Origin of the sequence: Haloplanus salinarum (assembly GCF_009762275.1) — an archaeon.
GTDB lineage: Archaea > Halobacteriota > Halobacteria > Halobacteriales > Haloferacaceae > Haloplanus > Haloplanus salinarum.
Genome location: NZ_CP034345.1, coordinates 566,222 through 621,032 on the forward strand (window position 1 = coordinate 566,222; position 54,811 = coordinate 621,032).

Below are 54,811 nucleotides of genomic sequence, written 5' to 3' on the forward strand. Positions count from 1 at the left end.
GAGCGACGCGGTCGGCCGCCGACCACGACGATATTTACCGCGCGGACGGGAACGGGCAGACATGGCACGCCAGGAGGGCCGCCGATGAACCGACTCCACCCGCGGGTTCGCGTCGTGTGGGCCGGACAGGCCGCCATCGTCGCCGTCGCCCTCGCCGGCGTCACCGTCGCCGTCGACCGGCTGGCGGTCGACCTGCCGGTCTGGGTCCCGCCGGCCGTCCTCGTCGTCGTCCTCGGCCTCGGCGTCGGCCTCGCGCTGGCCCGCTATCGGGTCTGGCGCTACGAGGTCCGCGACGACGCCCTGTATCTCGAACGCGGCGTCTTCACCCGCGTCCGGACGGTCGTCCCCTTCGTCCGCCTCCAGCACGTCGACTCCTCGCGTGGTCCCGTCGAACGCCTCCTCGGCCTGGCAAGCGCCGTCGTCTACACCGCCGGCTCGCGGGGCGCGGACGTCCGGATCCCGGGACTGACGCCCGCCGGGGCCGACGACCTGCGGGAGCGGCTGAAGCGACTCGCCATCCGCGCCGAGGGCGACGACGCCGTATGAAGCTCTCCCCGCTCTCGGTGCCCTACCGGGTGCTCGAACGTGGCGGCAGCATCGTCTTCACCGCCGCCATCCTCTTTTCGGGGGCCTCCGCCGCCTTCGGCCCCGCCGGCGGGCCCGCCGTCGTCGCCCTCGTCGGCCTCGCCCTCCTCGCGCTGATCGGCTACGAGGTGGCGTACTACCGCCGGTTCGAGTACGCCCTCGACGGCGATACCCTCGACATCCGATCGGGGGTGATCTCCCGTCGGAACCGTGAGATCCCCCTCGGACGCATCCAGAACGTCGACATCAGTCGCAACGTCGTCCAGCGGGCGCTCGGCGTCGCCGTCGTCGGCTTCGAGACGGCCGGCGGGAGCGAGACGGAGGCGTCGCTCCGCTTCGTCGAGTTCGAGGAGGCAAAACGCCTCCAGGGCGAGATCGGTCGCCTGAAACGCGGCGACGAGGCGGAGGCGGCGGGCGAGGGTCCCGACACGACCGAACTGTTCGCGCTCACGCCACGGGAACTCGCACTCGTCGGGGCGCTGTCGTTCGACGCCCGCGTCCCGGGACTCCTGATCGTCCTCCTCTCCGGGAGCGTCCCCGCCCTGTCGTCGCTCCTGCCCGACGGGTCGAGACGGCTCCTCCTCGCCGCGGGCGTCGTCGCGCTCGCCCTCGGCGTCGTCCTCGTGGCGTGGGCGGCCGGGGCCGTCGTGGCCGTCCTCAACTACTACGACTTCCGGCTGGCGCGGATCGGGGACGAACTACAGTACGAGCGCGGGCTCCTCCGGCGCTACGACGGGTCCATCCCCCTCGACAAGGTACAGACGCTGACGGTGCTCGACGACCCCCTGAAGCGGGCCTTCGGCTACGCGTCGCTCCGGATCGAGACGGCGGGCTACGCACCCGGATCGGGTGAGGGGGGATCGGAGGCGGCCGTCCCACTCGCGGCGCGCGACCGCGTGTTCGCCCTCGCCAACCGGATCGAAGCCGTCGGCTCGCCGGCCTTCGAGCGCCCGCCCCGGCGGGTCCGGGGCCGGTACGCAGTCCGCTATCTCCTCGCCGTCGGCGTCCTCGTCGGTCTCCTCTACGGCGTGGACCGATTCGTGGCCGGATCGATCCCCTGGTACGGCCCCGCGGCGCTCGCCCCCCTCACGCCCGTCGCCGCCCACCTCAAGTGGAAACACCGGGGCTACTGGCTCGGCGAGGACCACCTCGTCACGCGGAACGGCGTCCTCAGGCGGCGGATCAAGGTCGTCCCGTACTACCGGATCCAGACGGTGATCGACACGCGGACCGTGTTCCAGCGGCGGTGGGGAGTGGCGACCGTCACCGCCGACACCGCGGGGTCGCTCTCGTTGACCGGTCACGACGCCGCCGCCGTCGACGTCGACACGGCGACGGCCGAACGCCTCCGCCGGACCCTCGACGCCCGGCTCCGGACGGCGCTCGCCGCCCGACGCGGCTGGATCGACGACGGGCGGCCGGACGACGGCGCCAGCGGCGACGCGGACGACGAGGATGCGGACGACAACGTCGGGACGGAGAACGCGGAAGCCGGGGACGCGAACGGCGTCGACGACGACTCCTGACCCCGGGTCACTCCGTCCGCGGGACGGCGACGGCGCCGACGACGAAGAAGGCGGCCGCGAGCACCGCGAGGACGAGGAGGGGCGCGGACGGATCGCCGCCGGCGGCGGCGGTCCGCACCCCTCGCGAGAAGTAGGTCAGCGGCGAGAACGCCGTCACCGGGCGGAACCACGCCGGGAGCATCGACGGCGGGACGAACGTCTCGGAGAGCACCCAGACGGGCAGGGCCACGGAGTTGCTGGCGGCGATGACGCCGTCCTGCGAGTCGGCGAGGCGACCGATGATCGACCCCAGCCCACAGAAGAGCGCGACGCCGACGACCACCAGCGGGACGAGCGCCAGGAGGGCCGGCCCGACGACCACCGTCGCGCCCGTCACGGCGAGGACGAGGACGAACAGCAGCAGGCCGGCCAGGCCGATGATGGCGACGTTGACGAGCGTGTGGGCGAGGAGCCACTCCCAGCGGCGGAGCGGCGTCGTCGACAGCTTCTCGAACCGGTTGCCGTCCCGGTGGCGGGCGATGGTGCTACCAACCCGCGACAGCGGCGTGAACACGACGACGACGGCGAGATAGCCCGGAATGTAGAAGGCGGGGTCCCGGGCGAAGAGGCCGCCGCCGGTCGGCCGCGTCCCCACCAGCGCCCCGAAGATCAGGATGAGGAGGACGGGAAAGAAGAAGGTGAAGAAGACGGCCGTCTTCCGTCGGACGAACGCCCGGAGGGCGGCGCGGAACGTGGCGCCGATCCGGTGTCCCCGGCTCATCCCTCCACCTCGCTCTCGACGCCGGGGCGACCGTCGCCGTCCGTCGGCACGAACGACTCGCCGGTCAGTCGGAGGTAGACGTCCGACAGGTCGGGTTCGGACCACGCGAACGACTCGACGTCGACGCCGGCCGCCTCCAGCCGCGAGACCACGTCGCCGACGTCGGCGAGTGCGACGTCGCGGACCTCCAGACGTCCGCCGTGCTCCGTCACCTCGGTGTCGAGGGCGGCCGCGAGCGCCTCCCGGTCGGCAGGGGGCGCCGCGTCGACGACCAGGCGGCTGTCGCCCCCGTGTTCGGCGATCAGCGACTCGGGGCTGCCGACGGCGACGAGGCGGCCGTCGCGGAGCAGCCCCACGCGGTCGGCGAGGCGTTCGACCTCGGCCATCGAGTGACTGGTGAGCAGGACGGTGGTGCCGCCGGCCGCCAGGTCGTCGATCAACCGCCACAGCGACCGCCGACCCGCGGGGTCGATGCCGGTCGTCGGTTCGTCGAGGAAGAGTACGTCGGGGTCGTTCACGAGTGCGGTGCCGACGCAGGCACGGCGTTGCTGGCCGCCCGAGAGCTTCTCGTACCAGGTGTCGGCGTCTTCGGAGAGCCCCACGTCGTCGAGGACGGCCGTCACGGACCGCGATTCGTCGTAGAGACCGGCGTAGTAGGTGACCAGTTCGCGGGCGGTGAGTCGGTCCGCCGGGTGGAACGACTGCGGGAGCAACCCCACGCGGGCGTCGTCGACGTCGGCCGGTGGGACGCCGAGCACCCGGACCGTCCCATCACAGCGCGTCGTGCCCGTAAGCGCCCGCACTAGCGTCGTCTTCCCGGCGCCGTTGGGCCCGACCAGCCCGAACACCTCCCCTTCGGGAATCGACAGCGAGACGCCGTCCAGCGCGACGACGTCGCCGTACTGCCTGCGCACGTCCTCGGCGACGAGTGCCTCTGCCTCGGCCATGTCCGAGGGTTCGCGGGGGGACGGGGTAAGGGTTCCCTTTCGTCCCGTTCGCCGGGAGTCATCACCGGGGGTTCGCCGGGCTGTCCTGGCGACCCAGCGACATACGGGACGCGGTCTCAGACCCGGCCGCGGACCGTCGTGACGAGTTCGTCGGTGTCGTAGTCGCCGTCCGCGTCCTTGTCGTAGATGGTCTCGCCGTCGACGTGAACCCGGAAAACACCCTTGTCGCCGGTCTCCAAGGTCACGGCGTCCAGGTCCTCGCCCAGCGACGTCAACAGCGCGTGCTGGATCGTCTCGGCGCGGTCGAGGAAGCCACAGGGGACGCAGTACTCGATCGTCACGTTCGTCATGGTCGATCGTTGGGAATGGGTGGAGTTAAATCCCGGCTCCGACGCCCCGTCCGGTCACCTCTCGATCCGCGTGTGGCCCGTCCGGCGGCGCTCGACGAACGCCCAGTCGATATCGACCCCGAGACCGGGGCCGTCGGGGACGACCATCCGCCCGTCGTCGTCGACCGACTCCGGCTCGCCCTCGAACCCCTGGTTCAGGATCCAGTCGCTCCCGGGATTGCGCAGGCCGTGTTCGAAGAAACTGGAGTTCCTGAGCGCGCTCATCAGGTGCATGTGTGCGGGACCGCCGAGCAGGAGTTCGACGTCGAGGCCGAACGACTCGACGGTCTCTGCGATCTTCAGCGCGCCCGTGATGCCGCCGTCGAGGTGGGCGCTGGCGCGCACGAGGTCGGTCGCCTCGGTGGCGAGGCTGTTCGCCACGCCGTAGGGGCCGGTCCGGACGTGTTCGAGGCCGAGCATCGGCGTGTCGAGTTCGTCGACGAGTTTCCGGACCGCCCGCTCGCTCACGCCGCCGTCGTGGAAGGGGTCCTCGTACCAGCGGAAGTCGAGGTCGTCGAGCGCCCGTCCCACTTCGAGGGCATCGGCGTAGGTCCGGTAGAGGCTGGAGGCGTCGAGCATGAGCGCCATCCGGTCGCCGACCCGATCCGCGAGCGCCTCGCAGATGGCGACGTCGACGTCGGGCCGCACCTCGGGGTGGCCGTGGAACTTGAACCCCTCGTAGCCCCGGTCGAGACACTCGGCGGCGAAGTCGGCGAACGCCTCGGGGCCGTCGAGGCCGCCGTTGTCGTCGACGAAGGTCGTCGAGGCGTAGGTCGGGAGGGCCTCGCGCCCGCCGCCGAGGAGCGTCGAGACGCTCGCGTCGTGGTGGGCGCCGGCCAGGTCCCAGAGCGCGACGTCGATCGGCCCGACGCCGAAGTGGTCGGTGTGGCGAAGCGCCCGCCAGCAGTCCTGCCAGATCTCCCGCCGTTCGAGCGGATCCCGGCCGAGGACGTGCTCCTCGGCCACCATCCGGATCTGGGCGACCATCGGCGGCGTGAACGCGAACCCCCGGTAGTGACCCTCGGTGCCGTCGGCGGTGCGGATCGTCAGCACGAAGCCGGGCGGTTCGAGCGTGGAGTCCGGATCGTACACCCAGTTGCCGCCGACGGTCCCCGTCCGCTCGGCCGCGTAGTCGAACTCGTGGATCTCGATCTCGTTTATCCGCATCGGCGGCATGTCGGGAGCCGAACGCAAAGTGCTTGCGACGCCGTCACACGCTCCGGTGCGGGACGGCGTTACTCCGGTCGTGGGCGACTCAGGTTCTGCAACACCCCGTCACATACCGGACAGGCGGGCGGCGACGACGCGCTACAGAGCCGCTCGCCGCACTCCAGACACTCGTAGAGCTGTTCGTCCAGGTCACAGGGGGCAGGATCCGATGGTGTGGGCATTCTTTCGTCAGCTTGGATATGTGCCGTGTTAACTCTTGTCGATGTCTCGGCGGAGTGGACGTTCGTTCGATTCCGACGGGAGCGAGCCGTTTTTGTATCGGCGAGGTGACGTTCCGGCGCTGTCCCCGCGTGGTTCCCTCCGACCCTCAGAGACGTGGCCGTACGCCCTCATCGGCGGCGTGGCGTCGATTCCCCCGACCGTCGGCGCCGGTCTGAGCCTCACACTGTTGATCGTAAGTCATCACCGGGGATTCGCCAGAACGGTTCGGCGAACCACCGGTACACAGTCACAATAAACCGTTTCAGTCGAGGTACTTCTCCGTACAGCCACGGAGGGTGCCCGAGACGCCCCGGACGTACAGACCGATCGGGTCGCCGCCCACCTCGCTCACGCAGGCGAGCGCCGCCCGCGCCGGTCGAACCTCGCCGTGGCGAGCGCGCACGGCGGCCGTCCCCTCGCCCGCCGCGGCGTCGAAGGAGAAGCGAAGCACCCGGAGGTCGGCGTCGGCGCTGCCGGCGTCGCCCAGCAGGTTGCCCGCGGCGTACCACACCGCCCGCTGGAAGTCGCTCCGCGTGAGCGACGTGTCGGGTTCGGTCTCCAGGGCCACCGCGAGGTAGCGCCACCGCGGCCGGAGGTGTTTGGGAAGGTGTTTCATCGGCTCCCCCCGTCGTCCTCGTACGGCCCCCGTTCGACGCCCGGTTCGACGAACGACTCGGACCGGCGGTGGCGGTTGCGCCCCGCGAGCGCCCCCCACTCCCGTAGCCCCGCGCGGACGGTGTCGGGGTCGAACCCGATGGTCTCGCCGACGGCGACGAGTTCTCTCGGCGCTCGCAATCCCAGACGCGAGGGGGCGCCGGCGCTGACGACGAACGGCGCGTCGGCGTCGACGACGAGTTCCCGGAGTTTCCGCAGGTCGCGGAGCGCCTGCACCCGCGGACCGCCCGTCGACCGGAGGACGGGGCCGAGGTCGAACTCGATCCGGACGCCGTTCTCGGCGGCCCGGTTCGCCAGGACGTGGTTCACGTCGCCATCGTCGGCCATGGGGCGGGTCAGCACGTCGACGCGTTCGTTCTCGACCGCGAACCGGTTGAGTCGGTCGGTGCCGCCGCGGACCGCGAGGACGGTGTGGTTCGGGCGTCGGCCCCCGACCGCGCCGCTCGCGCGCTCCGGGTCCGGCGCGACCACCTCGACGCCGTCGACGACGTCGATGCCCGACGCGCCGCGGAGGGCGTCGTGCTCGGGCGTCGCGTCCCGGGCCAGGACGACGACGCCCTCGAACCCCAGCCGCGCGGCTCGCTCGACGACGTCCGTCGCGGGGGAGTCGCCGTCCGGGGCGACGTGGACCGCCTCGTACATGGTCGTTCCGAGTCCCCCCGGGCGCTTGGGGGTTGCGCTTTAGCCGACCAGCGCCGCGAGCGCGTCGCCGAGCGCCGCCGCCGCCCGCTCCACCTCGGCGATCCGGACGTACTCCCGGTCGGCGTGGGCGACGGGCCCCCGCTCGTCGGCGAGGACGCCGGGGCCGAAGACGACGGTCGGCGCGGGCGAGAAGTAGGAGGCCTCGGTGGCGGCGGTGAAGGGACGGACCGTGCCGGCGTCGCCGTCGGTGGCGCGGGCGGCCGCGTCGGCGAGGTGTCGGACGACCGGTTCGTCGGCGTCCGTCGCGAACGCTTCGAGGAAGGGCGTCGGGCGCTCGGTCAGGTCGAACGCGACGCCGACGGGGTCGGGCGTGGCGTCGTCGACGGCCCGCTCTAGGGACTCGCGGAAGCCCGCCGCGGACTCCGGCGGGACGCTCCGCCGGTCGACGGTGATCGCACAGGCCGCGGGCACCTGGTTCGTCGCCTTCCCGCCCTCGACGACCGTCGGCGTGAGCGTCGCCGGGCCGAGCGACGGGTGGGGGTCGCGGTCGGCGTCGAAGGTGCGGACGGCCGACAGCGCCCCCTCCGCGGCGGCGACGGCGTTGACGCCGCTCTCGGGTTCGGCCGCGTGGGCGTTCGTCCCCGAGAGGGTGATCGTCCCCTCGAACCGGCCCTTCGCGGCCGTGCAGACGTCCAGCCCGGTCGGCTCGCCGACGACGTAGGCGTCGCCGGCCGAGGACTCGACGCCGGGGAGGGCCGACAGGTCGAGCGCCGCCGCGCCCGTGGAGTACACCTCCTCGTCGGGTGTGACCGCGAGGGTCAGCCGTCCCGCTGCGGGGTCGGTCCCGAGGAAGGCGTCGAGGATGGCCGCGAGCGGTCCCTTCGCGTCGCAGGCGCCGCGCCCGTGGATCACGCCGCCCTCGCGGCGGTAGTCGACGTGTGGCGACACCGTGTCGACGTGGGTGTTCAGGACGACGTGTGGCGACCCCGCTCCTCTGGTGGCGAGCGTGTTGCCCGCGTCGTCGACGTGGGGGTCGACGCCGGCCGAATCGAGCGTCTCGACGAGGAACTCACGCATCTCCGTCACGTCCTCGTGGGACTCGATGCGGACGGCGGCATCGAGGAAGTCGACGGGGTCGAAGCCGTCGGTCACTCCGGGACCTCCAGTTCGGTCGCGAACTCGCGTTCGACGGGGCCGGTCAGCGTCGCCGGACCGTCGTCCGGCACGACGATCACCAGGTCGCCGCCGGGGGGCGAGACGCGGACCGGGCCCTCGGTATCGAGGCGGCCGGTGCGCCTGGCTGCGGCGACGACGGCCACCGCGCCCGTCCCGCAGGCCAGCGTCTCGCCCTCGACGCCGCGCTCGTAGGTCCGCTGCCGGTAGGCCTCGGGCGCACCGGGCGCCCCCTCGACGGCGTCGTCGTCCAGATCCACCCGCGTGGCGAGCGTGACGTTCGCCCCCTCCGGAAAGATCGCGGCGTGGCGAACCGGCGGGGCGACCGCCGTCAGGTCGACGGCGTCCACGTCGTCGACGAATGCGACGGCGTGGGGGACGCCGGTGTTCACCGCGGTGACGGTCAGGCCCTCGATCGGCGTGTCGATCAGCGGCCCGCCGGCGTCGCGGGCGAGCGGGACGTCCGCGGGTTCGAAGGACGGACGACCCATCTCGACGGTGACGCCCTCGTTCCGGACGACGGCGTGTCGGTCGCCCGCCGGCGTCTCGACGATCACCTCGCGGGCACCCGTCTCGCGGGCCGCCCACGTCGCGGTGATCCGCGCCCCGTTGCCGCACATCTCGGCTATCGAGCCGTCGGGCTGGACGAGCGTCATCGTCACCCGGACGGGCGAGGCCGACGGGTCGAGGTCCAGAAAGAGGACGCCGTCGGCGCCGGTCCGCTCGCCGCCCACGCCCGTCTCGCGGTCGCAGTGCGTCCGGGCGAAGGCCGCCCGGTCCGCCACCGGGGCGTCCGCAGCGACGACGATGAAGTCGTTCTCCGTGCCGTGGTACTTCTCCGCGGCGACGGCCGTCATCGCTCCACCTCCAGTGCGGTGACGTCGGCGATGGTCTCTCGCTCGCGGGCGAGTCGCGTTCCGTCCCCGTCCCGGACGACCTCCGCGGGTCGGGGCCGGGAGTTGTACGTGCTCGCCATCTCGTAGCCGTAGGCGCCGGCGTTGCCGACCGCGAGCAGGTCACCCCGCCGCGGTGAGGGCATCGATCGCCCCTCACAGAACAGGTCTGCCGTCTCGCAGACCGGGCCGGCGACGGTGACCGGTCGCTCCGGCCGGTCGTCGGTCAGGTTCCGGATGGCGTGGTAGGCGTCGTACATCGCCGGCCGGAGGAGCGTCGTCATGCCGGCGTCGACGCCGGCGACGACGGGAACCGCCCCCGTCGCGCCCGCATCGTCGACCGGCTTCACCGTGTTCACCCGCGTCAGGAGGACGCCGGCGTCGGCGACGACGTAGCGGCCGGGTTCGACGGCCAACTGGGCGTCGACCGCGCCGAGTGCCTCCCGTGTCGCGTCGGCGACGGCGGGGAGGTCGAGCGGCGGTTCGTCCTCGCGGTAGGGGACGCCGAAGCCGCCGCCGACATCGACGAACTCCAGGTCGCCCACCTCGCGGGCGAGTTCGCCCATCCGGGCGACGAGTTCGCGGTGGGCCGACAGGTCCTCGCCGGAGATGCCGCTGCCGGCGTGCGCGTGGATGCCGACCACGTCGAAGTCGGCGCGGGCGTCGGCCACCACCTCGGCCGCGCGGTCGTAGGGGACGCCGAACTTGGCGTGGCCGCCCGTGGTCACCTTCTCGTGGTGACCGGCGCCGACGCCGGGGTTCACCCGCACCGCCAGCCGACCGTCGAAGCCGCGTTCCCGGAGTCGGTCGAGGGTGTCCCGCGCGCCGGCGACGACGGTCAGGTCGGCCCCCGCCCGCCAGCGGTCGACGACGACGTCCAGGTCCGCGGCCGGCGGGTTGACCGCGGTGTACTGGACGGCCTCGAACCCGGCGTCGAGGGCGCGGACCACCTCACCCGCGGAGGCACACTCGGCGCCGAGTCCCGCCTCGCGGACGACTTCGAGGACGGCCCGGCCGGTGTGGGCCTTCACCGCGTAGTGCACGTCTGCGTCGGGGAAGGCCGCGCGCAGGCGGGCGGCGTTCTCCCGCACGCGGTCGCGGTCGGTGACGTACAGGGGCGTGTCGTACTCCGCGGCCAGGTCCCGCAGGTCGGCGGCCGACCAGTCGGCGAGTCGTCGCACGGCGGGGCCGGTGTCGGCCGCCTCCCCGCTCATTCCCGGAGCGCCTCCTCGCGCCGCGTGGCGTCCCGCGTCTCCGCCTCGATGTCCATGGCGACGACGGCGGGCTTGTACGCGCCGCCGGCGAAGAGGTCGTGGTCGCCGATGGAGGACTCGACCATCCGGGTGAACGCCCGGCGCTCCGGGGGTAGACGGCCGTAGATGACCTCCTCCTCGACGAGGTCGTAGACGGGGATGCGCGGCGAGAGTAGCGTGTTCTCGCCGACGACCGTGTTCTCGCCGACGACGAAGCCGCTCGTGACCCGACAGCCGGCGCCGAGCGAGACGCCGTCCTCGACGATCACCGGCGCGTCCTCGACCGGCTCCAGTACCCCGCCGATCAGCGTGTTCGCGCCGAGTTTGACGTTCTCGCCGATCTGGGCACACGAGCCGACGGTGTCACAGGAGTCGACGAGCGTCCCGTCGCCGACGTGTGCGCCCACGTTGACGAAGGAGGGACTCATCATGATGCAGTCGCTCCCGAGGTAGGCACCGCGGCGGATCGTCGTCCCATCGGGCGTGTTACGGGTGCCGCGTTCGCCCAGGTCGCCCGTCTCGCGCAGGGGGAGGACGTCGTGGTAGTCGACGCCGCCGTAGGAGCGGGCCTCGGTCGGTCGCAGGCCGAAGTTGAGCAGGATGCCCCGTTTGACCCACTCGTTTACCTCCCACTCGCCGTTCCCGGCCGACGGCCGGGAGCCAGCCGAGGTTCCCTCGGCGCTGCCGCGCTTCTCGGCGGCGCGGACCTCGCCCGCCTCCAGTGCGTCGAGGAAGGCATCGAGCGTGTCGTAGTCGTCGGCGGTCGCCGTCCCGGCGTCCACGTCGTCGTCGTCGTAGCGCTGCCACAGGTCGGATACGTCGGCTTGCAGTGTCATAGTGCGTCCTCGAAGTCGTATTCGCCGGCCTGGCGGCCGACGAGCCACTCCGCCGCGTCGAGCGCGCCCGCGGCGAAGACGCCGCGGGACTCGGCGCGGTGTGTGAGCGTCAGTACCTCGTGGTTCCCCGCAAGTAGAAGTTCGTGTTCGCCGGTGACGTCGCCCGCCCGGCGCGCGTGGACGCCGATCTCGCCGTCCTCGCGGGGCTGTTCGCCCTCGCGGCCGTGGACACGGTCCGCGTCGGGCGAGGAGTCACGCTCCTCGCGCACCTCGTCCACGTCGTCGAGGAGGGTCAGGGCGGTGCCCGAGGGGGCGTCCCGCTTGCGGTTGTGGTGGGTCTCGGTGAGTTCGACGTCGTAGGATGGCACCGCGGCGACGGCCTCGCGGACGGCCCGCCGGAGCGCCGCCACGCCGCGCGCGAAGTTGGCCGCCCGGAGGACGGGCACGGATTCGGCGGCGTCGGCGAGGACGGCCAGCTGTGACTCCGAGAAGCCCGTCGTGCCGACGACGGCGGCGACGCCGGCGTCGGCGCAGGCCTCGACGTACCGGGTGCTCGGGTCGGGGAGGGTAAAATCGACCAGGACGTCGGGGTCGCGCTCCGCGAGCAACGCGGGGAGGTCGGCCTCGTCCTCGACCGGGACGCCGGCGACGGGGCCGACCGACGTGCGGTTGACCGCGAGGGCGACGTCCACGCCGTCGCGGTCGGCGGCGGCCTCGATCACCTCGCGGCCCATGTGGCCGCCGGCGCCGGTGACGGCGACATCGATCACGGCTCGGCCTCCACCGGACCGAGATCCGCGAGGATCGCTTCGAGGTCGTCGCGGTACTCCCCGGAGAGGCGGGTGAGCGGCGAGCGGACCGTCCCGGGGCCGTAGCCGCGGATGGCCATCGCCTCGTTGACCGGGATGGGGTTGGTCTCCCAGAACAGGGCGCGCATCAGCGGGCCGAGTTCGTGGTGACGTTCCCGTGCGTGTTCGAAGTCGCCGTCGAGCGCCGAGTGGACCAAGTCGACGGTCCGTTCGGGTTCGACGTTGGCGACGACGCTGATGGTTCCCGTCCCGCCGACGGCGAGGGTGGGAAGGATCAGGCCGTCGTCGCCGGCGAGCACCGAGAAGTCCTCGTCGCGGGTGCGCTCGACCACCTCGGAGACCTGGTTCAGATCGCCGCTGGCGGCCTTGTAGCCGAGGATGTTGGGGTGGGTGGCGAGTTCGACGGCGGTGTCGGGGGTGATGTTCCGGCCCGTCCGCCCGGGGACGTTGTAGACGATCTGTGGGAGGTCGACCTCGTCGGCGATGGTGCGGTAATGCTCGATCATCCCCGCGGGTTCGGGCTTGTTGTAGTACGGCGAGATGAGGAGGAGCCCGTCGGCGCCGGCGTCGGCCGAGCGCCGGGAGAGCGAGAGCGCCTCGGCGGTGTTGTTCGAGCCGGAGCCGGCGATGATCGGCACGTCGTCGCCGACGGCGTCGACGACGGCCTCGACCACCTCGATGTGTTCGTCGTGGGAGAGGGTCGCGCTCTCGCCGGTCGAGCCGACGGGAACCAGCCCGTCGACGCCGGCGTCGGCGAGCCGTCTGGCGTCGGTTCGGAGCGTCTCGAAGTCGATACTGCCGTCCGCGTGGAACGGCGTGGTCATGGCGGGATAGACCCCGCGGAACTCGGATAGCGTCATTGTCGGATGGGTGTCGTCTGCGCTGTTAGTCGTGTCGGAACGGGTCGGTCGTCGGCGGTCACCCGGGACGGGGTCGCCACCCCCGCCACGAGCGGAGCTACCGACCGCGTTTTTTCAGGAGAGCCGCGAGGCCACCCGTCGCTGCCGACCGGCGTGCGGGTTCGGCGACGACGCGTGGCGGTATCACGTGCGAATAGGGACACGCGGCGGATTTATAGTTTGTGTCCGCGGCCGACCATCACTCGGTCCGGTCGACCGTCAGCAACACGACGCCGAACAGGAGGAGGAAGACGACGCCGATGGGGATGGGGATGCCCGGGAACCCCCGGGAGAGGAGGAAGTACGTCGCCGCCGCGAGGACGACTCCCGTCGCCAGGAGGAGGGTCCCGAGGAGTCGGACGGGGTCGACGGGCCAGGATTCGGCCCACGCCTCGCGGCGGTAGTAGACGGCCGAGACGACGAGGGCCGCGGCGAAGATTCCGGCGCCGACCGTCCACAGCCGATAGGGGAGTTCGAGCGCCTGTCCCCTCTGGAAGGCCGTCGCCGTGAGGGGGTCGACGACGGCGATGCCGGCGGCGATGGGGACGCCGAAGGTGTACCGGACCTGGAAGAGTGGAAAGCGGACGAACAGGAGGGCGCCGTCCCCGAGGTTCGCGAACGTCACGTTCCACGGGATCAGCGCGGCGAACCACGTGGTCAGGACGGCCAGTTCGCCCGCGTACTCCGACCGGACCCACATACCGTCGCCGAGGGCAAGCCGGTCAATAAACCCCTCGGCGTCCGTCCCGACGGACCGCCGAAACCCGGGTGCGGTCGCGGGGCGTTACGTTCATACCGCCTGAACACAAAAGCGAGGATACGGAATGAGGCGTGACCACTTCGAGTTGGAAGCACACAACGTCGACTGGGTGGAGACCGGGGACGAACCGGCCGAACCCCGCGTCGTTATCGACTTCCACGGACCGAAAGAGACGTTGACGGAGCGGCTGACCGATGCCGAGGGAGACCTGCTGGGGGCAGAGGAGACGGACGTGACTTTCCGCTTGCAGGACTCGCTCGATACGCCCGACGCCACGGGGGTCGTCAGCGTCACCGATCGGATCACCGGCGACTTTCTCCTCGAACTCAACGAGGAGGCCGACGACGTCCTGCGATTCGTTCGTGCCGCCCGGGAGTACGGCCAGTCGACCGACGGCGACGCGGGTCGCTACAGCGTCGTCCTCCGCATCGACGGCGAACCGCTCGCCACCTACTCGAAGAGTACGTTTCTCGTCTACGACGCCAACGGGAGCCTCCTCCGGTCGAAGAGCCTGATCCCCTCCGGCGTCGAACTGTAGATTTAGGTTCCTGGCCGCGTAGGCGGTACCCGTGCGAAACGTCACCGACCGCGTCAGCAACCCGTTCGGCATGGACCCGCCCTGCGAGCGGTACGTCCCGGGATACGGGGACGCGAACGCCCACTTCCACGTCGTCGGCGACCACCCCGGCGTCCACGGGGGTGCGGAGACGGGCGTCCCCTTCACGGGAACGCCCGCCGGTCGACGCCTCCAGCGGGCGCTCCACGACGCGGGCCTCCTCCGATCCACCGGCGACGAACCGACCGTCGAGAACACGTTCCTCTCCTATCTCCACACCTGCGTCCCGGAGGGGGAGCCGACCGACGACGACTACGCGGCGATGGAACCCTTCTTCGACGCCGAACTCCGAGCCATGGCGGCACACGTGCTCTTTCCCGTCGGCGAGCGTGCAACCGAACACGTCGTCGAGACCTGTACTGCCCACGACGTCGACGCCCTCGACGTCGCGACGCTCCACGCGACGGAACTGCGCGGGAGCGGGTGGCTCGTGCTGCCGATCCGGGAGCCGTCGGACTGGGAGTCCGACGACGCCGGCCGCCTCGTCGACGCCATCGACCGCCTCCGGTCGACCGACTACCGGCGCGAGACCGACCTCGGGCGCTTCGTCGCGGGCAACGATCCGTATCTCGTCCGATGAGCGTCATCGTTCGGGCCGAACGTCCACGGGAACCCGTTTCAAATATGATATACGAGTACTCAACTCACAGTTTGTGGAAGGTATTGGTCCGATCGACAGACTTTTTAGCACAAACGTAAACCTAGTAGATGACGCGAACGGCCTTCGGCCCGACGCGTCACGTATCGCAGAGCACATTGCGAGTCTGGTGCTCCTCGCAGTGGCTTGGTCAGTCGGGAGACCACCTCGCGTGGTCCCGTACGTTCTCCGTTCGGGGGACGCCATCCCGGCGTCGCCCGTTCGTTGGGCACCCGACCGTTCGGCGGGCCGACACGGTTACGAAACCTTGAAACGCCAACCGCCGGTAGCGTTGGGTATGGAACTGCGGGTCATCGAGAAGACCGACGAGGAACTACGCATGGAGATCGCCGGGGAGGATCACACGTTCATGAACGTCCTCAAGGGGGCGTTGCTGGAGACCCCGGGCGTCACGGCCGCGACCTACGACATGAACCCCGAACAGTCCGGCGGACAGACCGAGCCGATCCTCTCGATCAAGACCGAGGACGGGACCGATCCCCTCGACGCCGTGGGCGACGCCTCGCGGCGGGTCCAGGACCTCGCGGACGACTTCGTCGCGGCCTTCGACGCGGCGGCCTAGAGCCGAACGGGGATCCCGCGGTCGTCGAGATACTCCTTGACCTCGCGGATCGTGTACTCGTCGAAGTGGAAGATGGAGGCCGCGAGTGCGGCGTCGGCGCCCGCCTCGGCGAACACCTCGCGGGTGTCCTCGGGACCGCCACACCCCGACGAGGCGATGACCGGCGTCGAGACGTTGTCACAGACCGCCCGCGTCAGCGGGATGTCGTAGCCTTCCTTGGTGCCGTCGGCGTCGATGGAGTTGACGAACAGCTCGCCCGCGCCCCGGGATTCGACCTCCCGGGCCCACTCGACCACGTCGACGCCGGTCCCCTCGCGGCCGCCCTTGATCGTACACTCGAACCAGCAGGACTCGCCGTCGATCCGCTCGTAATGTTCCCCCTGCTCGTCGTAGCGGCGGCGGGCGTCGACGCTGATGACGATACACTGACTACCGAAGGCGGTCGCCCCGGCGTCGACCAGCTCCGGGTTCTCGATGGCCGCGGTGTTGATCGACACCTTGTCCGCGCCGGCCCGGAGCGTCTCCTTGATGTCCTCCCGGGTCCGGATCCCCCCGCCGACGGTCAGCGGGATGAACACCTCGTCGGCCACCTGCTCGACGACGTGGAGCATGGTCTCGCGGCCCTCCGCGCTCGCCGTGATGTCGAGAAAGACGAACTCGTCGGCCCCCGCCTCGTTGTACCGACGGGCCATCTCGACCGGGTCGCCCGTATGCTTCAGGTCCTCGAAGTTGACGCCGGTGTACACCGCCGGGTTGCCGTCCTCGTCGAGGTCCACGTCGATACAGGGAATGATGCGCTTGGTTACGGCCATCCGTATCCCGGGCTACGACGGGCCCGGTCAAAGGCCGTTCGGTAGTCGACGGCGTTCATCCCGTCGGCTGTAACCGTTTCGAGACTTACGTCCAACGTATCAGGTGTATTTTTGTAACGCGACGCCCGAGGGGCACCCATGGCCGATCACGTCGACGATCACGCGGACCACGAGCACCACCCTCACGGCGAGGACGAGGCCGACGAAGGACGCGTCACCTCGCCCATGCAGGAGTTCACGACCGGACAGGCCGGCGTCGGGTTCGTCGTCCTCCTCGTCGGCCTCGCGGTCACGTTCGGCCTGCCGCTGTTCCTGTGACTCATCGGCCGACACGGAAGGCGTAGCCGAGCAACGCTGCGAACACGAGTAACCCGACCGTCGTCTCGGGCGCGAACCGGAGCGCGAGCGCCAGCAACAGGACGACGGCCGCGGCCAACAGCACGAGGGCGGCGTCGAGTCGCCGCCGGAGGGAACGATCGTTCACGGCGGTTCACGCGCCCCGATCCACCTAAAACCGACGAGCGGCCGCTACGCCAACTCGTCGTCGATCACGGCCCGCAGGTCGCGAATCCCCGCGGCGTCGCGCGTCAGTCGCTCGTCGCCGACCGAAACCACGAGTTCGCCGCTCGTCGTCGCCGCGCCCAGATCCCGCACGGGGACGTCGCCCGCCGCCTCGCGTACGGCGTCGGGGTCGGTCGTCTCGACGACGACCCGGCCGGGCGTCTCGTCGAACAGCGCGTCGACGCCCTCGACGGTCGCACTGATGCCCGCCTCGGCGCTCACCATCTCCGCGAGCGTCACCGCGAGGCCGCCGTGGCTCACGTCGTGGGTCGCGAGCGTCGAGTCGAGGTTCGCCACCGTCCGGACGGCCTCAACCGTCGCCGACGCGTCCGCGGGCAGGGCCGGGAAGCGGTCGCTCCCGCCCATGCGTGCCAGGAACTCGGAGCCGCCGAGGGCACCGCCGCGTGCCCCCACTTCGAGGAGGGTCCCCTCGCCCGTGACCCCGAGCGGCGGGGCGTCGTGGCCGTCCCGGACGCCGATCATCGCCACCGTCGGGGTCGGCGGGATGGGACCCGTCACCGAGTCGTTGTACAGCGAGACGTTGCCGCCGACCACGGGGACCGAGAGGTCGTGACACATGTCGGCCAGGCCGTCGACGATGGCACCGAAGCCGCCGTAGACGTCGGGTTTCTCCGGGTTGCCGCCGTTGAGGCAGTCGACCGCGGCGTGGGGTCGCGCGCCCTTGGCCGCGAGGTTGGTCGCGTTCTCCAGCGCGACGGCGCGGGCGCCCTCGTAGGGGGCGGTGTCCGTCCACGCGGGGATCGCTCCCGCCGAGAGCGCCAGGCCCGTGCCCGCTTCGCGGATCGCCATCACGGCGGCGTCGTCGCCCGGCCGGCGGGCCGTCCGCGTTCCGACCTCGTGGTCGTACTGGCGGTAGACCCACGCCTTGCTCGCCGTGTTGGGGCTGGCGACGACGGCGTCGAAGGCGGCGTCGAGCTCCGCGTCCGGGCGGTCGCGCGGGGGTTGCTCCGGCTCCGCCATCGCCAGGTCGTTCATCGGCGCGCCGTCCGCGAGGAACTCGGCGGGGACGTCGACGACCGTCTCGCCCCCGAACGTACAGACGTAGTTGCCTTCGCGGACCTCGCCGATGACCGAACAGCCCAGGTCGTAGCGATCGGCGATTTCGGCAACCCGGTCGACGTCCTCGGGGCGGACCTCGTAACACATCCGCTCCTGGGACTCCGCGAGCAGGATCTCCAGAGCCGACATGTTCGGCTCGCGCTGGTGGACCGCGTCGAGTTCGATGTTGGCCCCCAGGCCGCCCTTGGCGACGAGTTCGCTGGAGGCGCCGCCCAGTCCGGCCGCGCCCAGGTCCCGGGCCGATCGGATCAGGTCCTCGTCGATCAGCGCCTCGTTGGCCTCGATCAGGAGTTTCTCCGTGTAGGGGTCGCCCACCTGCACCGCCGGGCGGTCCTCCGTCTCGGCGTCCTCGCTCAGGTCCTCGCTGGCGAAGGAGGCGCCGCCCAGGCCGTCGCGGCCGGTGGCGTTGCCGACGAGGACGAGTTTGTTCCCCGGGCGCTTCGCCTCGGCGGTGACGAGGCGGTCCTCGGTCACTAGACCGACGCAGGCGACGTTCACCAGCGGGTTGCCCTCGTAGCCCTCGTGGAACTCGACGCTCCCGCCGACAGTGGGCACGCCGATGGCGTTGCCGTAGTCGGCGATACCCTCGACGACCCCCTCGAAGAGGTAGCGGGAGTGTTCGCGGTCGAAGCCGCCGAAGTAGAGGGAGTCGGTCAGGGCGATGGGGTACGCGCCCATCGAGAGGATGTCGCGGACGATGCCGCCGACGCCGGTGGCCGCGCCGTCGTACGGGTCGACGTAGGAAGGGTGGTTGTGGCTCTCGACGCCCATCGCGACGTAGGTCTCCTCGGCGTCGTCGCCGTACTCGGGCAGCGAGACGACCGCGGCGTCGTCGCCGGGGCCGACGACGACCTGGTCGGCCTCGCTGTCGAACGCCGACAGGAGCGGCCGCGAGGAGCGGTAAGCGCAGTGTTCGCTCCAGAGGTTCTCGAAGAGCGCCGCCTCGGCGGGCGTGGGGTCCCGCCCGAGTTCGGCGGCGACGAGGTCGTGATCCGGATCGGACAGGCTCATTCACCTCCGTCTTTCGCGCTGTGGGGGTAATGTCTTTCCATGTGCGCCACTCCCGCCGTCCCGGACGGTTCGGACCGGCGGCCTTTTTACCGCCGGCACCGCACAGTACGACCGTGTTATCGGTCGAGTTGCACACGCACTCGTCGCTGTCACACGACGGCCGGGACCCGGTCAACCACCTGCTCGAGCAGGCGCAGTCGATCGGCTTGGACGCCTTGGCCGTCACCGACCACGACGAGATCGACGCGAGCCTCGACGCCGTCGAGAAGGCCGCCGACTACGGCCTGATCGGCATCCCCGGCATGGAGATCACCTCCGCCGCCGGGCACGTCCTCGCGTTCGGGATCCGGGAGGCGATCCCCGCGGGCCTCCCCTTCGAGGCGACGCTCGACCGCATCCACGACCAGGGCGGCATCGCCGTGGTCCCCCACCCCTTCCAGTCCTCGCGTCACGGCGTCGCGCCCCACGTCTCCACCGAGGCCCTCGCCAGCGCCGACGCCATCGAGGTGTACAACTCCCGGCTCCTGACCGGGCGGGCGAACCGCAAGGCCGAACGCTTCGCCGAGGCCCACGGCCTCCCGATGACCGCCGGAAGCGACGCCCACATCGCCGAGATGGTCGGCCAGGCGACCACCGAAGTCGGCACCGACGACCGTACCGCCGCGGGCATCCTCGACGCCATCGCCGCCGGCCGGACGAGCGTCGTCGGTCGCCGCACGCCCTGGCACATCAGCTTCAGACAGGCCGCCGGCGGGGCGAAACGACGGATGATACGGGCGCTCGGCGACCTGCTGTGACCGTGCTCCGCGGCGCCGACCCCGCGACCGTCCGCCGCGCCGTCGAACGCGCCGATCCGCTCCCCGGAACCCACGGGTTCGCCGGCGCGCTCGACGGCCGTCTCGTCCGCGACGTCCTCGGTCGCCAGCCGCTCTTCGGCACGCCCGAAAACTGGGGGTTCTCCCCCGACGACGCCGCCGGCGCGACGCCGGTGCCCGCGGGCCACGTCAGGGAGCGCCGGAACGGCGAAACCGTCGATCGGCGGGTCTGGTCGCTCCCCGACCCGGCGGTCTCGACCGACGATGCAGCGGCCCTCGCGGCCGTCGAGCGCGCCGTCCGGGAGTCCGTGACCGCCGTCGACGGGGCGGCGGACCTCGCCGTCGCCTTCTCCGGCGGCGTCGACTCCGCGCTGGTAGCGGCGGGCGTCCCCGACGCCCCCTGCTACGTCGCCGGCTTCCCCGACGCCCACGACGTGGCCGCGGCGCGGGACGCGGCGGCGGCGATGGATCGGGACCTTCGGGTGGTCGAACTCGACCACGACGCCCTCGAACGCGCGGTGCCCGAGGTGGTCGCCGCGACGGGGCGGACCGACGCCATGACGGTCGGCATCGCGCTCCCGCTGTATCTGGTCGCGGAACGCGTCGCCGCCGACGGCTTCGACCGTCTCGCGCTCGGCCAGGGGGCCGACGAACTGTTCGGCGGGTACGCGAAGGTGGTCGACCCGGCAGACGACGACCGGGTCGACGCGACGACCGTCCGCGGCGCGACCCGGGAGGTGATCCGGTCGTTGCCCGGCCAGCTGGAACGCGACACGCTCGTCCTCCGGGCCGCGGGCGTGACCCCCGTGACGCCGCTGCTCTCCGACCGCGTCGTCGGGGCGGCCCTTCCCCTCCCGGGCCACCTCCTCGCGACGCCCGACGAGCGGAAGGTGGCGCTCCGTCGGGCGGCCGCCGGCTGGCTCCCGGAGCCGGTCGTCGGCGCCGACAAGAAGGCCGTCCAGTACGGCAGTCTGGTCTCCCGGGAGCTCGACCGGCTCGCCCGGCAGGCGGGGTTCAAACGCCGGATGGATCGCCACGTCGACCGGTACGTCGAGTCGCTGGTCGACGGGACCTAGTCGGCCGCCACCGCGATGGCCTCCAGGCCCAGCTCCCGCACGTCCGCGTCCACGTCGGCCTCGCGCAGGGCGGCGGGATCGTACCAGGTCCACGCCTCGGGACCCGGTTCGCCCGGTGCGGGGTCGATCCGTCGGCCGTCGACAGTCGCGTAGTAGACGTGGTCGACGTGCTGGTGACCCACCTCGCCGTCACAGACGTTCACGTCGGCGAGCATCAGATGTCGAGGCCGGGGAACGGCTCGCGCCGTCGACGACGACACGTCCGCGTGGTCGGTCAGGAGCGTCGGCTCCAGCCCCGTCTCCTCGCGGGCCTCCCGCAGCGCGGCCTCGTGGGGGAGTTCGCCGCGTTCCAGGTGCCCCCCGGGCGGAAGCCGGAGGCCGAGTCCCGGGTGGTCGTGCAGCGCCGTCGCCCCGTCGGCGACGAGATACACCGTGGCGGTGAAATGTCGCGTCCGTTCCATGGCCGGGGAACGGACGGGGGACGTATCGGCCTTCCGACCGGATACCTTTTTTACAGGTGGGGTGGTACCGTTCCCCGGGAGCCCCTCCACCGTGAGTCACGTTTGCATCAAGGACGACCGTCTGCACCGAACCGTGCCCGTCGAGTCCACCGTCGGGACAATAGAGATCGATCTCTCGGGCGAGGAAAACACCGTCGTGCTGCCCGCCGAGGCGCCGGTGACGATCGAGTACCGGTAGCTACGGGACCTGGATCTGCTCTTCGGCTTCGAGCAGTTCGTGATACCGGTTGCGGATGGTGACCTCGCTGATGTTGGCCACCTCGCTGACCTCGCTCTGGGTCACCTTCTCGTTGGTGAGGAGGGCGGCGGCGTAGATGGCGGCGGCCGCGAGGCCGACCGGACTCTTGCCGCTGTGGACGCCCTGCTCCTTGGCGGTCTTCAGCAGATCGCGGGCGCGGCGCTCCGACTCGTCCGAGAGATCGAGTTCGGAGGCAAAGCGCGGGACGTACTGTTCGGGGTCGGCGGGCTGGATCTCGAGACCGAGTTCGCGGACGACGTAGCGGTACGTGCGGGCGATCTCGTCTTTCTCGACGCGGGAGACGGTGGCGATCTCGTCGAGGCTTCGTGGGGTGCCGGCCTGGCGCGCGGCGGCGTACAGCGCGCTGGTGGCGACGCCCTCGATCGATCGGCCGGGTAGGAGGTCGTCGGCGAGCGCGCGGCGGTAGATGACGCTCGCGGTCTCGCGGACGTTCTCGGGCAGGCCGAGCGCCGAGGCCATGCGATCGATCTCGCCGAGGGCCTGTTTGAGGTTGCGCTCCTTCGAGTCACGGGTGCGGAACCGCTCGTTCCAGGTTCGCAGGCGCTGCATCTTCTCGCGCTGGCGCGACGAGAGGGTCTTGCCGTAGGCGTCCTTGTCCTGCCAGCCGATGTTCGTCGACAGCCCCTTGTCGTGCATCATCTGGGTCGTCGGGGCACCCACGCGGGACTTCTGGTCTTTCTCCTTGGAGTCGAAGGCGCGCCACTCGGGGCCGTGGTCGATCTCGTCCTCCTCGACGACGAGCCCACAGTCGGCACACACGGTCTCGCCGTGTTCGGTGTCGGTGGCGAGTTGCCCGCCACACTCCGGACAGCGCAACTGCTCGCTGTCCCCGTCGGTACTTTCCGTCTCGTCCTCGCTTTCGCGCGCGCGTGCGCGCTCGGTCGTGTAGCCGCGTACGCTATCGGTCATTGGTTGGTATCGGTGAGCAAAACGGCTCTATACAGAAGATAGTCGTCCGAAGATATTTAAATCTGGCGGAATGGGAGAACGGGACGACGACGTCCGGATGTCCCCGTCCGATCGCGTGACACGGGATTGATCCGTCCGCGGAACGTGCCCGGAGACGTGACTCACACTCCCGACGAGATCCCGATGACGGTCATCAGCGGTCCGCTCGGCGCGGGGAAGACGACACTGGTCAACAACCTGCTGAACGACCCCGGCGACCGACGGATCGCCGTCGTCGTCAACGACATGGGCGAGGTGAACGTCGACGCCGAACTGCTGGACGACACGGCCGAGGACGGAATCGTCGACCTCTCGAACGGCTGTATCTGCTGTCGACTGCAGGACGACCTTGTGACTGCGGTGACCCGTCTCGCCGACGAACGCGACTTCGACTACCTCGTCGTCGAGGCCTCGGGGATCAGCGAACCGATCCCCATCGCGCGGACGCTGACCGAGGGGACCGACGGCGGCAGCCTCCCCGACCGGTTCCGCCTCGATACGACCGTCTCGGTGATCGACGCCTACGGGTTCTGGAAGGCCTTCGACCCAGCGGCCTCGCTCCCGGACGGCGCGCCTACCCCCGAGCGACCGCTGACGGAGGTCCTCGTCGATCAGATCGAGTTCTGTGACGTCCTCCTGTTGAACAAGTGTGACACGGTCCCGGACGACGAACTCGACGCCGTCGAGGCGTCGGTCCGGGAACTCCAACCCCGGGCGACGATCCACCGGACGACGTATTCGGAGATCGACCCGGCGGCGGTACTCGACACCGGGCGCTTCGACTTCGAGGCGGCCCGGCGCCGGCAGGGGTGGAAGCGGGCGCTCGCCGCGGCCGAGGGGAGTGACGGCCACGGCCACGACCACGACGACGGCGCGGCCGCCGCTCACGGCGTCGAGTCGTTCGTCTACCGCCGCGAACGGCCGTTCGACCCCGAACGTTTCGACGGCTGGCTGGACGAGTGGGTGGGCGACGTGGTCCGTCTGAAGGGGTTCGCGTGGGTGGCGAGTCGTCCGGGGACCGTCCTCGGCGTGAGCCAGGCCGGGCCGGCGGTCCAGGCCGGACCGATCGGCGAGTGGGGCGACGACGACCCCGCGACGCGACTCGTCGTCATCGGCCGTGACCTCGACGTCGACGCGATGACCGCGGCGCTCGACGGGTGCCTGTCGAACGAGTCGGACGGGGTCGTGGCCGCGGACGACCCCTTCCCGCGGGAGTCCTAGGCGCCGAGGCCGACGTCCTCGCGGAGGTCGTCCCACGCTTCGTGGAAGCCGTAGGTCGACTCGGACTCGGCCTGCATCGCCGTCCGGTAGGTCTCGTCGTACGAGAGCAGTTGCGTCCAGCCGTCGTGGAGTCGGTAGCTACAGTACTGGCACATATGATCGAAGAGTCGGAGCGTGGTAATAGGCGTGTCGCGTGTGCTTACGGCTCCAGCAGCACCTTCGTCACGCCCTCTTCCCGGTTGTCGAAGGCCTCGTACATCTCCGGGGCGTCCTCCAGGCCGACGCGGTGGGAGACGACCCAGCTGGGGTCGGCGCGACCGGCAATGATCATGTCGCGGAGTTCGCGGTTGTACTCCTTGACGTTACACTGGCCGGTACCGAGCGCCTGGCCCTTCTCGAAGAGGAGGCCGAAGTCGATCCCGAGTCGGCCCTGGGCCGCCATCTCGTCCGGCGCACCGGGGTCCTCCGGCACGTAGAGTCCCGGAATCCCGAGTTCGCCGGTCGGCTTTACCGTCCGGATCAGGTTGTTGATGACGACCGCGGGGTTCTCACGGGCCGGGTCGTAGGCGCCGTCGCCCTCCTTGTCGGGGTCGACGGCCTGGTAGCCGACGGCGTCGACGCCCTTGTCGACGCCACCACCGTGCAGGTCCTTGATCTGCTCGACGGGGTCGCCCTCCTCGAAGTTGATCGCCGTCGCGTCGCAGTGTTCCTCGGCGAGTTCGAGCCGGCTCGGCACGCGGTCGACGACGTAGATGTCGGCGGCTCCCTTGAGCTTCGCGCTGTACGCAGCCATCAGGCCGACCGGACCGGCGCCGTAGATGGCGACCGAGTCGCCGGCTTCGAGGTTGGCGAGTTCGGTGCCGTGCCACCCCGTCGGGAAGATGTCCGCGAGGAGCGCAAAGGAGTCCTCGTGGGCGTCGCCCTCGGGGAGCTTCAGCGCGTTGAAGTCGGCGTAGGGGATGCGAAGCTTCTCCGCCTGTCCGCCCTTGTACGGACCCATAGCGACGTAGCCGTACGCGCCGCCGGCGAAGCCGGGGTTGACGTTCGTACAGAACCCGGTGAAGCCCTCTTCGCAGTTCTCACAGTGTCCACACGCCACGTTGAACGGGGCGACGACGCGGTCGCCCACCTCGAGGCTCGACACCGCGTCGCCGGTCTCGGTGACGATGCCCATGTTCTCGTGACCGAAGACGATGCCCGGTTCCGCGGCCGTCCGCCCCTCGTACATGTGGAGGTCGGAGCCACAGATACACGTCGTCGTGATGTCGATGACGACGTCGTTGGGGTGTTCGATCCCCGGCTCGTCGACTTCCTCGACCGCGACCTCGTGGGGGCCCTTGTAGACGACGGCGTTCATCGACATCAGTCGCTCGCCTCCACGTGTGCGTCACCGCGGATCGACTCCCACTGATCGACGCCCGCCTCCGCGACTTCCATGTCCTGTTCGACGGCGCCGCCGGAGACGCCGAAGGCGCCGACGACGTTCCCCTCGTCGTCGAAGAGCGGATAGCCCCCGCCGAAGATGACCATCCGCCCCTCGTCGGTCGACTGGAGCCCGTACAGCGAGTTGCCGGGCTCGGACGGCTCCGCGAGTTCGTGTGTCGGCATGTCGAGCGCCGCCGAGGTGTAGGCCTTGTTTCGCGAGATGGAGACCGACGCGAGCCACGCGCCGTCCATCCGGCGCTGTGCGACGAGGTTCCCCTCGCTGTTCGTCACCGCGATGACCATCGGGTTGTCGATCTCCTCGGCCTTCCGCTCCGCCGCGTCGATCAACTCCTTTGCAGTGTCGAGAGTGATGGATTGAACCATTACGGATTGAGTCTCGCTCCCGACGATGATAAACATTCGCCTTTACGCAATCAGGATAACAATTAAATGGGTGAAATAGTGTAAAGTCATCTCGAATGGCCATAGATCCCATTAGAAGGCGCAAAAACGGGGAATAGACGAATATCGGCACTCGTATCGTGAGACTATTTCCGAACACCGGTGTAATCGGAGTAAACGAAACGCCTTACAAATTGTCCGTCAGCGCGATCGGAGATAACGACGCTAGCGCGCGGTTTTTTGGGAAGCCTAAATAAATCCTCTCTTCGTTCACCGATGGGGATCGCGGTAGGACCCGCCGAGCACGTCGCCGGGGCTCGGCTACGGGACGTGTCGGACCGGGAGGGGAGCGGCGACGGTCGCCGGGTTAGAGGTCGAAGTGTTCGGCGGCCGTCTCCATGTCCTTGTCGCCGCGCCCCGAGAGGTTCACGAGGATGCTGTCGTGTTCGCCGCGTTCGGCGAGTTCGATGGCCAGCGCCACGCCGTGACTCGATTCGAGGGCGGGGATGATCCCCTCCGTTTCGGAGAGTTCGCGGAAGGCCGCGAGCGCCTCGTCGTCGGTGACGGCGGTGTACTCGGCGCGCCCGGCGGCCCGGAACATGGCGTGTTCGGGGCCGACGCCCGGGTAGTCGAGGCCGGCGGAGACCGAGTGGACCTCGGTGCCGTCGTCGATGACGCGCGTCTTCATCCCGTGGATGACCTCGTCCTCGCCCTCGGCGAGAGGGGCGGCGTGGCGGCCGGAGCCCTGGCCCTCGCCGCCGCCCTCCGCGCCGTAGAAGGCGACGTCGTCGTCGCGGAGGGGATGGAAGAGGCCGATAGCGTTGGATCCGCCGCCGACGCAGGCGACCGCCACGTCGGGCAGGGAGCCGGTGCGGTCGAGGATCTGTTCGCGGGCCTCCTCGCCGATGACCGACTGGAAGTCCCGGACCATCCGCGGGAACGGATCGGGACCGACGACGCTCCCCACGAGATAGTGGGTGTCCTCGACGTTCGCGGCCATGTCCTCCAGCGCGGCGTCGACGGCGTCGGCGAGGCCCGCCCCGCCGCGGGTCACCTCGTTGACCGTCGCCCCCATCAGCCGCATCCGGAAGACGTTCATCTTCTGGCGCTCGACGTCCTTTTTCCCCATGTAGATCTCGGTATCCAGATCGAGGAGGGCACCGGCCATCGCCGTCGCCGTCCCGTGTTGGCCGGCCCCCGTCTCGGCGATGAGGCGGTCCTTGCCCGCCCGCTTCGCGAGCAACGCCTGGCCGAGGGTGTTGTTGATCTTGTGGGCGCCGCCGTGGAGCAGGTCCTCCCGCTTGAGGTAGATGTCGGCGCCGTACCGCTCGCTGAGGTTGCGGGCGTAGTACAGCGGCGTGGGCCGCCCGGCGAACGTCTCCAGGAGGTCCCGGAGGTCCGCCTGGAACGACTCCGTACCCGCCACCTCGTCGTAGGCGTTCGCGAGGTGTTCGAGGGGCTCTTCGAGCATGTCGGGGACGTGACGACCGCCGTAGCCGTCGAAGGTTCCGTCGGCCATGGGCGTCGGATGCTCGCTCGGGGCACATAAACGCTACTGGCCGACGGTCGCCGCTGGGCCGCCGCTCGACCGGTGGACCGAAACCCTTAGTGCCGGCCCGGAAGTGGCCACACACATGAGCGAGACGCCCGTCGATCCCGACGAGGTCCGCCACACCGCGGATCTGGCCCGGATCGACCTGGACGAGGACGAGGTGGAGCGGTTCACCGAGCAGTTCTCCGACGTTCTCTCCTACTTCGATACCCTCGACGACGTGCCGGAGGTCGACGCCGAGGCCGACCTGGTGAACGTCATGCGCGCCGACGAGGTGCGTGACGGGCTCTCACAGGAGGAGGCCCTGGGGAACGCCCCCGAGACCGAGGACGGCTACTTCAAGGGGCCGAGCGTCTCATGAGCGTCGACGCCTTCATCACCGAGACGACGGTCGAGGGCGACGACGACGGACCGCTCGCCGACCGGACCGTAGCGATCAAGGACAACATCTCGACGGCGGGCGTGCGGACCACCTGCGGCTCCGAGATGCTCGCCGACTACGTTCCCCCCTACGACGCGACGGTCGTCGAACGGCTCAAGGGCGCCGGCGCGACGCTCGTCGGCAAGACCAACATGGACGAGTTCGGGATGGGGACGACGACCGAGACGTCGGCGTTCGGGCCGACGCGCAACCCGGTCGACGAGTCCCGGGTCCCCGGGGGGTCCTCGGGCGGCAGCGCCGCGGCCGTCGCCGCCGGCGAGGCCGACGTCGCCCTCGGAAGCGACACCGGCGGCTCCGTCCGCTGTCCGGCGGCGTTCTGTGGCGTCGTCGGCATCAAGCCCACCTACGGGCTGGTCTCCCGGTACGGGCTGGTGGCCTACGCCAACTCCCTGGAACAGATCGGCCCGCTGGCCCCGACCGTCGAGGAGGCCGCCGAGGTCCTCGAGGTGATCGCCGGTCCCGACGACCGCGACGCGACGACCCGCGCGGCGGGCGCCGACGCCGACTACGCGAGCGCCGCCGACGGCGACGTCGAGGGGCTCTCGGTCGGCGTCCCGACCGAGTTGATCGAGGGGGCCGACGAGCGGGTCGTCGAGCGGTTCGAGGCGACGCTCGACGACCTGAAAGCACAGGGCGCGGAGACCCACGAGGTGAGCCTCCCCTCCGTCGAGCACGCGGTCCAGGCCTACTACGTGATCGCCATGTCCGAGGCGTCCTCGAACCTCGCGCGGTTCGACGGCGTGCGCTACGGTCCGGAGACCGACGCCGAGGGCAACTGGAACGAGACCTTCGCCCGCGTCCGCGAGGAGGGCTTCGGCGACGAGGTGAAACGCCGCATCCTCCTCGGCACGTACGCCCTGTCGGCCGGCTACCACGACAAGTACTACGCGAAGGCACAGGACGCCCGCGCGTGGCTCAAGCAGGACTTCGACGAGGCGCTGGCCGAGGCGGACGTGCTCGCGTCGCCGACGATGCCCGTCCTCCCCTTCGAACTCGGCGAGAGCCTCGACGATCCGCTCCAAATGTACCTCGCGGACGCCAACACGGTGCCGGTGAACCTGGCGAACCTCCCGGCCATCTCCGTGCCCGCGGGACGGGCCGACGGCCTCCCCGTCGGCTTCCAGTTGATCGGCCCGGCCTTCGGCGAGCGCGACATCGTCCGGGCGGCGAGCGCCGTCGAGAACTGAACCATCCGGTCCGCAGTCCGGCTAGTTATCGATCGTGGTAGGAGTACTGGGGAGTGTCACACGCGACGGGCGTCCCGATCCGACGACGACGCGTTCCCCCCGGAGCCGCGCCGTGTCGGCGTCGACGAACGTCAACGCCGTAACCGTGATCGGGAAGCCCACCAGAACCCGCGTCCCGTGACGGTATAACGTTACGCCCCGAGTTCTCAATGCTGATATCGGGGGGCGGCGGCCGGAACCGACGGGTGCTCAGTTCGCGTCGAGGCTCGCCCCACCCGCCCGCGCTATCCGACCATCGTGGCCCCCGGCCGTCACAGCTCCGGGGTCACTTCGTCCGCGACGCAGGCGTCGAGGAAGGCGACGACGTGATCCACCGGCTGGATCACCGTGTCCCCGCGCGGGGTGATGAGGTTCCCATCACGAGTGATAGCGCCGATGACGACGCCCTCGGGGAGGTCGGCGACCGACTCGTGGATCGGCCGACCGGCGAGGACGCTCGCGTCGTCCACCTCGACTTCCACCACCTCGGCTCGGTCGCTCTCGATGATGGCGACGTTCTCCGCGCCGCCGTCGCGGGTGAATCGAGTGATCTCCTCGGCCACCACCTCGCGGGGGTTGATCCCCACGTCGACGCCCACGGTCTCGAACAGTTCGACGTACGCCGGGGTGTCGATGACCGCGACGGTCCGCTCGACGCCGAGGCGGCGCGCCAGCAGCGACACCAGCAGGTTCTTCTCGTCGGAGTCGAGCGCCGCGACCATGAAGTCGGCGTCGCCGACGTGTTCGCGCTCCAGGAAGTCGATGTCCGTGGCATCGCTCTCCATCACCACGGTGTTCGGGAGGTCCTCCGCGAGTTGCCGGGCGCGTTCGGTGTCCCGTTCGATCAGCCGCGGCTTGAACCCCCGCTCGCCGAGCAGTCGGGCGACGTGATAGCCGATCTCGCTCCCGCCGACGATGACGACCTCCTCCGCGGTCCCGGGGCGCTCGTTCGGCGCGATGGTGGTCGCGAACCCCCGAACCGACTCGGGACTCCCGATCACGACCACGCGGTCACCTTCGCCGAGGTTCGTGTCCCCGCGCGCGATCTCCACCTCGTCGTCCCGGAGGACGGCGGCGAAGGTGAGGCTCTCGAAGCGGTCGGCCTCGGCGATCGACTGGTCGGTTACCGGACTGCCAGCGGGGATCTCGAACTCCGCCATCTGGACGTGTCCGTCGGCGAAGGAGTCCACGTCGCGGGCGGCCGGGATGCCGACCACCCGGACGATGGACTCCGCCGCGAGCAGGTTCGTACAGACCATGAAGTCGACGCCGAACGCTCCCTGTGAGCGCTCCCAGGTCCGCAGGTACTCCGTGTTCTTGACGCGGGCGACGGTGAAGGAGTCGCTCACCGCGCGCGCCGTCGAACAGATGACGATGTTCGTCTCGTCGTTGTCGGTGCTGGCGATGACCATGTCGGCCTCGTCGATGTCGGCCTCCTCCAGCGTCGACAGCGCGGTGCCGTCACCCTGAACGGTCAACACGTCGAGCGAGTACGCCAGATCCTCGGTCCGGTCGCCGTCGCGGTCCACGACGACGATGTCGTGTGCGTTCGCGAGGTCGGCTGCGATGCTCGATCCGACCTGTCCGGCGCCGACGACGATTATGTGCACGCTTCGACGCTCCCGAGTGACATACCGTCCCCTCCACGGGCCCGCGGCTTCATGATTTCGCTTCTCGTACGGATTGTTGTAACTGTGTTCCGGTGGGTCGCCAGGACAGTCCGGCGACCTACCGGTACTGACTCACAATAAACAGTCTCAGCGCTCACCCGGCGCCTCGTGGACGACGAGTTCGGCGTCGCGCCGCCGCCCTTCCACGTCGGCGACGATCCGTTCGACCACGCGTTCGGCCTCCGCGACGAGCACCGGTTTCACCTTCTCGACGACCCAGTCGAGGGAGACGAACCGCGGCAGATCCAGCATCTCTCCGCCGACGGAGCCGGGATCGAACTCGACTTCGAGGTGGACGCGACACGCCGGTCCCGTCGCGTCCGGCACCGTCTCGGGGACGTCGTCGAGGGGATCGACCCGCCACCGCCCCTTGGCGTCGAGGTCCTCGGTCACCCGCCAGTCCAGCCGGGTCGGCGGCTCGGCATCGCTCACCTCGGTGTGGGCGGTGTAGGAGAGCTTCCACCACGAGAACCGCAGCCGATACCGGGTGCCCGGCGAGCCGTCGCCGTCGGCCTCCACCTCGGTCAGATACTCCGAATACCTGGCGTATCGCGGGAAGTCGACGAGGAAGTCGTACACCTCCTCGGTCGACAGGCAGACGACCGTACTGACGTGGATACGGTCCACGTGGGATCCACGGACCGTGGCGTGGTAATACTGCCGGCTGTCCCAACCGGCCTCCCACGGTGGTGGATCTCGCGAGCGACGGCCGGCGGTGGGAGCGTCGCTCGGGTCGGGGGCCGCCACGCGCCCCCCGGCGCCGACCCTTAAGACCCTCGCCACGAAAGTGCGGACGAATGCTCGAGGGAACGCACGTCGCGCTCGGGGTGACGGGTAGCATCGCGGCGGTGAAGACGGTGGAACTCGCCCACGAACTCCGTCGCCACGGCGCGCGCGTCAGAGCCGTGACGACCGACGCCGCCCGTGGGATCGTCCACCCGTGGGCACTCCAGTTCGCCACCGACGCCCGGCCGGTGACGGAACTGACGGGCGCGGTCGAACACGTCGAGCTCTGTGGGCGCGAGGGGTGGGCGGACGTCCTGTTGATCGCCCCGGCCACCGCGAACACCGTCGGCAAGGTGGCCGCGGCCGTCGACGACACGCCCGTGACGACGTGTGCGACGACGGCCCTCGGCGCGGACGTGCCGGTCGTCGTCGCGCCCGCGATGCACGAACCGATGTACGACCATCCGGGGGTCCTCGACGCCATCGACCGCGTCGAGTCCTGGGGCGTCGACTTCGTCGACCCGCGGATCGAGGAGGGGAAGGCCAAGATCGCGAGCGAGGACGCCATCGTCACCGCCGTCGCGCGGGCGACGACCCCCGATCCGCTCGCCGGCCGGCACGTCGTCGTCACGAGCGGCGCGACCACGGAGTCGGTCGACCCCATCCGGACGCTCTCGAACCGCGCCTCCGGGCGCACCGGGCGGGCGGTCGCCCGCGCCTGTCACGTCCGCGGTGCCGACGTGACGCTCGTCCACGACGGCCCGGCCGTCCACTACGCCGACGTGCGCGCCGTCGAGAGCGCGGCGGAGATGATCGACGCCGTATCGGCGGCGGTCGCGGGCGACGACCCGGCCGACGCCCTCGTCTCGGCCGCCGCCATCTCCGATTTCACGGTCGAGCGCGCCGGCGAGAAGATCCGCTCGGGCGAGCCGATCACCCTCGAACTGGAACCGACGCCGAAGCTCCTCGACGCCGTGCGTGCCGACCACCCCGGCCTCGCGATGGTCGGGTTCAAGGCGGAGACCGGCGGCGACGACGAGGCGATGATCGAGCGGGCTCGACGCCTCCGGGACCGTGTCGACCTGGCGTTCGTCGTCGCCAACGACGCGTCGGTGATGGGGGGTGACGACACCCGGGCGCTGGTGGTCGACGCGGACGACGTGGATCGGTTCCGGGGCTCGAAGGGCGGCCTGGGCCGGCGGGTCGCCGACCGTCTCGCGACGATCCTCGACTGACGGATCGACGGCCGCGTAGGGACGCTCGCCGGCCGTATAGCAATAGTTATGAAAGCGGAACCGAACGCTACACGATGATACGAATGCACGGGAGAGCCACCGCTCGGGTCGCCGGAGGTCGACCGCCCGATGGCGGGTGAAGGCGGACGCGACGTACTCGTCCCGGTCGGTGACTCGGAGACGTTGCGGCGGACGGTGACGTACGCGGTCGAACGAGCTTACGCGTCGATCACCGAAGACGCGGACGAGGGCGAGGTGACGGTCGACACCGTGGGGACGCCGCTCACGCTCCACTTCGTCTACCCCGCGCGCTGGCGCACCGTCGAGGCCGACCCGGCGGACGTCGAGTCCGCGCGGACGCTGCTGGACCGGGTCGTCGCCTGGGCACGGGAGGACCTCGACGGGTTGACCGCCGAGGACGCCCCCGAGACCGTCGTCTTCGAGTCGTCCATCGTCGGGACGAACGAGTACGTCTTCAGCCCCGGCGACTTCGCCGACGTCATCGCGGGCTACGCCGCGGCGAACGACGTCCAGCGGGTCGTCGTCGATCCGTCCTTTCGTCCCGGCGGGAGCGCTCCGATCCTGCGCTCCTTCGAGGCGGAACTCGCGGACCGGGGCTTCGACGTACTGGAGGCGCCGGTCACCCGCCGGACGCGGCGGAGCCTCCCCTTTACCGCCATCGGCCTCCCCGAGTTCTTCGTGGTCTTCTCCGCGTCCTTCCTGTTTTACCTGGCGCTCGGCGGGTGGCACGTCACCGACCCGTACGAACTGATCACGGGCGTCGCCACGGCCGGGGTGGTGGCGGTCACCCTCGCTAGCGTGGCACTCAAAGGCGAGGTGCCGAACCTGCGGTTCGTCGCCGCCACGCTCGCCCGGCTGGCGGCGTACACGCCGATCCTGCTCTGGGAGATCGCGAAGGCGAACGTCGCGCTCGCGTACGTGGTGTTGCATCCGCGTCTCCCCATCGACCCGCGGATGGTCGAGTTCGACGCCGCGGTCTGGGGCGACATGCCCGTCACCACGCTCGCCAACTCGATCACGCTGACACCGGGGACGCTGACGGTCGACGTGAGCCGCCAGCACTTCCTCGTCCACGCGCTGATCCCCGACGCGGAGACGGACCTCCTCGACGGGAAACTCGAACGACTCGTCCGCTTCGTCTTCTACGGCCGCGAGTCGGCACGCATCGCCTCGCCGCGCGAACGGCTCGACGACCGGGAGGGTGAGTCGTGACGCCGTTCCTCCTCGCGGCCGCCGGCGGCCCCGACGTCACCGTCTCCGCGACGTTGTCGTCGATCCTCCTCGCCGCGGCCGCGGCCTTCACGCTGTTCGCGGTGGTCCTCCTCTACCGGGTCGTCCGCGGCCCGACCACGCAGGACCGCATCGTCGCCATCAACGTCGTCGGGACGAACACCGTCATCGTCATCGCGCTGGTGAGCGTCGCCCTCGGCGAGTACGGCTACCTCGACGTGGCTCTGGTGTACGGCCTGCTCAACTTCGTCATGAGCATCGCCGTCTCGAAGATCACCGTCGAGTGGGGTGGTGTCCTGTGACGCCGATCGAGATCCTGGCGGCGGTTTTCGTCCTCGTCGGGACCTTCTTCGGCTTCGTCGCCACCGTCGGCCTCGTCCGCCTGCCCGGCCTCTACGCCCGCCTGCACGCGGCGTCGAAAAGCGACACCCTCGGCTCGGTCCTGTCGCTTGCCGGTATCGCCATCGTCCTCGGTGTGAGCACCGAGTCGCTGAAACTCGTCTTCCTGTTGCTCTTCCTGTTCGTGACGAGCCCGACGGCCGCCCACGCCATCGCCCGCGCCGCCAAGGAGGAGGGGATCGAACCGACCGGCGAGGACGCCCGGATCGGCGACGAGGGAGGTGAGTCGTGAGCCTCTCCGTCCCCGTCGCGGTCGTCCTCCTGTTCATGCTGGGGAGCGCGCTCGCGGCCGCCGTCATCCGCGACGTGGTCGGCAGCATCGTCGCCTTCGCCGGCTACAGCTTCGGCGTCGCCGTCCTCTGGGCGTTCCTCCGGGCCCCCGACGTCGCGCTCACGGAGGCGGCCGTCGGCGCCGGGATCACGACGGTCCTCTTCTTGCTCACCATCGCCCGGACGACGGTCACCCGCTCCGAGCGGTTCGAGGGGATCGGCCTCCGCTCCGGGCTGGCGGTCGTCGCCGTCGTCGTCACGGTCGGCGCGACGGTGCCGGCGCTCCCCGCGGTCGGCGATCCGTCGGCCCCGGTCCTCGCCGGCGAGGTGAGCCAGCACTACCTCTCCAACGCCTACGACGACACCGGCGTGACGAACGTCGTCACGGCCGTCCTCGTCGGCTACCGTGGCTTCGACACCCTCGGCGAGGTGGCCGTCGTCTTCGCCGCCGGCATCGCCATGTTGCTCGTCCTCCGACGGGAGGCGTTCGTATGAGCGACCGTGATCCGACCCCCGACCCGGCGGCCGACTCCGAACGCGCCGGCGACGACGACCGGCCCGACGCGGGACCCGACGGCGAGGGGTCCATCTCACGGCCCGCCGACGAGCGGCCCCCCTACGTCGAGAGCACGATCATCATGACGACCGTCCGGGTGATCGCCCCCTTCGTTCTCACCCTCGGCGTGTTCGTGATGTTCCACGGCGCGAGCTCCGCGGGCGGCGGGTTCCAGGGCGGCGTCATCGCCGCGACGACCGTCGTCATGCTCGGGTTCGCGTTCGGTATCGAACCCATCGCCGCGCACCTGCGGAACGAACAGCTTGCCCTCCTCGTCCTCTCGGGGGTCGGAACCTTCCTCCTCATCGGCCTGGGGGGCTATCTCGTCGGCGGCAACTTCCTCCAGGTCTCCGGATACGAGACGTTGTTCCACCATGGCAGCAAATACAGCATCGAACTCGTCGAAGTCGGCATCGGCGTCGTGGTGTCGGGCGTCATCACCGGCCTCTTCTTCCTGCTGGGGACCGGGGTCGACGTCGACGACGACGCCGGCTCGGAGGGGGATCGGTAGATGATCGAACTCCTCACGACGAAGTACACCTACCTCGTCGTGGTGGCGCTGCTCGGCATCGGCGCGTACGTCATGATCGAGAGCGACAACTTCGTGAAGAAGATCATCGGGATGAACGTCTTCCAGACCGGCATCTTCGTCTTCTTCATCTCGGCGGGCTTCCACACCGAGGGCCGTTCCCCGGTGGTCCAGAGCGGCGGCGGTGGCGGCCCCTTCGTCTCGCCGCTGCCGCACGTGCTCATCCTGACCGCCATCGTCGTCGGGGTGAGCCTGACGGCCGTCGCGCTCGGCCTCGTCGTCCGCATCTACGAGAGCTACGGCACGATCAACGAGCGCACGCTGGAGGAGGTGCGCACGGATGAGTGACGCCTACCTGCCCCTCCTGGTCGCCCTCCCGCTGTTGGGGGCGCTGCTCGCCGTCGCGGCCGGACTGGGCTCCGAGCGGGGACCGGCGGTCGTCGCGCCGGTCGTCCTCGCCGCCCAGACGGGGCTCGCGGGGTGGCTCGGCTCCCGGGCCATCCTCGACGGTCCGCTCTCGGTGGGGGTCGGCGGCTTCGTCGCCCCCTACGGCATCGAACTCGTCGTCGACGGCCTGTCGGCCGCGGTGGTCGTCCTCGTCGCCGTCGTCTCCCTCGCGGCCCTCGCGTTCGTCACGGAGGACGACCCCGGCGGGACGGCCTTCTACGCCGAGTACCTCCTCCTCGTCGCCGGTCTCTCGGGGATGGCCGTCACCGGCGACGTGTTCAACCTCTACGTCTTCCTCGAGATTACGGGGCTGGCGACCTACGCGCTGGTCGCGAGCGCCGGGACCGGTCGCTCGGCCGTGTCGGCGCTCAAGTACCTCCTCTTCGGCACCGTCGCCGCTTCGCTGTACCTGCTCGGGGTCGGCTACGCGCTGGTGGCGACGGGGACGCTCAACATGGCCGACCTCGCGACCGAGCTGGCGGCGGCCGGCTACGACTCGCCGCTCGTGCTCGCCTCCTTCGGGTTCATCGTCGTCGGCCTCGCGACCAAGACGGCGCTGTTCCCGCTGCACACCTGGCAGCCCGACGCCTACGCCGACGCCCCGGACAGCGTGAGCGCGCTCATCGCCGCGCTCGTCTCGACGGTGGCGGCCTACGCGCTCCTCCGGCTGGTCTACACCGTCTACACCCCGGCTTTCTTCGAGGCCGTCCCGGTCGCCCGCGACGCCCTGATCGTCTTCGCGGCGGTCAGCATCGTCGTCGGGAGCGTCCTCGCGGTGACCCAATCCGAGGTCAAGCGGATGCTCGCCTACTCGTCGGTGTCGCAGTACGGCCTGGTCGTCGTCGGCGTCGCCATCGGCACGCCGGCGGCGGTCTTCGGCGCCGTCGTCCACCTGCTCGGTCACGCGATCATGAAGGGTGGGCTGTTCGTCGCCGCGGGCACCGTCGCCGACGTGACCGGCGCCCGGACCGTCGACGAGTACGCCGGCCTCGCCGACCGGTTCCCGGTTCTCGGCGGGGCGAGCGCCGTACTCATGCTCGCGATGGTCGGCGTCCCGCCGGCCGTCGGCTTCGCGGGCAAGTGGTACATCGCGCTCGGCGCCGTCCGGGCGGGCACCTGGCCAGTCGCCGTCGTCATCTTCGCGTCGACGCTCCTGACGCTCGCGTACTTCGCCCTGCTGGTCGAGCGGATGTTCGTCGCGCCGGCCTCCGAGAGCGTCCTGGCCGCGACCGACGGTGGCCGTGACGGCGACGCCGAGGGCGACGCACTCGGCCCCTCGCCCCCGCCGACCGCCCGCCCCAGTCGCCGGGCGCTCGCGCTCGTCGTCGGCGCCGCCGTCGTCGCCGTCGTTCTCGGCCTCGTCGTCACCGACCTCGGGACCGCGCTGGAACCGACCATCGACACGCTCCTCTCGCCATGACCGACATCGCCTCACTCAGACCGGCTCTGGCCGTCGCCGTCGCGGCGGTGGCCGTGGTACCGATCCTCGCCTCCGCCCGTCGACCGAACCTCCGCGAGGGGTGGACCGTGCTCGCGGCCGTGGGATCGTTCGCCCTCGTCGCCAGCATGCTCCCCGGCGCCCTCGACGGGACGGTCTACGTGGCCGACCTCGGGACGCTCGTCGCCGGCGTGGAGTTCTCCCTGCAGGCCGACCCGCTGGGACTGCTCTTTGCGACCGTCGCCAGCCTGCTCTGGTTGGTGACCAGTTTCTACAGCATCGGCTACATGCGCGGGCTGGACGAGGGCGACCAGACGCGCTACTTCGCGGCCTTCGCCGCGAGCGTCGCCGCCGCCCTCGGCGTCGCCTTCGCCGCCAACCTCGTCACCATCTTCGTCTTCTACGAACTCCTGACCGTCGCGACGTATCCGCTCGTCACCCACGACGAGACGCCCGAGGCGCGGGCCGCCGGCCGGAAGTACCTCGCGTACACCTTCGGCGGCGGCGTGGCCGTCCTCGCGGGGACGGTGCTGGTCGCGACGATGGCGGACACCACGGCCTTCGCCGCGGGCGGCATCGACGCCCTCGCGACCGCCGACCCCGTCCTCGCTCGGGCGGCCTTCGTCCTCCTGATCGGCGGCTTCGGCGTGAAGGCGGCGCTCATGCCGCTACATTCGTGGCTCCCCGACGCGATGGTGGCGCCCACACCCGTCTCGGGGCTGCTCCACGCCGTCGCCGTCGTCAAGAGCGGCGTCTTCGGCATCGCGCGCGTCGTTCTCGACGTCTACGGCGTCGACCTCACCGGCGCGCTCGGGATGGGCCTGCCGCTCGCCGTCGTCGCCGCCGCGACGCTCACGCTCGCCAGCGTCATCGCGCTCCGCCAGGACAACCTCAAACGCCGGCTGGCGTTCTCGACGGTGAGTCAACTCTCCTACATCGTCCTCGGTATCGCCATCCTCGATCCCACGTCGATCGTGGGCGGCCTCCTGCACATCCCCGCTCACGCGTTCATGAAGCTCACCCTCTTTTTCACCGCCGGCGCCATCCACGTCGAGACCCACACCGACGACATCAGCGACATGGCCGGCATCGGCAAGCGGATGCCCCTGACCATGCTCGCCTTCGGCGTCGCCGCCGCGGGTATGGCCGGCATCCCGCTGGTCGCCGGCTTCGTCAGCAAGTGGTACCTCCTGATCGGGAGCGTGAGCGCCGACCAGGCCGTCTTCGCCGTCGTCCTCCTGGTCTCGGGCGTCCTCAACATCGCGTACTTCTGGCCCGTGTTCTATCAGGCCTTCTTCGAGGCCGAGGACGAACACGACGCCAAGCCGCTCGTGGAGTTCCCCCTCGGCGGCGAGTCGCGGTCGATCCTCCCCGCGGAGCCGACGCCCGACTCCGGCGCCGTCACGGACGGCGGGCACGACGGGGCGGACGGGCACGACGACCACGGATACGACAAACACGACGAGCACGGACACGACGACGAACACGACGACGACCACGGCGGCCCGCCCGTCGGCGGGTGGGAACGCCGAGGCTGGGTCGGCGGCGAGAGCACGTGGTTCATGCTCGGGCCCATCCTCGCGGCGATGGTGGGTGCGGTTCTCATCGGCGTCGTCCCCGAGACGGCGGTGTTCCTGCGCCTCGTCGACGTCATCGTCGAGGGCGCCACCGGGGTGAGCGTCCTGTGACGGGACCGCTCACCGCGCTCCCGCCGGGGGTCGTCGTCCTCGCCGCGGCGCTCGCGACCGGTCTCGCCGGCGGACGACGCCGCCTCGCCCACCTGCTCGGCGGGGGGACGACCGCACTCGTGACGGTCTGGATCTGGCTGGTCCCCGAGGGGACGCACCTGACCGGGCGGCTCTTCGGCTTCGACGCCGTCTTCTTCAACGTCGATCCGTTCTCGTGGGTCGTCGGCCTCGTCTTCGCCTTCATCGGGACCGTCGCCGTCGGTTACTCGTGGGCGACCGGTGCGGAGAGCAAGCAGACGGCCTACGCGCTCACCTACGTCGGGTCGAGCCTCGGCGCCGTCTTCGCCGGCGACTGGCTGACCCTGATCGTCTGGTGGGAGCTGATGGCGGTGACGAGTACGCTCCTCGTCTGGGACTACGGCGGGAAGGCCGTGCGCGCCGGCTTCCGGTACGCGCTCCTCCACGGTATCGGGGGGAGCCTCCTGCTGGCGGCCATCGTGTGGCACTACGCCGCCGTCGGATCCGTCCTCTTCAGCGCCGCCGACGGCATCGTCGGGACGGTGCCACAGGTGCTCGCCGCCCTCGGCATCGGCGTCAACGTCGGCTTTATCGGCCTGCACGCGTGGCTCCCCGACACCTACCCGAGACCCCACATCGCGGCGAGCGTCTTCCTCTGTGTCTACACCACCAAGACCGGCGTCTACGGCATGTACCGGGCGTTCCCCGAGGGCCACCTCTGGGTCGCCTACATGGGCGGTGCGATGGCCGTCTTCGGCGCGGCCGCGGCGCTCCTCCAGAACGACATGCGACGGCTGCTCTCCTATCACATCCAGTCGCAGGTGGGCTACATGGTCGCGGGCGTAGGCATCGGCGGCGCGCTGGCGCAGGCCGGCGCGTTCGGCCACGTGTTCAACCACATCCTCTACAAGAGCCTCCTCTTCATGACCGCTGGCGCCGTGATCTACCGGACCGGCGAGGAGAACCTGAAGTACCTCGGCGGACTGGCGCGGAAGATGCCCGTCACCGCCGCGGCTTTCACCGTCGCCGCGCTCTCCATCGCCGGCTTCCCCGGGTTCAACGGCTTCGTCAGCAAGGGGATCGTCATCTCCGCCAGCCACTACGAGTTCGTGAAGGGGCCCCTCGTCGTCGGCGACTTCTACACGCTCGAGTTGCTACTCCTCGTCGGGGGCGTCGGCACGTTCCTGTCGTTCATCAAGTTCGGCTACTACGCCTTCCTCCACGGGCCGTACGAGGGCGACCCCGTCACGCCGGCCCCGCGGGCACAGCAGGTCCCGATGCTGCTCGTCGCGACGCTGTGTGTGTTCTACGGCGTCTTCGACGGCGCGCTGTTCGGCCTGCTCCCGTTCGACGTGACCGACGGAAGCGTCGTCGGGCACGTCTACCACACGTACACCGTCCCTCACATCGTCGAGGGACTCGTCCTCGCCGCGGCGGGCGTCGTCGGCTTCGCGGTCCTGAAAAAGCCGCTGTCGAAGGTCGGTCGGGTGCCCGACGTGGACGCCGGGTACAACCCCCTCGTCTTCTACGGGACGCGGGCGCTGGTCCACGGGGTGACCGAGACGTACGCGGCCGTCGACCGGGCCGCCGTCGGCCTCGCCGACCGGGCCGCCGCCGTCCGCGCCGACCCCGCCCCGCTCTCCCGGTATCGCGCCGACATCGGCGGGAGCATCTTCATCCTCATGCTCGTCCTCGGCGGCGTCCTCGCGTGGCTGGGCATCGTCTGACCCGGCCGACCCCCCCGACTGAACCCTACATTTACGGTGCGAGACACGGGACGGTACCACACGACCGATGAGGGGGTACCTATCCGCAGCGAACGGGGAGAAAGACGGGAGGCGGATTCCGCTCGATTCGCCGACGGAGCTGTATCGCGAACCCGAGGAGCACAACCGCGTGGTCGCGGAGAGCGAGGGCCGGGTCCGGCCGCTCGGCGTCGCCGACGCGACGGTGTCGCGCAAGAAGGACGGACGGGCGCCGGTCCGTCTCACGCCGCGGTCGGAGTTCGTGGAGATCAGAAACGACGGCAACACCAACGGCGTCACCGTCTCGACCGGCGGCGACGAGTTCGAGGTCGAGGAGGGGTTCGTCGAGACGGTGGCCCGGGACGCGACCATCTCGCTCGGCTACCGGACGACGCTCCGACTCACCGTCGAGCGCGAGGCGAGCGTCGAGCAGAACGTCGTCCACCAGGGCGACGGGGACGTCGTCGTGGGCGATCAGAAAAACGTCGACCGGAGCACCACCGTCGGCGACGACAACGTGATCAACCGGTCGTCGATCGGCGAGTCGTCCAGCGCCGAGGACGGGGGTGGCGGATCCGGTTCCGCGCCGGCGGCCGGCCGGGATTCTCGCGGCGCCGGCCCCGACACCGCCGCCGATCCCGCCCCGGGATCGCGGGGGCCGTCGTCGCCGACCTACTGCACGGACTGCGGGACGAAACTCGTCGACGGCACCTGTCCCGAGTGTGCGGCGGGCGGGACGACCGACACGAAGCAGTTCTGTGAGCGACACGAACGGACCTACACCGGCGACGCCTGTCCGGAGTGCCGGCAGTCACCGTGACGGATGACGGGCCACACCGCCGCCGGGACCGACGTGGGGCGGACACGCGACCACAACGAGGACGACTACCTCGTGACCACGTACGGGGACCGGACGCTCCTCGCCGTCGCGGACGGGATGGGCGGCCACCGCGCGGGCGACGTCGCCAGCGAGACGGCGCTCGACGCGTTCGAGAACGCGCTCGCGGGCCGCCTCGGCGGGAGCAGTGACGACCTCGCTGCGTCGCTCCGTGGGGCGGTCGAGGCGGCCAACGACCGCGTCCGCGAGCGAGCACGGGCCGAGGGTCGCGAGGGTATGGGGACGACGCTCGTCGCCGCCCTCGTCCACGACGACGAGGCGACCGTCGTCAACGTGGGCGACAGCCGCGCCTACCACGTCGACGGGTCGGCTATCGACCGGATCACGGTCGATCAGTCCCTCGTCCAGTCGCTGGTCGATGAGGGAGTCGTCGACCCGGACGAGGCCGCCGATCACCCCCAGCGACACGTCCTCTCGCAGGCGCTCGGGACGAACGATGACGTCGACCCGGACGTGTACGAACGGCCGGTGACGGGCACTCTGCTGCTCTGCTCGGACGGGTTGACCGAGGAGGTCCCCGAGCCGTCGATCCGTGAGGTCGTCGTCGACGACTCCCCCGACGACGCCGTCGACCGTCTCGTCGACGCCGCCAACGACAACGGCGGGAGCGACAACGTCACCGTCGTCCTCCACCGGCCGTAGACCGCCGGGACCGGATTCACAAAGCATTTTACCTCCGGTAATTATATCTCATTACACGATGAGCGAGTTCCCCGACTACCTCGACGTCGACTACGCCGACGGCGAGGGCGAGACGCCGGACGACTATCCGACGCTCGAAGACAAGATCGAGAAGGCGATCGATGTCACCCGGATCGGCCTCGAACAGTACGAAACCCCCGCGGTCATGTGGACCGGCGGCAAGGACTCGACGCTCACCCTCTATTTCATCAAGGAGGTCGCCGAGCAGTTCGGGCTGGAGACGCCGCCCGCGGTGTTCATCGACCACTACCAGCACTTCGACGCCATCCACGACTTCGTCGATCACTGGGCCGAGGAGTGGGACCTCGACGTCATCTACGCCCGCAACGAGGACGTGGGCGACTACGTCGAGGAACACGGCTTGGAGCCGGGCGACGACATCCCCGTCGCCGAGCTCTCGGAACACAACCAGCACCACATCCGGAACATCCTCGAGTACGAGGAGGACGACTTCCCGTTCCTGCTCGACACCTACGTCGGCAACCATCTCCTGAAGACCGTCGCGCTGAACGACGCGCTCGAGGAGTACGGCATCGACGGCGTCATCTCCGGCGTCCGCTGGGACGAACAGGAGGCCCGCGCCGACGAGACGTTCTTCAGCCCGCGTCACGACCCCGACATCTACCCGCCCCACGACCGCATCCAGCCGATCCTGCAGTTCGCGGAGCGCGACGTGTGGGACGCCTTCTGGAACTACGTCGTCCCCGACACCGTCGAGGACTTCCCGAACGAGGGTTACGTGCCCCAGAGCGCCGAGGACCTCCCGAACGGCCTCACGCAGGCCGACATCCCGGTCAGCCCCAAGTACTTCGCCGGCTTCCGCTCGCTCGGGAGCGAGGTCAGCACCGAGAAGTCCGACGAGGAGCCCGCCTGGCTCCAGGACATCGAGAACACGACCGAACGCGCCGGCCGCGCTCAGGACAAGGAGGACCTCATGGAGCGCCTCCGCGACCTGGGCTACATGTAGCGCGTATCGCCGTCCATAGCGGGGCGGGCCGTCTCCGCACGGCGTGGCCCGCTCGATAGGTACGATACGAGCTATCTCGGCCGACGAACCGCAGTTTCTAACCGCACTCCCCGTATAGCATCCCCAATGACCGAGCAGTGGGCGAGTCTCTTCTCCGGCGGCAAGGACTCCTCGTGGGCGCTGTATCGCGCGCTCGAGGACGGGCTGAACGTGACGCGACTGGTGACCGTCCACCCCGGCGAGGACTCCTACATGTACCACGTGCCGGCGACCGACCTCGCCGCACTCGCGGCCGAGAGCATCGGCATCGACCTGCTCGAAGTCGATCCGGGCGACCTCGGCGCCGCGGCCGCCACCGACGCGGGCGCGCAGGGCGACGCCGAACTCGAACCGCTGGAGGCGGCGCTCCGGGAGTTGGCCGAGCGGGAGGGGCTGTCGGGCGTCACCGCCGGCGCCGTCGAGAGCGAGTTCCAGACGAGTCGCATCGAGGCCATGTGTGAGCGGCTGGGGATCGACCTGTTCGCGCCGCTCTGGCAGCGGGATCCGGTCGCACTCGGCGAGGCGATGATCGACGCCGGCTTCGAGATACTGATCGTCCAAGTGGCCGCCGGCGGGCTGGACGAATCCTGGCTCGGTCGCCGCCTCGATGCCGACACCCTCGACGACCTCGTCGCGCTCGAAGCGTCACACGGCGTCCATCCCCTCGGTGAAGGCGGCGAGTTCGAGACGCTCGTGACCGACGGGCCACATATGGACCGACCGATCGAACTGTGGTGGGAGCCGGTGTGGGAGGGGACCCGCGGCCACGTGCGGATCACGGACGCTCGTCTCGGTCCCGGGGAACGTTGATAGCCTCGGGCGACGTATGGTGACCGATGTCCGTGCCCTCTCGGGGAGTGTCGCCCGTGGTGGGCGTCGCCCTCATGGTGGCGCTTGTCGTTTTGCTGGCGCTGGTCTTCGCGACGCTCGCGTTCGGGATCGACATGCCGAGCGACCCCCACCCACAGTACAGCTACCGGACCGCGTACGTCGCCGACGGCGAGGGGAACACGAACGACCGCCCGTTCGTGAACCTCACCCTCTCGGGTGGCCGTATCGAGGTCGGCGAGGACTTCTACATCGTCGACAGCGACGGCAACGAGGTCCGATGGGACGCCGTCTGGACCACGTCGGGGCCGCTGACAGCCGGCGACCACGCCCACATCGACGGCTACGGGAGCGACGACGCGCTCAACCGCGCCTGCGAGGGTGAGGTGTACCGCTTCGTCCACCGTCCCAACGCCGAGGAGAGCGCCGTCCTGGCCACGATCCGGATCGAGCGGCAGGCGGTCGGGTCCGCCGCCGACCACTGCTGACGGCCGGGAGTCAGTCCCCGTCCGCGCCGTTCGTCATCGTCGAGTGCGCGCCGATGAGCGCGTCGGCCAGGTCCAGGTTCTCGACCCGGGTCTCCTCGTCGATGATCGACCCGCGGACGTCGGCGTTGCGGATGGTCGCGTCGGGGAAGACGACGGTGCGTTCGAGCGTCGAGTCGACGACTTCCGCCCCCGCCATCACGTGGACGTCGCCGCGGAGCCGGGAGTCCTCGACGGACGCCGTCGGGTGGACGCGGTCGTCGCCATCGAGGTGCCAGGCGACCGCGTCGAGGTAGCTCTCGGGGGTGCCGATGTCGAACCACGCGCCGTCGAAGGTGAAGGCGTGGACCGCCTGTCGGGCCTGCATCCACTGGATGAACCAGCCCGGTTCGTCGGGGTTCTCCCCCGCGTCCAGGTACTCCTCGAACAGCGGGAGGTCGTCGGCGGGGAAGGCATAGCAGGCGATGGAGACGAGCGTGCTCTTGGGGTCGTCGGGTTTCTCCTGGAAGTCGACGACGCGGTCGCCGTCGAGGTCGACCAACCCGTACGATCGAGCCCGTTCCTTCGATCCCACGTCGTAGGCCGCGAGTGCGGGCGTCTCCTTGGCCTCGAAGAAGTCGACGAACGCCGCGATATCGAAACTGATGAGATTGTCGCCGGCGACGACGATCAGGTCCTCCTCGACGCCCTCGCGGTCGATGAGTTGGGCGAGCGCGCCCACGACGCCGAACTTCTCGTCCTCGGCCGTCGTCTCCTCGACGGAGAGTGTCGGTTTCTCGAACTCGCTGTCGGCCAAGTAGGATTCGAAGTCGGCGGCGAAGCGCTCGTTGGTGCTGACGAACACCTCGGAGATGCGGTCGTCCGCCTCGAGGTCCGCAAAGACGGTGTCGATGACCGTCGACTCACCGACGGGCAGGAACATCTTCGGCCGATGCTTGGTGATCGGCCAGAGCCGCGTCGCGTAGCCGCCCGCCAGGACGATGGCCTTCATACGGGGTTCGACTGACTACAGTGGCAAGTTTGTTTTGTATCGTGGCGCCACGTCGCGGAAAGGGCTTTGCCGACCACGCGCGAACGGGGCGTATGGAGTCGACGACCCGCGAACGCATCGCGGCCGACCTCCGGGACGGGGCCGCGACGGCGAGCGACCTCTCGGCCCGCCACGGCACCGCCCGGTCGACCGTCTACGACCACCTGCGACACGTCTCCCGGTCGCTCCCCGACGACGAGCGGTTGCTCGTCTCCCCGCCGACCTGCCGGGACTGTGGCTTCGACGGCTTCGACGACCGGATCAACCACCCCTCGAACTGCCCGGAGTGCCGCAGCGAGAGCGTCGACGAACCCGCCTTCCGGATCGACCGTAGCGGTTGACCTCCCCTTCGCACGGCCGATCGCACGCGGTCCCCGCGACCGCTCGTGCGACGAATTTCACGCGGTACTATCGGTGAGGTGGCAGGCGCTCTCGCGGAGCGGCCCGAACGTCTCGTACAGTTCGTCGGCGGCGTCGCCGGCCCGGCCGGCGAGGAGGGCGTCGACCGCCGCCCCGACCGCCCGCTCGGCGTCCGAATCCGAGAGTGGTTCGGGCAGACGGAAGGCCGTCCGCACCGCGAGGCGGTCGATGCCGCCCTCCCGGTCGGCCCCCTCGCCACACCGCTCGCGCACCCGCTCGGTCACCGCCTCGGCCGGCTCGTCGACGAGCGTCGCCACCCACACCCGGAACTCCTTGATCGCCTGCCACTCCGCCGCCGCCAGGTCCGTGTCGGTCGGCACGAGTTCGGGCCGTTCCCGGCGACAGACCGTCGGGAAGGCCTCGGCAAGTCGGTCGGCGGCCGTCCCGACGTCGCCGTCGACGATCCGGTCGAGCGCTTCCGACACGGCCGCCTCGGCGTCCGGATCGGACAGTTCCGCGGGGACGTCGAACTCCTCGCGGACCGCGGCCCGGACCGCCGCCGGGTCGGCCCTCGCGGGGTCGTCGTCCGCGGCGGCGTACCTCCGGACCGCCTCGACGTCGATGGCCGCCGACTCGGCGCGGAGCCGGAGGTTCAGCACCGCCCGCCAGGCAGCGTCGGTGAGGTCGTACGCCTCGTCGGGGATGACCTCGGGACAGCGGGTGTGGAACCGACACCCCGGCGGCGGATCCGAGGGGCTCGGCACGTCGCCGCTGAGGCCCGTCCCCCGGTCTCGTTGCCGCGGGTCGGCGACCGGCGTCGACGCCAGCAGCGCCCGGGTGTAGGGATGTTGGGGGTCCTCGAACAGCGCCTCGGTCGGCGCCGTCTCGACGATTTCGCCGAGATACATCACGGCCACGCGGTCGCACACCTCGCGGACGACGCCCATGTCGTGGCTGATGACGAGGATGGCGAGGCCGAAGGCCGCCTGTAACTCCTCGATCAGGTCGAGGATGTCCGCCTGCACGCTCACGTCGAGCGCGCTCACGGGTTCGTCGGCGACGATCAGGTCGGGGTTGATGACCAAGGCCCGCGCCAGGCCGATCCGCTGTTTCTGCCCGCCCGAGAACTCGTGGGGGTAGCGGTCCATGTCGGCGGCGTCGAGCCCGACGCGTTCGAGCAGGTCGGCGACGATCCGCCGGCGCCGCTCCCGGTCGCGCATCCCGTGGACCCGGAGGGGTTCGGCCACCGACTCCCCGATGCTCATCCGCGGGTCGAAACTCGACGTCGGGTCCTGAAACACCATCTGGGCGCGGCGCCGGAACCGCTTGAGCGCCGCGTCGTCGAACGCGGTCACGTCCTCGCCGTCGAAGACGACGTGGCCGTCCGTCGGCTCCTCCAGTCGGAGCGCCGCCGTCGCCGCCGTCGACTTCCCACAGCCGGACTCGCCGACCAGTCCCAGCGTCTCGCCGCGGTCGACGGTGAAGCTCACGCCGTCGACGGCGCGGACCCGCCCGACCTCGTTCCGGAGCACGCCCTCCGTGATGGGGTAATGTTTGGTCAACCCCTCGACGTCGAGCAGCGGGCGGGTCATCGGTCGTCCTCCCCGTCGGCGCTGGTATCGGTGTCGTCGCGCTCCTCCCCGAAGGGCTCGGCGTGGATCGTCCGGTCGGTCGGCGGGGTGCCGACCGCGCCCGGACCGGGGCCGTCGGCGTCCGCGGGTTCGTCGTCCCCGGACGCGGGAGACCCCCGATCCCGAACCACCGACGGGTCGCCGCCGGGTTCGTAGTGGACACACGAGACGACGTGGTCGTCGTCGCCGTCGACCGCGCAGTCGGGGGGCTGTTCACCCTCCCGGCAGGCGTCGACGGCGTACTCGCATCGCGGGTGGAACCGACACCCCGCGGGCGGGTCGATCGGCGACGGGAGGCGGCCACCGATCGAGGCGGCGCCGTCGCCACGCCCCGGCAGGCAGTCGAGGAGCGCGCGGGTGTAGGGATGCGAGGGTCGCTCGAACACGTCGAAGACGCCGCCGCGTTCCATCACCTTGCCGGCGTACATGACGACCACGCGGTCGGCCACCTCGGCCACGACGCCGAGGTCGTGGGTGATCAGCAGGACGCTCATGTCGAACTCCGTCTGCAGGTCGTCGAGCAGGGAGAGGATCTGGTTCTGGATCGTCACGTCGAGGGCGGTCGTCGGCTCGTCGGCGATCAGCAGGTCGGGGTTCGTCGCCAGCGCCATCGCGATGGCGACCCGCTGTTTCATGCCGCCGGAGAACTCGTGGGGGTAGTCCTCGAACCGTCGGGTCGCCTCGGGGATGCCGACCCGATCCAGGAGGTCAACCGCCCGCTCGCGGGCGGCCTCCCGCGTGACGTCCTCGTGAAGCTGGATCGCTTCGACGATCTGCCAGCCCACCGTGTAGACCGGGTTGAGCGCGCCCTGCGGGTTCTGGAACACGTGGGCGATGCGGTCGCCGCGGAGCGAACGGAGCGTCTCGTCGTCGAGGGTCGTGAGGTCCCGGCCGTCGAAGACGATCTCGCCGCCCGCGATCTCGCCGGGCGGCGTCCGGAGCAGGCGCGTGATCGACTCGCCGGTGACCGTCTTCCCGCTCCCCGACTCGCCGACGATGCAGACGGTCTCGCCGCGCCCGACGTCGAAGCTCACGCCGTCGACGGCGCGGACGAGGCCGTCGTCGGTGTGGAAGACGGTGCGCAGATCGCGGATCGAGAGCAGTGGTTCGCCGGTCATCTATGTCTCCTGTCGCGGGTCGAGCGCGTCGCGCAGCGCGTCGCCCATGAAGTTGAACGCGAGGATGGTGGTAAAGAGGAACACCCCGGGGAACGTCGACACCCACCAAGCAGAGGAGAGGTCGCCCCGCCCGGTGGCGATCACCTGGCCCCACGAGGGGACGGTGGGGTCGCCCAGCGAGAGGAAGGAGAGCGACGCCTCGAAGAGGATGAACCCGGGGATCAGCAGCGTCGCCGCGGTGATGACGCTGTTCGAGACGTTGGGGACGAGGTGGTGCCGGATGACATAGAGCGTTCCCGCGCCGGCGCTCCGGGCGGCCGTGATGTACTCCTCCTCGGCCCGCTGGAGGGCCTCGGAACGGACCAGCCGCGCGATGGATCCCCAGCCCGTCAGCCCGAAGATGACGATGAACATGAACAGGCTTCCGCCGAAGAGGTAGGTGAGCAGGAGATAGAGGAAGAAGGCGGGGAAGACGAGTTGCACGTCGACGTAGCGCATCAGCAGTTCGTCGACCAGCCCGCCCCCGTAGGCCGCGACGGTGCCGACGGTCGTCCCGATGGTCACCACCAGGAGCGTGGAGATCAGCCCGACCTTCATGCTGACCTGCATCCCGTAGACGACGAGCACGAGGATGTCCTTGCCGTCGCCGGTCGTGCCGAGCGGGTGAGCCATCGTCCCCCGGCAACGCCCCTCGACGACGGGCCCGACGCAGTCGACCGGCACCGCGGCGTCGACGCTCGTGAAGACCGGCGGCTGGTAGGCCTGCTCGACCGCCAGTACCGGCTTCTCCAGGAAGAGCGGCCCGATCACGCCGATCAGGAAGACGACGACCAGATAGACGAGGCTCGCGATGGCCATGCGGTTCTTGCGGAACTCCCGCCAGTAGTAGGCGGTCAGCCGGCGGTTGTCGTAGAGCGGGACGACGACGTAGAGCAGGAGCGCAAGCAGCGTCGACACGAACAGCCAGTCGAGTTGCGTGACGTTCCACTCCACCGGGACGGTGATCGTGGCGCGGTCCGGTGGCAGGATCGCGTAGTCGTAGACGAAAGCACAGATCAGCCCGATGACGGTCGCGAGCGCCCACCGATCCCGCCGCGAGAGGGTGGAGAGCCGGCTCCCCGTCTCCTCCCAGTCGACCGATTCGAAGGTGTCGGGCTCCCCTGCCATCAGCGATCACCGTAATCGATCCGCGGGTCCAACACGGTGTAGGCCACGTCCTGGACGAGGTTGCCGACGACCGAGACGAACGTGAAGATGAGCGTCGTCCCGAGCACCAGCGACGTGTCCTGTGCGATGATCGCGTTGTACGACAGTTGGCCCAGTCCGGGGATGCCGAAGACCACCTCGACGAGATAGGAGGCCGCGAGGAAGATGCCGAGGATGTCGCCGACGAGGATGGTCATCAGCGGCACCGCCGCCGGCCGCAGGATGTGACGGGTGAGGATGCGGTAGCCGTCCGCGCCCTTCGATTTGGCCGTCTTGACGAACTCCGCTTCGACGTACTCCAGCGCCTCTGCCCGGGAGTAGCGCATCACGCCCGCGATGGTCCCCGTCACCAGGACGACGACCGGGAGGACGAGTTGGCGGACCATCCCGAGGCTGAAAAAGGGGATGTCGGAGTCGAACACGACCGGGAACCAGCCGAGTTGCACCCCGAAGATCAACAGGAGGATGATGCCGAACCAGAAGTTGGGGATGGCGTAGCCGAAGAAGGCGAAGAAGGTGGCGGCGTAGTCGGTTTTCGTGTACTGGTTGGTCGCCGAGTAGAGGCCGATCGAGAGCCCCAACAGGATCGAGAGGATCGTCGTCGGCACCGAGTAGATGGCCGTGTACGGCAGGGCCGCGACGATGGCGTCCGTGACCGGTTGCGAGCGACTCTCCGACCACCCCCAGTTGAGCGTCACCATGTTGATCATATACTCCCGGTACCGGACCCACGGGGATCGATCCAGGCCGCGCCGGGCCTCGAAAGCCTCCTCGGCCGCCTCCGCGGAGCCGCCGCTGGCGGCGGCCTGGAACTGCATCTGCTCGGCCGCCGGGTTCGGCGTGATGGCGAGCAACCCCCACGTGATCGAGAGGATGAGATAGGTCGCGACGACCGCCCACAACACCCGCCGGACCACGTACCAGCGCATGCTCACCGGTTCGGTCGCCCCCCGATCACGCGAAGTACCACGTCTGGGAGTCCCAGCCGGTGTTGAACTCCTCCCCGTACCCCCTGACGTCCTCGGCGTAGCCGGTCACGCTGGACGGCATGGCGAGGAAGCCGAAGGGCTGTTCCTCGCTGATGAGGCCGAACGCCTCGCCGAAGAGTTCGCGGCGTCGCTCCTCGTCCGTCGTCGCCGACGCCTCCTCGTACAGCGCCGAGATGTCCTCCTCCGGGTAGTAGCCGTAGTAGTTGATGCCGCCCCGCGGCTCGAAGAAGCCCTTGCTGGAGGCCGGCGTGAAGGGGTACGTGTTGAACTGGAGGTTGATGGACATATCCCACGGCTCGGCGCTGGTGGCCACGTCGCGGGGGCCGCCGTTGAACACGCCCGCGGTCCACTCGGGGTCGGTCCCCTCGGGGGCGGACGTCTGGACGTAGTTGCTCTGGAACGTCGACGACGAGACGGCCTCGGGTTGGACGTCGATACCGGCGTTCTCCCCGAACTCCTGGGCGACGAACTCCGCGATGGTCCCCTCCGTCGGCTGGCCGGAGTCGTAGTAGATGGAGAGGGTGACCTGTTCGCCGTCGCCGTCGACGAGGCGCTCGCCGTCGTAGGCGTATTCGGTGTCCGAAAGCGCCGATTCGAGCCGGGTGCGCGTCGCCTCCGGCCCGTATCGGTCGCCGACGCCGAACTCCTCGACCCGACTGTCGTCGTACCACTCCGACCACTTCGGCTGCATCGTCTGGGCCACGTCCGCGTACCCCCGGAGGACGTTCTGGACGACGCTCTCCTTGTTCACGGCGAAGCCGAGCGCCCGCCGGACCGCCTTCGAGCGGAACGGCTCCCACCCGTTGGCTCGCATGTTGTAGACGATCATGCGGAGGAACGGCTGGGACGTGACGTTGACGTCGACGTTCGGCAGGTTCTCGAAACGGTTGGCCTTATCGGGCGGGATGCCCGACGAATCGACCTCTCCGGACTCCAGCGCGCCGAGACGCGTGCTCTCCTCGCTGATGACCCGAGTCGTCTGCTGGTCGAAGTACGGCGCCTCCGCGAACCGGTCCGGGACGTCCTCGGCCTCCCGGAGGTAGTAGTCCTCGTTGCGGGTGACGGTGTACCGTGCGGACCGTTCCCAGGAGTCGTACGTGTAGGGACCGAGGTTGCCGGTGTACGCGAGCGTGTTGAGTTCCTCGTCCTGCTGGAGCCCTTCGGCGTCCCGATCCTCGACGTACTTCTCGAGGATACCCCGGGGAATGCACTGCTGGCGCCACAGGATCGGTTTGAACGGCAGTGAGGGGTCGACCTCGAACAGCCGGATCTCGAAGGTGCGTTCGCCCGTCTGCTCGACGGGGATGGGCTCTCGCTCCCCCGACTCGGGGTTCGTCCGGAACCAGTCGTTGGCGTTGGGATACCCGCTCCAGTTGGGTCGGGCCTGGAAGACGTTCTCGATCATGTAGACCCAGTCGTCGGCGGTCATCTGCCCGTAGCCCGCCCCCCACTCCAGGTTGTCGCGGAGCTCGATCTCGTAGACCCGCCCGTCGTCGGTGGAGTAATCGCCCCAGAGGGGGAAGATCTCCCGGTTCGGTTTGATCGCCCAAATACCATCGAGCGTGGCGGTGACGAACGAGCCGGAGGTGGCGTCGGCGATGGTCAGCCAGTTGAGCGACTGCGCGTCGACGCTCGACGCGGAGACGTAGGTCCCGCCGACGCTTCGCGAGGCGCTCCCCGTGGTCGTCCCGTCGTCGCCATCGCCGTTCCCCGAACAACCAGCGAGCCCGACGGCGCCCGCCGCCCCGAGCAGTTTCAACACGTCGCGGCGTCCCCGACGGCCCCGACGCTCCGCCGTATCCGAAGTTCCTCGGCGGTCGTTACCAGACGGCATACCTGTTGGAAACGGCGGTGCGCACTAATACCCATCGGTCGGGAGAGAATCGCACGACGCCGCCGGTTACCCGTCGCCGTGGGCGTCGACGATGACGACCTCGCCGTCCTCGACGGTGACGTTGATCAGCGTCTTGACGCTGTAGCCCGCGTCGTCCAGATCGTTCGGCCCGGCCTTCTTGATCACCGCGACGACGTCGATCACCTCGGCGCCGATGTGTTCGAGGGCGTCGAGGATCGCCTTCATCGTCCCGCCCGTCGAGAGCACGTCGTCGAGGACGAGGACCCGGTCGCCCGCCTCCACGTCGTTGATGTACATCTCGCTCTCCGAGTAGCCGGTCTGGGCCGACAGCGACACCTCGCCGTCGAGGCCGTACTGCCGTTTCCGGATCACGACCAGCGGGATGTCGGTCATCAGCGAGACGGCGGTCGAGATGTGGATGCCCATCGCCGCCGGGGTGACGATCTTGTCGATGTCCTCCAGGTCGGCCTTCCGGATGATCTTGATGACGATTTCGCGCAGGAGTTCGGGGCGGAGCATCGGAACGCCATCGCTGACGGGGTGGACGAAATACTCGTAGTCCCCTTTTTCGATGATCGGCGCGTCGAGAAGCGACTGCCGCAACTGGTCCATGCCGACCGTATCGAACGTCGAGAATAAAAGCTGGCGGTTCCGGGAGCGACCGTCACCGTCGTCGACAGGTCGCGCGCTCCTGTGGGGGAGAATCGCCGCGATGCGGCGGGAGCGGCCCGCCGATCACTCCGAGATGAACTCGTTGTCGCGCCAGTTGACGCCGTTTTTCTCGGCCTGGGACTGGCTGGGGTTCTCGACGACTTCGACCGAGGCGGGACGCTTCTCGCCCTCCACGATGCGTGTCGCCTTGAGTTCGTCCTCCTCCTCGACGATAGCCGTCAGCGTCCCCTTCTCGGACATGCGGGCGATGTCCCGCAACACGAGGAACATGGGGTACTGGAGCGCGGTGTTCTGGAGCACCGTCTCGCGGTCACCCTTGAAGCAGGCGAACTCGACGAGTTCCGAAGGGATCTCCTCCTCCTCTTCCTGCCACGGGCCGCCCGCACGCGGCGGTTCCTCCTCGTAGACCCGCGTCTCGGTGACGCTGGCTTTGAGCTGGGCGGTCGGCGTGTACTTACTCAGGTTCTCGTCCTCGGCGACGGCCTTCAGGATGAGCGTGTTGTTTCGTCGAGTGAGCGTTACGTCCTCGATTTCGGGGGGTAGTTCCGGATCCCCCTCGAAGTAGTCCTGTACGTCTTCGAGTGGCAGTTCGAGCGTCGAATGGAGTCGATATACGCGGCCTGACATAGTTTGTTCTCGGCGAGGGTAGCGCCACTACGCCCGTCTACGGGGACGTAGGGCCCGTGTGCTTATATGACCTGCTGTTCCCGTTGCGCGGCGGACACGACGCCCCGTCACTCGCCGGCGAGGGTCGCCTCGAGTTCGCCCCGCTCGTCGAGTTCCGCGAGCACGTCGCTCCCGCCGACGAACTCCCCCTCGACGAAGGTCTGTGGCGTCGTTTCCCACCCGCTGTGGGATTCGAGGGCCTCGCGGAACTCCGGGAGCGCGGGCAACACGTCCACCGTCTCGAAGTCGTCGACGTACTGGTCGATCAGTTCGAGCGCCCGCTTGGAGTAGCCACACTGTGGCATCAGCCGGTTGCCCTTCATGAACAGCACCACGTCGTTCTCCTCGATGACCGTGTCGACACGCGACTGTACGTCCTCGGAGTCGAGGTCGCTCCCGGGTTGGAACGTCATATCGTTACGTACGGTGCCGCGGGTAAAAGGGGTTGCGCAAGCAGGCCTGACGCCGGTCGCACCGTTCGAAACCCCCGGGACACCCGACTGGACGCACACGTCTCGGGTGGCCCGCATGCCCGCTACTCCTCGGCGAGCGTCGCCCCCAGCCCCGTGTAGCCAGCCGGTGTCAGCGCCCGGAGTTCCTCGCGCACCGACTCGTCGACGTCCAAGTC

The 54,811-nt window shown here is 69.8% G+C and carries 61 protein-coding genes and 2 pseudogenes (2 of these 63 cut by a window edge); 28 read left to right on the forward strand and 35 right to left on the reverse strand.

Features of this window, described 5'->3' with window-relative positions; all coding sequences use genetic code 11:
• The 3 genes from EI982_RS04110 to EI982_RS04120 form a co-directional block, all read left to right on the forward strand.
• Positions 1–2, forward strand: a 2-nt sliver of a protein-coding gene (locus EI982_RS04110; protein ID WP_157688271.1) for an aminotransferase class V-fold PLP-dependent enzyme. Its footprint begins 1,099 nt before the window's first position; only 2 of the gene's 1,101 nt are visible here; the start codon falls outside the window, past its left edge; only part of the stop codon is in view: it crosses the left edge, with 2 bases visible at positions 1–2.
• 82 nt (positions 3–84) lie between these two features.
• Positions 85–546: a PH domain-containing protein gene (locus EI982_RS04115; RefSeq protein WP_157688272.1), complete on the forward strand. Its 462-nt coding sequence runs from the start codon at positions 85–87 to the stop codon at positions 544–546.
• Positions 543–2,111 carry a PH domain-containing protein gene (locus EI982_RS04120; RefSeq protein WP_157688273.1) on the forward strand — a complete coding sequence of 523 codons (1,569 nt, stop codon included), beginning with the start codon at positions 543–545 and terminating at the stop codon, positions 2,109–2,111. The genes EI982_RS04115 and EI982_RS04120 overlap by 4 nt, the downstream gene beginning before the upstream one ends.
• A gap of 7 nt (positions 2,112–2,118) precedes the next feature.
• On the opposite strand, the gene EI982_RS04125 is transcribed toward EI982_RS04120, so the two are convergent.
• The 14 genes and pseudogenes from EI982_RS04125 to EI982_RS04190 form a co-directional block, all read right to left on the reverse strand.
• Entirely contained in the window at positions 2,119–2,871 is a 753-nt protein-coding gene (locus EI982_RS04125; RefSeq protein ID WP_157688274.1) for an ABC transporter permease, read from the reverse strand.
• Positions 2,868–3,818 (reverse strand): ABC transporter ATP-binding protein, encoded by a 951-nt coding sequence (locus EI982_RS04130; protein WP_157688275.1) that lies wholly within the window; start codon positions 3,816–3,818, stop codon positions 2,868–2,870. The genes EI982_RS04125 and EI982_RS04130 overlap by 4 nt, the downstream gene beginning before the upstream one ends.
• Positions 3,819–3,934: 116 nt before the next feature.
• Positions 3,935–4,168 carry an Rdx family protein gene (locus EI982_RS04135; protein WP_157688276.1) on the reverse strand — a complete coding sequence of 78 codons (234 nt, stop codon included), beginning with the start codon at positions 4,166–4,168 and terminating at the stop codon, positions 3,935–3,937.
• Between the two features lie 54 nt (positions 4,169–4,222).
• Positions 4,223–5,374 carry an enolase C-terminal domain-like protein gene (locus tag EI982_RS04140; protein ID WP_157688277.1) on the reverse strand — a complete coding sequence of 384 codons (1,152 nt, stop codon included), beginning with the start codon at positions 5,372–5,374 and terminating at the stop codon, positions 4,223–4,225.
• 68 nt (positions 5,375–5,442) lie between these two features.
• On the reverse strand, positions 5,443–5,598 hold the full coding sequence (locus EI982_RS04145) for a rubrerythrin-like domain-containing protein (RefSeq protein ID WP_157688278.1): 156 nt from the start codon (positions 5,596–5,598) through the stop codon (positions 5,443–5,445).
• 308 nt (positions 5,599–5,906) lie between these two features.
• Positions 5,907–6,254: pseudogene (locus tag EI982_RS04150) on the reverse strand (Rpp14/Pop5 family protein); the annotation flags it as partial.
• Positions 6,251–6,955: an RNase P subunit p30 family protein gene (locus EI982_RS04155; RefSeq protein WP_157688280.1), complete on the reverse strand. Its 705-nt coding sequence runs from the start codon at positions 6,953–6,955 to the stop codon at positions 6,251–6,253. The gene EI982_RS04155 and the pseudogene EI982_RS04150, both read right to left, overlap by 4 nt.
• A gap of 39 nt (positions 6,956–6,994) precedes the next feature.
• The gene (locus EI982_RS04160; protein ID WP_157688281.1) at positions 6,995–8,107 is read right to left on the reverse strand and encodes a M20 family metallopeptidase; all 1,113 of its coding nucleotides are present in this window, start codon (positions 8,105–8,107) and stop codon (positions 6,995–6,997) included.
• Positions 8,104–8,985: a diaminopimelate epimerase gene (dapF, locus tag EI982_RS04165; protein ID WP_157688282.1), complete on the reverse strand. Its 882-nt coding sequence runs from the start codon at positions 8,983–8,985 to the stop codon at positions 8,104–8,106. The genes EI982_RS04160 and dapF overlap by 4 nt, the downstream gene beginning before the upstream one ends.
• Complete coding sequence (lysA, locus tag EI982_RS04170) at positions 8,982–10,235, reverse strand: diaminopimelate decarboxylase (RefSeq protein ID WP_157688283.1); 1,254 nt, start codon at positions 10,233–10,235, stop codon at positions 8,982–8,984. Before lysA ends, dapF begins: the two co-directional genes overlap by 4 nt.
• A complete protein-coding gene (locus tag EI982_RS04175; RefSeq protein WP_157688284.1) occupies positions 10,232–11,110 on the reverse strand; it encodes a 2,3,4,5-tetrahydropyridine-2,6-dicarboxylate N-succinyltransferase in 879 nt (292 codons plus the stop codon). Before EI982_RS04175 ends, lysA begins: the two co-directional genes overlap by 4 nt.
• Entirely contained in the window at positions 11,107–11,844 is a 738-nt protein-coding gene (gene dapB, locus EI982_RS04180) for a 4-hydroxy-tetrahydrodipicolinate reductase (RefSeq protein ID WP_233255339.1), read from the reverse strand. Before dapB ends, EI982_RS04175 begins: the two co-directional genes overlap by 4 nt.
• Positions 11,845–11,876: 32 nt before the next feature.
• Positions 11,877–12,779, reverse strand: coding sequence for a 4-hydroxy-tetrahydrodipicolinate synthase (gene dapA / locus EI982_RS04185; RefSeq protein ID WP_157688286.1), 903 nt, complete (start codon positions 12,777–12,779; stop codon positions 11,877–11,879).
• Positions 12,780–13,017: 238 nt separating this feature from the next.
• Complete coding sequence (locus EI982_RS04190; RefSeq protein WP_157688287.1) at positions 13,018–13,518, reverse strand: DUF7549 family protein; 501 nt, start codon at positions 13,516–13,518, stop codon at positions 13,018–13,020.
• A gap of 124 nt (positions 13,519–13,642) precedes the next feature.
• Between EI982_RS04190 and EI982_RS04195 the strand changes: the two genes are divergently transcribed.
• The 3 genes from EI982_RS04195 to EI982_RS04205 all read left to right on the forward strand — a co-directional run bounded on the left by EI982_RS04195 (position 13,643) and on the right by EI982_RS04205 (position 15,414).
• Entirely contained in the window at positions 13,643–14,116 is a 474-nt protein-coding gene (locus EI982_RS04195; protein WP_157688288.1) for a DUF5793 family protein, read from the forward strand.
• 31 nt (positions 14,117–14,147) lie between these two features.
• Positions 14,148–14,774, forward strand: coding sequence for a uracil-DNA glycosylase family protein (locus EI982_RS04200; protein WP_157688289.1), 627 nt, complete (start codon positions 14,148–14,150; stop codon positions 14,772–14,774).
• A 355-nt stretch (positions 14,775–15,129) separates the two neighbouring features.
• Positions 15,130–15,414, forward strand: a complete 285-nt coding sequence (locus EI982_RS04205) for a DNA-directed RNA polymerase subunit L (protein WP_157688290.1) — start codon at positions 15,130–15,132, stop codon at positions 15,412–15,414.
• Here the strand turns inward: EI982_RS04205 and hisF are convergent.
• Positions 15,411–16,226, reverse strand: a complete 816-nt coding sequence (gene hisF, locus EI982_RS04210; protein WP_157688291.1) for an imidazole glycerol phosphate synthase subunit HisF — start codon at positions 16,224–16,226, stop codon at positions 15,411–15,413. The two genes, EI982_RS04205 and hisF, sit on opposite strands and share 4 nt — an antisense overlap.
• A 138-nt stretch (positions 16,227–16,364) precedes the next feature.
• Between hisF and EI982_RS04215 the strand changes: the two genes are divergently transcribed.
• Positions 16,365–16,544, forward strand: a complete 180-nt coding sequence (locus EI982_RS04215; protein ID WP_157688292.1) for a DUF7550 family protein — start codon at positions 16,365–16,367, stop codon at positions 16,542–16,544.
• Position 16,545: 1 nt separating this feature from the next.
• Here EI982_RS04215 and EI982_RS18265 read toward each other — a convergent pair whose 3' ends face one another.
• Both EI982_RS18265 and purL read right to left on the reverse strand, forming a co-directional pair.
• Positions 16,546–16,710 carry a hypothetical protein gene (locus EI982_RS18265; protein ID WP_199243726.1) on the reverse strand — a complete coding sequence of 55 codons (165 nt, stop codon included), beginning with the start codon at positions 16,708–16,710 and terminating at the stop codon, positions 16,546–16,548.
• A 44-nt stretch (positions 16,711–16,754) separates the two neighbouring features.
• Complete coding sequence (gene purL, locus EI982_RS04220; RefSeq protein ID WP_157688293.1) at positions 16,755–18,878, reverse strand: phosphoribosylformylglycinamidine synthase subunit PurL; 2,124 nt, start codon at positions 18,876–18,878, stop codon at positions 16,755–16,757.
• Between the two features lie 113 nt (positions 18,879–18,991).
• Here purL and EI982_RS04225 point away from each other — a divergent pair, with 113 nt between their 5' ends.
• Both EI982_RS04225 and EI982_RS04230 read left to right on the forward strand, forming a co-directional pair.
• The gene (locus EI982_RS04225; RefSeq protein ID WP_157688294.1) at positions 18,992–19,675 is read left to right on the forward strand and encodes a PHP domain-containing protein; all 684 of its coding nucleotides are present in this window, start codon (positions 18,992–18,994) and stop codon (positions 19,673–19,675) included.
• A gap of 2 nt (positions 19,676–19,677) precedes the next feature.
• Positions 19,678–20,769, forward strand: coding sequence for an asparagine synthase C-terminal domain-containing protein (locus tag EI982_RS04230; protein ID WP_157691057.1), 1,092 nt, complete (start codon positions 19,678–19,680; stop codon positions 20,767–20,769).
• Here EI982_RS04230 and EI982_RS04235 read toward each other — a convergent pair.
• Both EI982_RS04235 and EI982_RS04240 read right to left on the reverse strand, forming a co-directional pair.
• A complete protein-coding gene (locus EI982_RS04235; protein WP_157688295.1) occupies positions 20,766–21,230 on the reverse strand; it encodes an NUDIX hydrolase in 465 nt (154 codons plus the stop codon). The two genes, EI982_RS04230 and EI982_RS04235, sit on opposite strands and share 4 nt — an antisense overlap.
• A 238-nt stretch (positions 21,231–21,468) precedes the next feature.
• A complete protein-coding gene (locus tag EI982_RS04240) occupies positions 21,469–22,458 on the reverse strand; it encodes a transcription initiation factor IIB (protein WP_157688296.1) in 990 nt (329 codons plus the stop codon).
• Between the two features lie 183 nt (positions 22,459–22,641).
• Here EI982_RS04240 and EI982_RS04245 point away from each other — a divergent pair, with 183 nt between their 5' ends.
• On the forward strand, positions 22,642–23,718 hold the full coding sequence (locus tag EI982_RS04245; RefSeq protein WP_157691058.1) for a CobW family GTP-binding protein: 1,077 nt from the start codon (positions 22,642–22,644) through the stop codon (positions 23,716–23,718).
• On the opposite strand, the gene EI982_RS18275 is transcribed toward EI982_RS04245, so the two are convergent.
• From EI982_RS18275 to trpB, 4 genes are all read right to left on the reverse strand, one after another.
• Positions 23,715–23,873, reverse strand: a complete 159-nt coding sequence (locus EI982_RS18275) for a hypothetical protein (RefSeq protein ID WP_199243728.1) — start codon at positions 23,871–23,873, stop codon at positions 23,715–23,717. The genes EI982_RS04245 and EI982_RS18275 overlap by 4 nt on opposite strands.
• Positions 23,874–23,917: 44 nt before the next feature.
• Positions 23,918–25,075: a glutathione-independent formaldehyde dehydrogenase gene (locus EI982_RS04250; protein WP_157691059.1), complete on the reverse strand. Its 1,158-nt coding sequence runs from the start codon at positions 25,073–25,075 to the stop codon at positions 23,918–23,920.
• Positions 25,076–25,080: 5 nt separating this feature from the next.
• Positions 25,081–25,527 (reverse strand): GlcG/HbpS family heme-binding protein, encoded by a 447-nt coding sequence (locus EI982_RS04255; RefSeq protein ID WP_157688297.1) that lies wholly within the window; start codon positions 25,525–25,527, stop codon positions 25,081–25,083.
• Positions 25,528–25,912: 385 nt separating this feature from the next.
• On the reverse strand, positions 25,913–27,064 hold the full coding sequence (trpB, locus tag EI982_RS04260; protein WP_157688298.1) for a tryptophan synthase subunit beta: 1,152 nt from the start codon (positions 27,062–27,064) through the stop codon (positions 25,913–25,915).
• A 115-nt stretch (positions 27,065–27,179) separates the two neighbouring features.
• Between trpB and gatC the strand changes: the two genes are divergently transcribed.
• Positions 27,180–27,458, forward strand: a complete 279-nt coding sequence (gatC, locus tag EI982_RS04265) for an Asp-tRNA(Asn)/Glu-tRNA(Gln) amidotransferase subunit GatC (RefSeq protein ID WP_157688299.1) — start codon at positions 27,180–27,182, stop codon at positions 27,456–27,458.
• On the forward strand, positions 27,455–28,726 hold the full coding sequence (gene gatA, locus EI982_RS04270; protein WP_157688300.1) for an Asp-tRNA(Asn)/Glu-tRNA(Gln) amidotransferase subunit GatA: 1,272 nt from the start codon (positions 27,455–27,457) through the stop codon (positions 28,724–28,726). The genes gatC and gatA overlap by 4 nt, the downstream gene beginning before the upstream one ends.
• Before the next feature lie 311 nt (positions 28,727–29,037).
• Here the strand turns inward: gatA and trkA are convergent, their stop codons facing one another.
• A complete protein-coding gene (gene trkA, locus EI982_RS04275) occupies positions 29,038–30,375 on the reverse strand; it encodes a Trk system potassium transporter TrkA (protein WP_157688301.1) in 1,338 nt (445 codons plus the stop codon).
• A 147-nt stretch (positions 30,376–30,522) separates the two neighbouring features.
• Positions 30,523–31,062, reverse strand: coding sequence for a type II toxin-antitoxin system RatA family toxin (locus EI982_RS04280; protein WP_157688302.1), 540 nt, complete (start codon positions 31,060–31,062; stop codon positions 30,523–30,525).
• A 170-nt stretch (positions 31,063–31,232) separates the two neighbouring features.
• Between EI982_RS04280 and coaBC the strand changes: the two genes are divergently transcribed.
• From coaBC to EI982_RS04355, 15 genes are all read left to right on the forward strand, one after another.
• The gene (gene coaBC, locus EI982_RS04285) at positions 31,233–32,396 is read left to right on the forward strand and encodes a bifunctional phosphopantothenoylcysteine decarboxylase/phosphopantothenate--cysteine ligase CoaBC (RefSeq protein WP_157688303.1); all 1,164 of its coding nucleotides are present in this window, start codon (positions 31,233–31,235) and stop codon (positions 32,394–32,396) included.
• A gap of 129 nt (positions 32,397–32,525) precedes the next feature.
• Entirely contained in the window at positions 32,526–33,629 is a 1,104-nt protein-coding gene (locus EI982_RS04290) for a monovalent cation/H+ antiporter subunit E (protein WP_157688304.1), read from the forward strand.
• A 53-nt stretch (positions 33,630–33,682) separates the two neighbouring features.
• Complete coding sequence (locus EI982_RS04295) at positions 33,683–33,949, forward strand: monovalent cation/H+ antiporter complex subunit F (RefSeq protein WP_233255340.1); 267 nt, start codon at positions 33,683–33,685, stop codon at positions 33,947–33,949.
• Positions 33,946–34,278: a monovalent cation/H(+) antiporter subunit G gene (gene mnhG / locus EI982_RS04300; protein WP_157688306.1), complete on the forward strand. Its 333-nt coding sequence runs from the start codon at positions 33,946–33,948 to the stop codon at positions 34,276–34,278. The genes EI982_RS04295 and mnhG overlap by 4 nt, the downstream gene beginning before the upstream one ends.
• Entirely contained in the window at positions 34,275–34,811 is a 537-nt protein-coding gene (locus EI982_RS04305) for a DUF4040 domain-containing protein (protein WP_157688307.1), read from the forward strand. Before mnhG ends, EI982_RS04305 begins: the two co-directional genes overlap by 4 nt.
• 143 nt (positions 34,812–34,954) lie before the next feature.
• Positions 34,955–35,383: an MnhB domain-containing protein gene (locus EI982_RS04310; RefSeq protein WP_394352069.1), complete on the forward strand. Its 429-nt coding sequence runs from the start codon at positions 34,955–34,957 to the stop codon at positions 35,381–35,383.
• A complete protein-coding gene (locus tag EI982_RS04315; RefSeq protein ID WP_157688309.1) occupies positions 35,384–35,749 on the forward strand; it encodes a cation:proton antiporter subunit C in 366 nt (121 codons plus the stop codon). It abuts the gene before it with no gap.
• Positions 35,742–37,268 (forward strand): proton-conducting transporter transmembrane domain-containing protein, encoded by a 1,527-nt coding sequence (locus EI982_RS04320; protein WP_157688310.1) that lies wholly within the window; start codon positions 35,742–35,744, stop codon positions 37,266–37,268. Before EI982_RS04315 ends, EI982_RS04320 begins: the two co-directional genes overlap by 8 nt.
• Positions 37,265–38,974: a proton-conducting transporter transmembrane domain-containing protein gene (locus EI982_RS04325; protein ID WP_157688311.1), complete on the forward strand. Its 1,710-nt coding sequence runs from the start codon at positions 37,265–37,267 to the stop codon at positions 38,972–38,974. The genes EI982_RS04320 and EI982_RS04325 overlap by 4 nt, the downstream gene beginning before the upstream one ends.
• Positions 38,971–40,719 (forward strand): Na(+)/H(+) antiporter subunit D, encoded by a 1,749-nt coding sequence (locus tag EI982_RS04330; protein ID WP_157688312.1) that lies wholly within the window; start codon positions 38,971–38,973, stop codon positions 40,717–40,719. The genes EI982_RS04325 and EI982_RS04330 overlap by 4 nt, the downstream gene beginning before the upstream one ends.
• 67 nt (positions 40,720–40,786) lie before the next feature.
• A complete protein-coding gene (locus EI982_RS04335) occupies positions 40,787–41,557 on the forward strand; it encodes a hypothetical protein (protein WP_157688313.1) in 771 nt (256 codons plus the stop codon).
• 3 nt (positions 41,558–41,560) lie between these two features.
• Positions 41,561–42,277 carry a Stp1/IreP family PP2C-type Ser/Thr phosphatase gene (locus EI982_RS04340; RefSeq protein WP_157688314.1) on the forward strand — a complete coding sequence of 239 codons (717 nt, stop codon included), beginning with the start codon at positions 41,561–41,563 and terminating at the stop codon, positions 42,275–42,277.
• 58 nt (positions 42,278–42,335) lie between these two features.
• On the forward strand, positions 42,336–43,304 hold the full coding sequence (locus tag EI982_RS04345) for a phosphoadenosine phosphosulfate reductase family protein (protein ID WP_157688315.1): 969 nt from the start codon (positions 42,336–42,338) through the stop codon (positions 43,302–43,304).
• Positions 43,305–43,430: 126 nt separating this feature from the next.
• Entirely contained in the window at positions 43,431–44,153 is a 723-nt protein-coding gene (locus EI982_RS04350; protein ID WP_157688316.1) for a diphthine--ammonia ligase, read from the forward strand.
• Positions 44,154–44,179: 26 nt separating this feature from the next.
• A complete protein-coding gene (locus EI982_RS04355) occupies positions 44,180–44,659 on the forward strand; it encodes a type IV pilin domain-containing protein (RefSeq protein WP_157688317.1) in 480 nt (159 codons plus the stop codon).
• A gap of 10 nt (positions 44,660–44,669) precedes the next feature.
• On the opposite strand, the gene EI982_RS04360 is transcribed toward EI982_RS04355, so the two are convergent.
• On the reverse strand, positions 44,670–45,647 hold the full coding sequence (locus tag EI982_RS04360) for a nucleotidyltransferase family protein (RefSeq protein ID WP_157688318.1): 978 nt from the start codon (positions 45,645–45,647) through the stop codon (positions 44,670–44,672).
• Between the two features lie 92 nt (positions 45,648–45,739).
• On the opposite strand from EI982_RS04360, the gene EI982_RS04365 reads away from it, so the two are divergent.
• Entirely contained in the window at positions 45,740–46,027 is a 288-nt protein-coding gene (locus EI982_RS04365) for a transcriptional regulator (RefSeq protein WP_157688319.1), read from the forward strand.
• A 369-nt stretch (positions 46,028–46,396) separates the two neighbouring features.
• On the opposite strand, the pseudogene EI982_RS04370 reads toward EI982_RS04365, so the two are convergent.
• The 9 genes and pseudogenes from EI982_RS04370 to purB all read right to left on the reverse strand — a co-directional run.
• Positions 46,397–47,638, reverse strand: a pseudogene (locus EI982_RS04370) (ABC transporter ATP-binding protein); the annotation flags it as partial.
• Positions 47,635–48,795 carry an ABC transporter ATP-binding protein gene (locus EI982_RS04375; protein ID WP_157688320.1) on the reverse strand — a complete coding sequence of 387 codons (1,161 nt, stop codon included), beginning with the start codon at positions 48,793–48,795 and terminating at the stop codon, positions 47,635–47,637. The gene EI982_RS04375 and the pseudogene EI982_RS04370, both read right to left, overlap by 4 nt.
• Positions 48,796–49,962, reverse strand: a complete 1,167-nt coding sequence (locus tag EI982_RS04380) for an ABC transporter permease (RefSeq protein WP_157688321.1) — start codon at positions 49,960–49,962, stop codon at positions 48,796–48,798.
• Positions 49,962–50,930 carry an ABC transporter permease gene (locus EI982_RS04385; protein WP_157688322.1) on the reverse strand — a complete coding sequence of 323 codons (969 nt, stop codon included), beginning with the start codon at positions 50,928–50,930 and terminating at the stop codon, positions 49,962–49,964. The genes EI982_RS04380 and EI982_RS04385 overlap by 1 nt, the downstream gene beginning before the upstream one ends.
• Positions 50,931–50,955: 25 nt before the next feature.
• Entirely contained in the window at positions 50,956–52,824 is a 1,869-nt protein-coding gene (locus EI982_RS04390; protein ID WP_157688323.1) for an ABC transporter substrate-binding protein, read from the reverse strand.
• A gap of 66 nt (positions 52,825–52,890) precedes the next feature.
• Positions 52,891–53,457, reverse strand: coding sequence for a hypoxanthine/guanine phosphoribosyltransferase (hpt, locus tag EI982_RS04395; protein ID WP_157688324.1), 567 nt, complete (start codon positions 53,455–53,457; stop codon positions 52,891–52,893).
• A 123-nt stretch (positions 53,458–53,580) separates the two neighbouring features.
• Complete coding sequence (locus tag EI982_RS04400) at positions 53,581–54,144, reverse strand: DUF7110 family protein (protein ID WP_157688325.1); 564 nt, start codon at positions 54,142–54,144, stop codon at positions 53,581–53,583.
• Positions 54,145–54,251: 107 nt separating this feature from the next.
• Positions 54,252–54,596 carry a glutaredoxin family protein gene (locus EI982_RS04405; RefSeq protein ID WP_157688326.1) on the reverse strand — a complete coding sequence of 115 codons (345 nt, stop codon included), beginning with the start codon at positions 54,594–54,596 and terminating at the stop codon, positions 54,252–54,254.
• A gap of 122 nt (positions 54,597–54,718) precedes the next feature.
• On the reverse strand, positions 54,719–54,811 hold the final stretch of the coding sequence (gene purB / locus EI982_RS04410; RefSeq protein ID WP_157688327.1) for an adenylosuccinate lyase. It continues 1,284 nt past the right edge of the window; 93 of the gene's 1,377 nt are visible here — the last part of the coding sequence; the start codon falls outside the window, past its right edge; its stop codon occupies positions 54,719–54,721.

Bases quoted from the DNA above. Each gene is read 5' to 3' on its own strand.
- EI982_RS04135 (WP_157688276.1), bottom strand. From the start codon at position 4,168: ATGACGAACGTGACGATCGAGTACTGCGTCCCCTGTGGCTTCCTCGAC.
- EI982_RS04190 (WP_157688287.1), bottom strand. From the start codon at position 13,518: ATGTGGGTCCGGTCGGAGTACGCGGGCGAACTGGCCGTCCTGACCACG.
- EI982_RS04350 (WP_157688316.1), top strand. From the start codon at position 43,431: ATGACCGAGCAGTGGGCGAGTCTCTTCTCCGGCGGCAAGGACTCCTCG.
- coaBC (WP_157688303.1), top strand. From the start codon at position 31,233: ATGCTCGAGGGAACGCACGTCGCGCTCGGGGTGACGGGTAGCATCGCG.
- EI982_RS04345 (WP_157688315.1), top strand. From the start codon at position 42,336: ATGAGCGAGTTCCCCGACTACCTCGACGTCGACTACGCCGACGGCGAG.
- EI982_RS04320 (WP_157688310.1), top strand. From the start codon at position 35,742: ATGAGTGACGCCTACCTGCCCCTCCTGGTCGCCCTCCCGCTGTTGGGG.
- EI982_RS04120 (WP_157688273.1), top strand. From the start codon at position 543: ATGAAGCTCTCCCCGCTCTCGGTGCCCTACCGGGTGCTCGAACGTGGC.
- EI982_RS04155 (WP_157688280.1), bottom strand. From the start codon at position 6,955: ATGTACGAGGCGGTCCACGTCGCCCCGGACGGCGACTCCCCCGCGACG.
- EI982_RS04340 (WP_157688314.1), top strand. From the start codon at position 41,561: ATGACGGGCCACACCGCCGCCGGGACCGACGTGGGGCGGACACGCGAC.
- EI982_RS04255 (WP_157688297.1), bottom strand. From the start codon at position 25,527: ATGGTTCAATCCATCACTCTCGACACTGCAAAGGAGTTGATCGACGCG.
- EI982_RS04355 (WP_157688317.1), top strand. From the start codon at position 44,180: ATGTCCGTGCCCTCTCGGGGAGTGTCGCCCGTGGTGGGCGTCGCCCTC.
- EI982_RS04380 (WP_157688321.1), bottom strand. From the start codon at position 49,962: ATGGCAGGGGAGCCCGACACCTTCGAATCGGTCGACTGGGAGGAGACG.
- EI982_RS04365 (WP_157688319.1), top strand. From the start codon at position 45,740: ATGGAGTCGACGACCCGCGAACGCATCGCGGCCGACCTCCGGGACGGG.
- EI982_RS04215 (WP_157688292.1), top strand. From the start codon at position 16,365: ATGGCCGATCACGTCGACGATCACGCGGACCACGAGCACCACCCTCAC.
- gatA (WP_157688300.1), top strand. From the start codon at position 27,455: ATGAGCGTCGACGCCTTCATCACCGAGACGACGGTCGAGGGCGACGAC.
- EI982_RS04375 (WP_157688320.1), bottom strand. From the start codon at position 48,795: ATGACCGGCGAACCACTGCTCTCGATCCGCGATCTGCGCACCGTCTTC.
- lysA (WP_157688283.1), bottom strand. From the start codon at position 10,235: ATGAGCGGGGAGGCGGCCGACACCGGCCCCGCCGTGCGACGACTCGCC.
- EI982_RS04390 (WP_157688323.1), bottom strand. From the start codon at position 52,824: ATGCCGTCTGGTAACGACCGCCGAGGAACTTCGGATACGGCGGAGCGT.
- EI982_RS04400 (WP_157688325.1), bottom strand. From the start codon at position 54,144: ATGTCAGGCCGCGTATATCGACTCCATTCGACGCTCGAACTGCCACTC.
- EI982_RS04125 (WP_157688274.1), bottom strand. From the start codon at position 2,871: ATGAGCCGGGGACACCGGATCGGCGCCACGTTCCGCGCCGCCCTCCGG.
- EI982_RS04310 (WP_394352069.1), top strand. From the start codon at position 34,955: ATGACGACCGTCCGGGTGATCGCCCCCTTCGTTCTCACCCTCGGCGTG.
- purL (WP_157688293.1), bottom strand. From the start codon at position 18,878: ATGAGCCTGTCCGATCCGGATCACGACCTCGTCGCCGCCGAACTCGGG.
- EI982_RS04360 (WP_157688318.1), bottom strand. From the start codon at position 45,647: ATGAAGGCCATCGTCCTGGCGGGCGGCTACGCGACGCGGCTCTGGCCG.
- EI982_RS04405 (WP_157688326.1), bottom strand. From the start codon at position 54,596: ATGACGTTCCAACCCGGGAGCGACCTCGACTCCGAGGACGTACAGTCG.
- EI982_RS04335 (WP_157688313.1), top strand. From the start codon at position 40,787: ATGAGGGGGTACCTATCCGCAGCGAACGGGGAGAAAGACGGGAGGCGG.
- EI982_RS04250 (WP_157691059.1), bottom strand. From the start codon at position 25,075: ATGAACGCCGTCGTCTACAAGGGCCCCCACGAGGTCGCGGTCGAGGAA.
- EI982_RS04235 (WP_157688295.1), bottom strand. From the start codon at position 21,230: ATGGAACGGACGCGACATTTCACCGCCACGGTGTATCTCGTCGCCGAC.
- dapB (WP_233255339.1), bottom strand. From the start codon at position 11,844: ATGGGCCGCGAGGTGATCGAGGCCGCCGCCGACCGCGACGGCGTGGAC.
- EI982_RS04195 (WP_157688288.1), top strand. From the start codon at position 13,643: ATGAGGCGTGACCACTTCGAGTTGGAAGCACACAACGTCGACTGGGTG.
- dapA (WP_157688286.1), bottom strand. From the start codon at position 12,779: ATGACGCTATCCGAGTTCCGCGGGGTCTATCCCGCCATGACCACGCCG.
- EI982_RS04145 (WP_157688278.1), bottom strand. From the start codon at position 5,598: ATGCCCACACCATCGGATCCTGCCCCCTGTGACCTGGACGAACAGCTC.
- EI982_RS04325 (WP_157688311.1), top strand. From the start codon at position 37,265: ATGACCGACATCGCCTCACTCAGACCGGCTCTGGCCGTCGCCGTCGCG.
- EI982_RS04290 (WP_157688304.1), top strand. From the start codon at position 32,526: ATGGCGGGTGAAGGCGGACGCGACGTACTCGTCCCGGTCGGTGACTCG.
- EI982_RS04115 (WP_157688272.1), top strand. From the start codon at position 85: ATGAACCGACTCCACCCGCGGGTTCGCGTCGTGTGGGCCGGACAGGCC.
- EI982_RS04205 (WP_157688290.1), top strand. From the start codon at position 15,130: ATGGAACTGCGGGTCATCGAGAAGACCGACGAGGAACTACGCATGGAG.
- EI982_RS04130 (WP_157688275.1), bottom strand. From the start codon at position 3,818: ATGGCCGAGGCAGAGGCACTCGTCGCCGAGGACGTGCGCAGGCAGTAC.
- EI982_RS04245 (WP_157691058.1), top strand. From the start codon at position 22,642: ATGACGGTCATCAGCGGTCCGCTCGGCGCGGGGAAGACGACACTGGTC.
- EI982_RS04140 (WP_157688277.1), bottom strand. From the start codon at position 5,374: ATGCGGATAAACGAGATCGAGATCCACGAGTTCGACTACGCGGCCGAG.
- EI982_RS04240 (WP_157688296.1), bottom strand. From the start codon at position 22,458: ATGACCGATAGCGTACGCGGCTACACGACCGAGCGCGCACGCGCGCGC.
- hisF (WP_157688291.1), bottom strand. From the start codon at position 16,226: ATGGCCGTAACCAAGCGCATCATTCCCTGTATCGACGTGGACCTCGAC.
- hpt (WP_157688324.1), bottom strand. From the start codon at position 53,457: ATGGACCAGTTGCGGCAGTCGCTTCTCGACGCGCCGATCATCGAAAAA.
- dapF (WP_157688282.1), bottom strand. From the start codon at position 8,985: ATGACGGCCGTCGCCGCGGAGAAGTACCACGGCACGGAGAACGACTTC.
- EI982_RS04175 (WP_157688284.1), bottom strand. From the start codon at position 11,110: ATGACACTGCAAGCCGACGTATCCGACCTGTGGCAGCGCTACGACGAC.
- EI982_RS04315 (WP_157688309.1), top strand. From the start codon at position 35,384: ATGATCGAACTCCTCACGACGAAGTACACCTACCTCGTCGTGGTGGCG.
- gatC (WP_157688299.1), top strand. From the start codon at position 27,180: ATGAGCGAGACGCCCGTCGATCCCGACGAGGTCCGCCACACCGCGGAT.
- EI982_RS18275 (WP_199243728.1), bottom strand. From the start codon at position 23,873: ATGTGCCAGTACTGTAGCTACCGACTCCACGACGGCTGGACGCAACTG.
- EI982_RS04385 (WP_157688322.1), bottom strand. From the start codon at position 50,930: ATGCGCTGGTACGTGGTCCGGCGGGTGTTGTGGGCGGTCGTCGCGACC.
- trpB (WP_157688298.1), bottom strand. From the start codon at position 27,064: ATGGCCGACGGAACCTTCGACGGCTACGGCGGTCGTCACGTCCCCGAC.